The 55,423-nt window shown below is 62.3% G+C and carries 56 protein-coding genes and 2 riboswitches (2 of these 58 only partly in view); of the genes, 33 read left to right on the forward strand and 23 right to left on the reverse strand.

Translation table 11 applies throughout. The features are described 5' to 3' along the window. The 6 genes in view from pepN to C4J84_RS14020 are tightly spaced (at most 14 nt apart) and all read right to left on the reverse strand, a layout consistent with a single transcriptional unit that may run on beyond the window. Positions 1-548, reverse strand: the start of a protein-coding gene (gene pepN / locus C4J84_RS13995) for an aminopeptidase N (RefSeq protein ID WP_124435564.1). It extends 2,110 nt beyond the left edge of the window; the window shows 548 of its 2,658 coding nt (coding positions 1-548); its start codon is at positions 546-548; its stop codon lies beyond the left edge, outside the window. A 13-nt stretch (positions 549-561) separates the two neighbouring features. Beyond that, complete coding sequence (locus C4J84_RS14000) at positions 562-1,392, reverse strand: DUF2797 domain-containing protein (protein WP_164487827.1); 831 nt, start codon at positions 1,390-1,392, stop codon at positions 562-564. Next, positions 1,389-1,649, reverse strand: a complete 261-nt coding sequence (locus C4J84_RS14005) for a YeaC family protein (RefSeq protein WP_124429762.1) — start codon at positions 1,647-1,649, stop codon at positions 1,389-1,391. The genes C4J84_RS14000 and C4J84_RS14005 overlap by 4 nt, the downstream gene beginning before the upstream one ends. A gap of 14 nt (positions 1,650-1,663) precedes the next feature. Further along, complete coding sequence (locus C4J84_RS14010) at positions 1,664-2,533, reverse strand: rhomboid family intramembrane serine protease (RefSeq protein WP_124414859.1); 870 nt, start codon at positions 2,531-2,533, stop codon at positions 1,664-1,666. Beyond that, entirely contained in the window at positions 2,530-3,504 is a 975-nt protein-coding gene (locus C4J84_RS14015) for a metallophosphoesterase (RefSeq protein ID WP_372237504.1), read from the reverse strand. The genes C4J84_RS14010 and C4J84_RS14015 overlap by 4 nt, the downstream gene beginning before the upstream one ends. Continuing rightward, positions 3,501-4,391: an NAD(+) kinase gene (locus C4J84_RS14020; protein ID WP_057725186.1), complete on the reverse strand. Its 891-nt coding sequence runs from the start codon at positions 4,389-4,391 to the stop codon at positions 3,501-3,503. The genes C4J84_RS14015 and C4J84_RS14020 overlap by 4 nt, the downstream gene beginning before the upstream one ends. Positions 4,392-4,545: 154 nt before the next feature. Here C4J84_RS14020 and C4J84_RS14025 point away from each other — a divergent pair, with 154 nt between their 5' ends. Beyond that, the gene (locus C4J84_RS14025) at positions 4,546-5,493 is read left to right on the forward strand and encodes a DUF1853 family protein (RefSeq protein ID WP_124435566.1); all 948 of its coding nucleotides are present in this window, start codon (positions 4,546-4,548) and stop codon (positions 5,491-5,493) included. 114 nt (positions 5,494-5,607) lie between these two features. Here the strand turns inward: C4J84_RS14025 and C4J84_RS14030 are convergent, their stop codons facing one another. From C4J84_RS14030 to cobW, 4 genes are read right to left on the reverse strand one after another with little or no spacing between them, the layout of a single operon-like run. Further along, on the reverse strand, positions 5,608-6,210 hold the full coding sequence (locus tag C4J84_RS14030) for a VWA domain-containing protein (protein WP_124436321.1): 603 nt from the start codon (positions 6,208-6,210) through the stop codon (positions 5,608-5,610). Between the two features lie 53 nt (positions 6,211-6,263). Further along, positions 6,264-7,262, reverse strand: a complete 999-nt coding sequence (locus tag C4J84_RS14035) for an ATP-binding protein (protein ID WP_124435567.1) — start codon at positions 7,260-7,262, stop codon at positions 6,264-6,266. Beyond that, entirely contained in the window at positions 7,262-11,023 is a 3,762-nt protein-coding gene (gene cobN, locus C4J84_RS14040) for a cobaltochelatase subunit CobN (protein WP_124435568.1), read from the reverse strand. Before cobN ends, C4J84_RS14035 begins: the two co-directional genes overlap by 1 nt. 3 nt (positions 11,024-11,026) lie before the next feature. Continuing rightward, complete coding sequence (gene cobW / locus C4J84_RS14045; RefSeq protein WP_124435569.1) at positions 11,027-12,088, reverse strand: cobalamin biosynthesis protein CobW; 1,062 nt, start codon at positions 12,086-12,088, stop codon at positions 11,027-11,029. A 92-nt stretch (positions 12,089-12,180) separates the two neighbouring features. Next, positions 12,181-12,381, reverse strand: a riboswitch (cobalamin riboswitch). Positions 12,382-12,429: 48 nt separating this feature from the next. Between cobW and C4J84_RS26460 the strand changes: the two genes are divergently transcribed. The 6 genes from C4J84_RS26460 to cobM all read left to right on the forward strand — a co-directional run bounded on the left by C4J84_RS26460 (position 12,430) and on the right by cobM (position 15,519). Beyond that, the gene (locus C4J84_RS26460) at positions 12,430-12,564 is read left to right on the forward strand and encodes a hypothetical protein (RefSeq protein ID WP_256658867.1); all 135 of its coding nucleotides are present in this window, start codon (positions 12,430-12,432) and stop codon (positions 12,562-12,564) included. Between the two features lie 44 nt (positions 12,565-12,608). After that, positions 12,609-13,040, forward strand: a complete 432-nt coding sequence (locus tag C4J84_RS14050) for a hypothetical protein (protein WP_177412749.1) — start codon at positions 12,609-12,611, stop codon at positions 13,038-13,040. Between the two features lie 67 nt (positions 13,041-13,107). Next, positions 13,108-13,309: riboswitch (cobalamin riboswitch) on the forward strand. A 96-nt stretch (positions 13,310-13,405) separates the two neighbouring features. Then, positions 13,406-13,594, forward strand: coding sequence for a CbtB domain-containing protein (locus C4J84_RS14055; protein WP_124435570.1), 189 nt, complete (start codon positions 13,406-13,408; stop codon positions 13,592-13,594). Between the two features lie 11 nt (positions 13,595-13,605). After that, positions 13,606-14,310, forward strand: a complete 705-nt coding sequence (locus C4J84_RS14060; RefSeq protein ID WP_124435571.1) for a CbtA family protein — start codon at positions 13,606-13,608, stop codon at positions 14,308-14,310. Continuing rightward, positions 14,307-14,699, forward strand: a complete 393-nt coding sequence (locus C4J84_RS14065) for a cobalamin biosynthesis protein (RefSeq protein ID WP_124367271.1) — start codon at positions 14,307-14,309, stop codon at positions 14,697-14,699. Before C4J84_RS14060 ends, C4J84_RS14065 begins: the two co-directional genes overlap by 4 nt. Positions 14,700-14,769: 70 nt before the next feature. Beyond that, positions 14,770-15,519 carry a precorrin-4 C(11)-methyltransferase gene (cobM, locus tag C4J84_RS14070; RefSeq protein ID WP_124367272.1) on the forward strand — a complete coding sequence of 250 codons (750 nt, stop codon included), beginning with the start codon at positions 14,770-14,772 and terminating at the stop codon, positions 15,517-15,519. A 139-nt stretch (positions 15,520-15,658) separates the two neighbouring features. Here the strand turns inward: cobM and nfuA are convergent, their stop codons facing one another. Then, on the reverse strand, positions 15,659-16,243 hold the full coding sequence (gene nfuA / locus C4J84_RS14075; protein ID WP_124435572.1) for a Fe-S biogenesis protein NfuA: 585 nt from the start codon (positions 16,241-16,243) through the stop codon (positions 15,659-15,661). A gap of 348 nt (positions 16,244-16,591) precedes the next feature. On the opposite strand from nfuA, the gene metH reads away from it, so the two are divergent. From metH to C4J84_RS14095, 4 genes are all read left to right on the forward strand, one after another. After that, positions 16,592-20,302: a methionine synthase gene (metH, locus tag C4J84_RS14080; protein WP_124435573.1), complete on the forward strand. Its 3,711-nt coding sequence runs from the start codon at positions 16,592-16,594 to the stop codon at positions 20,300-20,302. 131 nt (positions 20,303-20,433) lie between these two features. Next, on the forward strand, positions 20,434-20,649 hold the full coding sequence (locus C4J84_RS14085) for a DUF2970 domain-containing protein (RefSeq protein ID WP_124367274.1): 216 nt from the start codon (positions 20,434-20,436) through the stop codon (positions 20,647-20,649). 388 nt (positions 20,650-21,037) lie between these two features. Next, complete coding sequence (locus tag C4J84_RS14090; RefSeq protein WP_124435574.1) at positions 21,038-22,696, forward strand: nitrite/sulfite reductase; 1,659 nt, start codon at positions 21,038-21,040, stop codon at positions 22,694-22,696. After that, positions 22,680-23,174 carry a DUF934 domain-containing protein gene (locus tag C4J84_RS14095; RefSeq protein WP_124367276.1) on the forward strand — a complete coding sequence of 165 codons (495 nt, stop codon included), beginning with the start codon at positions 22,680-22,682 and terminating at the stop codon, positions 23,172-23,174. The genes C4J84_RS14090 and C4J84_RS14095 overlap by 17 nt, the downstream gene beginning before the upstream one ends. A 117-nt stretch (positions 23,175-23,291) precedes the next feature. Here the strand turns inward: C4J84_RS14095 and C4J84_RS14100 are convergent, their stop codons facing one another. Beyond that, positions 23,292-23,696: a MerR family transcriptional regulator gene (locus tag C4J84_RS14100; protein WP_124404411.1), complete on the reverse strand. Its 405-nt coding sequence runs from the start codon at positions 23,694-23,696 to the stop codon at positions 23,292-23,294. 71 nt (positions 23,697-23,767) lie between these two features. On the opposite strand from C4J84_RS14100, the gene C4J84_RS14105 reads away from it, so the two are divergent. Both C4J84_RS14105 and poxB read left to right on the forward strand, forming a co-directional pair. Next, positions 23,768-25,000: an NADH:flavin oxidoreductase/NADH oxidase family protein gene (locus C4J84_RS14105; protein ID WP_124435575.1), complete on the forward strand. Its 1,233-nt coding sequence runs from the start codon at positions 23,768-23,770 to the stop codon at positions 24,998-25,000. A 77-nt stretch (positions 25,001-25,077) separates the two neighbouring features. After that, entirely contained in the window at positions 25,078-26,802 is a 1,725-nt protein-coding gene (gene poxB / locus C4J84_RS14110; RefSeq protein ID WP_124435576.1) for a ubiquinone-dependent pyruvate dehydrogenase, read from the forward strand. Positions 26,803-26,853: 51 nt separating this feature from the next. Here the strand turns inward: poxB and C4J84_RS14115 are convergent, their stop codons facing one another. Beyond that, positions 26,854-27,411, reverse strand: coding sequence for an NADPH-dependent FMN reductase (locus C4J84_RS14115; protein WP_124435577.1), 558 nt, complete (start codon positions 27,409-27,411; stop codon positions 26,854-26,856). Between the two features lie 227 nt (positions 27,412-27,638). On the opposite strand from C4J84_RS14115, the gene C4J84_RS14120 reads away from it, so the two are divergent. After that, positions 27,639-27,875: a hypothetical protein gene (locus C4J84_RS14120; protein WP_124370935.1), complete on the forward strand. Its 237-nt coding sequence runs from the start codon at positions 27,639-27,641 to the stop codon at positions 27,873-27,875. Between the two features lie 49 nt (positions 27,876-27,924). On the opposite strand, the gene C4J84_RS14125 is transcribed toward C4J84_RS14120, so the two are convergent. Further along, positions 27,925-28,263, reverse strand: coding sequence for a hypothetical protein (locus C4J84_RS14125; RefSeq protein ID WP_124404413.1), 339 nt, complete (start codon positions 28,261-28,263; stop codon positions 27,925-27,927). A gap of 182 nt (positions 28,264-28,445) precedes the next feature. Here C4J84_RS14125 and C4J84_RS14130 point away from each other — a divergent pair, with 182 nt between their 5' ends. Further along, positions 28,446-29,354, forward strand: a complete 909-nt coding sequence (locus C4J84_RS14130; RefSeq protein ID WP_124435578.1) for a LysR substrate-binding domain-containing protein — start codon at positions 28,446-28,448, stop codon at positions 29,352-29,354. A gap of 25 nt (positions 29,355-29,379) precedes the next feature. Here the strand turns inward: C4J84_RS14130 and C4J84_RS14135 are convergent, their stop codons facing one another. Beyond that, positions 29,380-29,961, reverse strand: a complete 582-nt coding sequence (locus tag C4J84_RS14135) for a GNAT family N-acetyltransferase (protein WP_124370938.1) — start codon at positions 29,959-29,961, stop codon at positions 29,380-29,382. An 8-nt stretch (positions 29,962-29,969) separates the two neighbouring features. Next, positions 29,970-32,225 carry an Orn/Lys/Arg decarboxylase N-terminal domain-containing protein gene (locus tag C4J84_RS14140; protein WP_124435579.1) on the reverse strand — a complete coding sequence of 752 codons (2,256 nt, stop codon included), beginning with the start codon at positions 32,223-32,225 and terminating at the stop codon, positions 29,970-29,972. A gap of 198 nt (positions 32,226-32,423) precedes the next feature. On the opposite strand from C4J84_RS14140, the gene pnuC reads away from it, so the two are divergent. After that, positions 32,424-32,987: a nicotinamide riboside transporter PnuC gene (gene pnuC / locus C4J84_RS14145; protein ID WP_124435580.1), complete on the forward strand. Its 564-nt coding sequence runs from the start codon at positions 32,424-32,426 to the stop codon at positions 32,985-32,987. Then, on the forward strand, positions 32,984-33,520 hold the full coding sequence (locus C4J84_RS14150) for an AAA family ATPase (RefSeq protein ID WP_124372437.1): 537 nt from the start codon (positions 32,984-32,986) through the stop codon (positions 33,518-33,520). Before pnuC ends, C4J84_RS14150 begins: the two co-directional genes overlap by 4 nt. On the opposite strand, the gene xth is transcribed toward C4J84_RS14150, so the two are convergent. After that, positions 33,517-34,311, reverse strand: a complete 795-nt coding sequence (gene xth, locus C4J84_RS14155) for an exodeoxyribonuclease III (protein WP_124435581.1) — start codon at positions 34,309-34,311, stop codon at positions 33,517-33,519. The genes C4J84_RS14150 and xth overlap by 4 nt on opposite strands. Before the next feature lie 76 nt (positions 34,312-34,387). Then, a complete protein-coding gene (ggt, locus tag C4J84_RS14160) occupies positions 34,388-36,112 on the reverse strand; it encodes a gamma-glutamyltransferase (RefSeq protein WP_124370942.1) in 1,725 nt (574 codons plus the stop codon). Positions 36,113-36,303: 191 nt separating this feature from the next. On the opposite strand from ggt, the gene C4J84_RS14165 reads away from it, so the two are divergent. Then, positions 36,304-37,449: a MalY/PatB family protein gene (locus C4J84_RS14165; protein ID WP_124370943.1), complete on the forward strand. Its 1,146-nt coding sequence runs from the start codon at positions 36,304-36,306 to the stop codon at positions 37,447-37,449. Positions 37,450-37,745: 296 nt separating this feature from the next. Continuing rightward, positions 37,746-38,219 carry a hypothetical protein gene (locus C4J84_RS14170; RefSeq protein ID WP_124370944.1) on the forward strand — a complete coding sequence of 158 codons (474 nt, stop codon included), beginning with the start codon at positions 37,746-37,748 and terminating at the stop codon, positions 38,217-38,219. A 20-nt stretch (positions 38,220-38,239) separates the two neighbouring features. On the opposite strand, the gene C4J84_RS14175 is transcribed toward C4J84_RS14170, so the two are convergent. Beyond that, complete coding sequence (locus C4J84_RS14175) at positions 38,240-38,455, reverse strand: molybdopterin-binding protein (RefSeq protein WP_003173733.1); 216 nt, start codon at positions 38,453-38,455, stop codon at positions 38,240-38,242. A 318-nt stretch (positions 38,456-38,773) separates the two neighbouring features. Here C4J84_RS14175 and C4J84_RS14180 point away from each other — a divergent pair, with 318 nt between their 5' ends. The 8 genes from C4J84_RS14180 (at position 38,774) to C4J84_RS14215 (ending at position 46,185) form a co-directional block, all read left to right on the forward strand. After that, complete coding sequence (locus tag C4J84_RS14180; protein WP_124370945.1) at positions 38,774-39,730, forward strand: aliphatic sulfonate ABC transporter substrate-binding protein; 957 nt, start codon at positions 38,774-38,776, stop codon at positions 39,728-39,730. Between the two features lie 10 nt (positions 39,731-39,740). After that, the gene (locus C4J84_RS14185) at positions 39,741-40,562 is read left to right on the forward strand and encodes an ABC transporter permease (RefSeq protein ID WP_124370946.1); all 822 of its coding nucleotides are present in this window, start codon (positions 39,741-39,743) and stop codon (positions 40,560-40,562) included. Further along, positions 40,559-41,275 (forward strand): ABC transporter ATP-binding protein, encoded by a 717-nt coding sequence (locus C4J84_RS14190; RefSeq protein WP_124435582.1) that lies wholly within the window; start codon positions 40,559-40,561, stop codon positions 41,273-41,275. Before C4J84_RS14185 ends, C4J84_RS14190 begins: the two co-directional genes overlap by 4 nt. A gap of 226 nt (positions 41,276-41,501) precedes the next feature. Further along, positions 41,502-42,752: a ribonucleotide-diphosphate reductase subunit beta gene (locus tag C4J84_RS14195; RefSeq protein ID WP_124367292.1), complete on the forward strand. Its 1,251-nt coding sequence runs from the start codon at positions 41,502-41,504 to the stop codon at positions 42,750-42,752. A gap of 131 nt (positions 42,753-42,883) precedes the next feature. Then, on the forward strand, positions 42,884-43,372 hold the full coding sequence (locus C4J84_RS14200) for a DUF1289 domain-containing protein (RefSeq protein WP_124370948.1): 489 nt from the start codon (positions 42,884-42,886) through the stop codon (positions 43,370-43,372). Between the two features lie 49 nt (positions 43,373-43,421). Then, complete coding sequence (locus C4J84_RS14205) at positions 43,422-44,342, forward strand: class I SAM-dependent methyltransferase (protein WP_124435583.1); 921 nt, start codon at positions 43,422-43,424, stop codon at positions 44,340-44,342. Between the two features lie 148 nt (positions 44,343-44,490). Next, complete coding sequence (pcsA, locus tag C4J84_RS14210; RefSeq protein ID WP_124363153.1) at positions 44,491-45,207, forward strand: phosphatidylcholine synthase; 717 nt, start codon at positions 44,491-44,493, stop codon at positions 45,205-45,207. Between the two features lie 198 nt (positions 45,208-45,405). After that, positions 45,406-46,185, forward strand: a complete 780-nt coding sequence (locus C4J84_RS14215; RefSeq protein WP_124370950.1) for a TSUP family transporter — start codon at positions 45,406-45,408, stop codon at positions 46,183-46,185. Here C4J84_RS14215 and nudC read toward each other — a convergent pair. Together nudC and C4J84_RS14225 are read right to left on the reverse strand one after the other, a co-directional pair. Further along, entirely contained in the window at positions 46,153-46,986 is an 834-nt protein-coding gene (gene nudC / locus C4J84_RS14220) for an NAD(+) diphosphatase (RefSeq protein ID WP_124370951.1), read from the reverse strand. The two genes, C4J84_RS14215 and nudC, sit on opposite strands and share 33 nt — an antisense overlap. 5 nt (positions 46,987-46,991) lie before the next feature. Continuing rightward, positions 46,992-47,804, reverse strand: coding sequence for a crotonase/enoyl-CoA hydratase family protein (locus C4J84_RS14225; RefSeq protein WP_124435584.1), 813 nt, complete (start codon positions 47,802-47,804; stop codon positions 46,992-46,994). Between the two features lie 161 nt (positions 47,805-47,965). Between C4J84_RS14225 and C4J84_RS14230 the strand changes: the two genes are divergently transcribed. The 3 genes from C4J84_RS14230 to C4J84_RS14240 all read left to right on the forward strand — a co-directional run bounded on the left by C4J84_RS14230 (position 47,966) and on the right by C4J84_RS14240 (position 50,290). Continuing rightward, positions 47,966-48,520, forward strand: a complete 555-nt coding sequence (locus C4J84_RS14230) for a UPF0149 family protein (protein ID WP_124435585.1) — start codon at positions 47,966-47,968, stop codon at positions 48,518-48,520. A gap of 91 nt (positions 48,521-48,611) precedes the next feature. Next, complete coding sequence (locus C4J84_RS14235) at positions 48,612-49,868, forward strand: 3-phosphoshikimate 1-carboxyvinyltransferase (RefSeq protein WP_124435586.1); 1,257 nt, start codon at positions 48,612-48,614, stop codon at positions 49,866-49,868. A 32-nt stretch (positions 49,869-49,900) separates the two neighbouring features. Next, on the forward strand, positions 49,901-50,290 hold the full coding sequence (locus C4J84_RS14240; protein ID WP_124429793.1) for a hypothetical protein: 390 nt from the start codon (positions 49,901-49,903) through the stop codon (positions 50,288-50,290). A gap of 1 nt (position 50,291) precedes the next feature. Here C4J84_RS14240 and C4J84_RS14245 read toward each other — a convergent pair whose 3' ends face one another. Next, positions 50,292-50,891, reverse strand: a complete 600-nt coding sequence (locus tag C4J84_RS14245; RefSeq protein ID WP_124435587.1) for an NAD(P)H-dependent oxidoreductase — start codon at positions 50,889-50,891, stop codon at positions 50,292-50,294. Positions 50,892-50,963: 72 nt separating this feature from the next. Here C4J84_RS14245 and C4J84_RS14250 point away from each other — a divergent pair, with 72 nt between their 5' ends. Beyond that, positions 50,964-51,566: a TetR/AcrR family transcriptional regulator gene (locus C4J84_RS14250; RefSeq protein ID WP_124435588.1), complete on the forward strand. Its 603-nt coding sequence runs from the start codon at positions 50,964-50,966 to the stop codon at positions 51,564-51,566. Positions 51,567-51,701: 135 nt separating this feature from the next. Here the strand turns inward: C4J84_RS14250 and C4J84_RS14255 are convergent, their stop codons facing one another. Further along, positions 51,702-52,373, reverse strand: coding sequence for a GNAT family N-acetyltransferase (locus C4J84_RS14255; protein ID WP_124435589.1), 672 nt, complete (start codon positions 52,371-52,373; stop codon positions 51,702-51,704). 176 nt (positions 52,374-52,549) lie between these two features. On the opposite strand from C4J84_RS14255, the gene C4J84_RS14260 reads away from it, so the two are divergent. Beyond that, positions 52,550-53,401, forward strand: coding sequence for a CAP domain-containing protein (locus C4J84_RS14260; protein ID WP_124363163.1), 852 nt, complete (start codon positions 52,550-52,552; stop codon positions 53,399-53,401). A 172-nt stretch (positions 53,402-53,573) separates the two neighbouring features. Further along, on the forward strand, positions 53,574-55,423 hold the 5' portion of the coding sequence (locus C4J84_RS14265) for a GAF domain-containing protein (RefSeq protein ID WP_124435590.1). The gene runs 355 nt beyond the window's last position; the window shows 1,850 of its 2,205 coding nt (coding positions 1-1,850); it begins with the start codon at positions 53,574-53,576; its stop codon lies beyond the right edge, outside the window.

A 55,423-nucleotide genomic window follows, 5' to 3' on the forward strand; every position in this document is an offset into this window, starting at 1 on the left:
TCCCAGGTCGCCCAGTGCCGCCCGTCTTCGCCGGGGCCGCTGGCAATCGGGTTGCCGTTGGACAGCAGCACCGGGTAGCGATGCTGCTCGGCGATCACCGTGGTGGTGAACACGCTCATCACGTCTGGACGGTCGAGGTAATAAGTGATCTTGCGGAAGCCTTCGGCCTCGCACTGGGTGCAGAACATGCCACCGGATTTGTACAGGCCTTCGAGGGCGGTGTTGGTTTCCGGGTGAATCTTGACCGTGGTGTCGAGGGTGAAGGTTTCGCTCTGTGGCTGCAGCGTCAGGTGGCTGTCGGTCAACTGGTAGTCAGCAGCCGTCAGCGCCTGATCGGCGAGGTTCACGCTCAGCAGCTCCAGTTGCTGGCCGTCCAGCACCAACGGCGGCAGCCCGGCGCCGCGCTCGGGGTTGCGGCGCATCACCAGCTGCGCGTGGACCAGGCTGTGGTCCTCGAACAACTCGAAGGTCAGGTGCGTCTCGTCGATCAGGTAGTCCGGCGCCTGATAGTCCTTCAGGTAGATCATCTTCGGTTGTTCGGTGCGCATGGGTGGCATCCTTCTACTGATGCACGGCGAGCTGGTAGGCCGTGTATTTACGAATATTGATCACGCCGGTATCGAAGATCAGGTATTGGCCCTTGATCCCCAGCAGCGTGCCTTCGGCAATCGGATTCTTGTCCAGGTTGAAGCTGACGATCTTGCCCGGGTACTGCTGCACCGGGTAACGGATCTCGATCGGTTCGATGTCGGCAATGGTTTGGATGGCCTGTAGGCCAAAGCGTTCCTGCAACCCCAGCAAGCCTTCGGCGCAGGAGGCGAACAACTCATCGCGTACCTGCTTGAGGTCCACCGATTGCGCATCGCCCTTGAGCAGCGCGCGCCAGTTGGTTTTGTCGGCCACCTGGCTGCGAAACAGATCCTCGACAAAGCCCGATTGCTGGCGGGTGGCCACGCGCATGATCGGCAGCGCCTGGCTGGCACCCTGGTCGAGCCAGCGGGTCGGCAACTGCGTAGCGCGGGTGATGCCGACCTTGATCCCCGACGAGTTGGCCAGGTAGACCACGTGGTCGGTCATGCAGAAGGTTTCACCCCAACTCGGATCGCGGCAGGTGCCAGCGTCGTAATGGCAGCGCTCGGGACTCATGATGCACAGGTCACACTGGGCCAGCTTGGTCATGCATGGGTAGCAATAACCCTGGCTGAAGCTGTTTTTGGTCTTGCGCCCGCAATGGCTGCAATGAATGGCACCCAGGTATTCCAGGCGAATATGGGTGCCGATCAACGGGTTGACCGCAACCTCGGTGTCGCCAAGACGAAACGTGTATTGAACGGTCGGCTCACCGAGTTTCGCCGACATTTTGCTGACTGCACCGCGACCGATTTCAATCAATGGATCGCATCCGACTTGAACAGGATGTTCGGCACCGGTGCCGATTTCGACGCGCATTCCTGCGGGCCCATATAGCCGGTGCGCTGGTCTTCGGGCAGGTTCTGCAGCTCCCAGGCGATCACCGCTTGCAGCGACAGCTCGCGCTGTTCGGCGGTGAGCTTGCGGCCGTCGGACCACTTGCCGATTTCCACGGCGAGCTTGAGGCTCTCGTAGATTTCCGGGGTGATGTTTTCGATCATTTCAGCAAAAGAGGACATAAGGCTCTTCCTTATCAAATAGACGATTTGCGACGGTTGTACAGCCCGCCCAGCAAACCGGTCAGGCAACCGATAACCAAGCCGCCCACGTGGGCCGCGTTGGCGATTTCGCCGAAGCCGATCATCGAGACCAGCCCCGACAGGCAGAGCACCAGCCACACCAGCATCATCACCAGCACCCCACGGGGCAGGCGATATGCGGGGTTGGGCGAGAGTAGTTGAAAGATCCAGCAATGCCCCAGCAGGCCATACAACACGCCGGACAAACCGCCAAACAGGCCCGGGCCGCCGTAGGCATACTGCGCGTAATTGGAGACCAGGCTGAACAACAGGGTCAGGCCCAGCAGGTTGATGCTGCCCTGGCGCGCCTCAATGCGGCGGCCCAGCTCCCAGTACCACATGCCATTCATGGCCAGGTGCAGGATGCCGAAGTGAATCAGCATTGGCGTGACCAACCGCCACCACTGCCCGGACGCCAGGCTGTCGGCCAGCGGCGTGAACTGAATGTATTCGCCCAGCACCCGGAACGGCAGGAAGGTCAGCCAGGCCATGGTTTGCAGGTTTTCGCCGAGCAGCGTCACCGCGCCGACGATGAGGCTGGCCAACAGCACCAGCGCCGTGACCGGGCTATGGCGTACCTGCTGGACAAACCCTGGCCGCGCCACGGGCGCCTGTTCGGGAATGTCCAGTTGCTGGTCCGGGTCACCGGCGGGAAAGCGTTGGTACAACACGCGCACATCGTCGCTGATGCTCTCGGGCACCCACAGCACTTGTTCGCCGGCTTCCTCGCTGACGCGATGAGGCACCTGCATGCGTTGCAGCAACTTGACGAAACCACCCAGGTCGACGCTCAGGGGCAGGCGCAATACAGCCACGGTACTCATTGACTAACCTCAGGTCGCTCAACGTCGACCCAGACGAATTTATGCGGATCCAGTTGGGTTTCCTGGTCCAGGCGATACGCCACCAGCTTGCCGTACAGCACCGCGCTGTAGTCCAGGCAGGCCAGGTTCGGGCGGATCGGTGCCGGTTTGCCGCTGCGCCAGTAATGGCCGACGAACAACAGCGGCTCGTCGACGCCATAGCGCAGCAGGGAATTTTTTTCAGTGGAGGACAATGGCGTGCGCGCCACCGGCTCGGGCAGGGCATCGGGCTGGAACACGATGTCGCCGTAGGTTTTCGGGTCGTCTTCCCAGAATTTGGTACGAAAGAACGAGCGCGTCAGGCCATCGCCACCGGTCAGGGTGAGCCCGTGGGGCAAGCGCATGTCGGTGCCGCGCAACAGGCGATCGAACGCGTTGCAGGCGAAACTGCCAGGCACGGCGGCGGCCTGCAGGAAATGCTGATCGATGCAGCCATCCGGGAACGTGGCGCGCAGCGGCTGGATGAACCCCTCATCCCAGCACGCATGCACCACCCGGAAACGCCCGGCGTCGACAAACAGCGGCATGTCGTAGAACCAGCCGAGGAAGTCGTGCCAGTCGGCCGGGTGCTGTTCGAACTGGGTCAGGGTTTCCTGGATCAGCCGCGCATGGCGCGGGGTGTGCTCGCGCACGAATTGCTTGCCGCTGCCCGGCGGTGCCGGCGTGGTCCAACCCAGCGCATTGAACTCATGGTTGCCCATGATGCACAGGGCCTGACCGGCCTCGGTCATGTCGTGGACGATATGCAGCGCTTCGCGAATGCGCGGGCCACGGTCGATGATATCGCCGAGAAACACCGCCATGCGCGACGGGTGGCGCCAGGTGCCGCCCTGCTTGTGGTAACCCATCTGGTCGAGCAAGTGCTCCAGCGTGTGGGCGCAACCGTGCACGTCACCAATCAGGTCGTAGCTACGCGCGGGATCGAGCATCAGTCGCCTCCACCCCCCAAGCGGCTGCCCCAGCCCAGCTTGGTGCGGCACACTTCGTAGTAGTTGTGGTCCAGCGGGTGGATCAAGCGCAACTTCTGTGCCTTCTTGCTCACGGTGATGGTGTCGCCGGGAGCGCAGGTGAAATGGTTCTGCCCGTCGCAGGACACTTGTGGGTAGATTTGCATATCTTTGGACACCACGATCTTCAGCTCACTGTTGCCATCGACCACAATCGGCCGACTCGACAACATATGGGGGTACATCGGCACGATCACAATGGCATCGAGCTTGGGATGCATGATCGGGCCACCGGCCGACAATGCGTACGCGGTCGAGCCGGTCGGCGTGGCGACGATCAGGCCGTCGGCCTTCTGGCTGCACACGAACTGGCCGTCGATATACAGCTCGAACTCGATCATCCGCGTGGATTTGCCCGGATGCAGCACCACGTCATTGAGGGCATCGCCCTGGCCGATGGCTTCGCCGTGGCGGCGTACTTCGGCCTGCAGCAGGAAGCGGTTTTCCACCAGGTAATGGCCGTCGAGCACCTTGGCCACTTCGACTTCCAGCTCATCCGGACGGATATCGGTGAGAAATCCCAGGCTGCCACGGTTGATCCCCAGCACCGGCACGTTATGCCGCGCCAGCGCCCGGGCTGCGCCGAGCAGGCTGCCGTCGCCGCCGACCACGATGACCATGTCGCACACTTCGCCGAGCATCTTGCGCGAGGAAGTCTGCAGGCCGTGGCCCGGCAGGATTTCGCCGATGGTGTCTTCGAGGATCACATGCAGGTGGCGTTCCAGCAGGAATTTTTTCAGCCGGCGGACGGTGTCCAACACCTGGGTACTGCCCAGGCGACCGATAATGCCGATATTGCGAAATTGCTCCATGGGGCTCCTGCGGGCATAGGGTGCGGCAAAAAGAAAGGATTATGGGCGAAAGGCCGGCTCAGGCAAAATCCTTTGTCGCCGTCCGGCCTTGATGACAATGGTTCTCAGGCGGTTCTCAGCACCTGCACGCAACGTAAGAGGCTATGCTCGCACCATGACTCTGTTCCCCGACTTGCACGCCCTGCCCCGCCAACTGCGACACCCCGAAGTGCGCGACCTGGCGTGGGTGATGCTGGCGCCACCGATGCTCGCACACACGCCGTGGCCGCAACGCCATCCGCTGGCGGGCAGCGACTGGGTACAGGCGCCGCAGTTGCTCGAAGCCTGGTTGCGTGCGCTCGATCAGGACAGCAGCGCGCTACAGCAATGGCTGAGCCTGGCGCGCACCCGGCGCCTGGGGCTTTATTATGAGCGCCTGTGGCAGTTTGCCGTGCAACATGCGCCGGGCGTGGAGCTGCTGGCGGCCAACCTGCCGATCCGCCGCGCCGGGCACACCCTGGGTGAGCTGGACATGCTGCTGCGCGACCGCGATGGCGTGCATCACTTGGAACTGGCGATCAAGCTGTATCTGGGCCCGCAGGCTGGCAACGGCCGCGACACGGCGCAGTGGCTGGGGCCGGGCTGCCATGACCGGCTCGACCGCAAACTGGCGCACCTGGCCCAGCATCAATTACCGATCTCAGCACGCCCGGAGAGCCGCGAAGCCCTGGCGGCGCTGGATATCCAGCAGTTCGATGCGCACCTGTGGCTGGGTGGATATCTGCTGTATCCGTGGCCGGGCCAGGCTGAATCACCCCATGGCGCCCATCCGCAGCATTTGCGTGGGCGTTGGTTGCATCAGCGGGATTGGCCGGACTTTGTCAGCGCGCGCGCGGCAGGCCGCTGGCAACCCTTGCCTCGGCACGCCTGGCTGGCGCCGGCGCATTACCCGGCAAGCGAGGTGTGGAGCGAGGAACAGATGCAGGGCTGGCTGGCAGACCTGGACCCGATGGCGCCGGCGCAGTTACTGGTGCGGCTTGTGCAGAAGGATGAGGATTGGGAGGAAGCCGAGCGGCTGTTTCTAGTGGCGGATCTTTGGCCGAATGTGCCGGGGGCTGGCTGATAGAGCGTGGGGGTCTGCGAGTGCCTCATCGGGGGCAAGCCCCCTCCCACACTTGAATTGTGAACACAGTCAAATGTGGGAGGGGGCTTGCCCCCGATAGCGGCGGTGCCGGCACTACAGTTCATCGATATGCCGATACTCCAGCTGCAACCCGGCAGCCAACTCCTGCGCCCGCCCCAGCCTGATCGGCCCGCGCTCGATGTCCACCAGTAACCCCGGACACGCCAACAGCGGCAACCCATCGATCGTCTTGAGCCGCCCATCGGTCATCACCAGCACCCGCTGCTGCTCAGCCGGGTAACGCTTACGCCGCGCCACCAACCAATGGGCCGCCTCGCTCAAGGCTGCCAGCAACGGCGTACCGCCACCGGCGCCTAGCTGTTCCAGCCAATCCGCCAAGCCTTTCGAGGCCTTCAAGCCCTGCACCTGCCACTGCGGCGACTGCCCGCTGGCGGTCAACAACGCCAGGCGCGCCCGTTGCCGGTAGGCGTTATCGAACAGCTGCGCCAACAGGCCCTTGGCATCGCTCAATGCCCGATGCCGTCGGGTGGAGGCCGAGGCGTCGACAATCACCAGCCACAGCTCATGGGCAGAACGGCTGCGCACCTGCCAGCGCACATCTTCACGACGCTGCGGCCTGCCGCCGAGCAAGGTGCCCGGCCAATCGATCTGGCCCTGCCCTGCGCTGCGCGCTTTGCCCTGCTTGCCACTGTCCAGTCGCCCCGCCTTGGGCCGGGCATCCGCCCCCGCGTCAGGTCGGGGGCGAATGCCTAGGGCTTTTTTGGCCAAGTGGGCACATCGCGACGGGAACCGGTGGCCAGAGCCGGCGCAGGCATGTCGCCCCATTGGCCTTGGCCCGGCGAGGTGTCCGAGGGTTGCGGCGACTGCCCTGGATTCGGCGGGCTGGCCGGTGGCGACTGTTCCTGGCGCCGGTGACGCAAGGCAAATTCCGCAACGGCTTCAATGTCTTCTTCGGCAATCCTGTCAGCGCCCCGCCACGCGGCATGAGCGCGGGCGCCCCGCAGCCAGACCAGGTCGGCGCGCAAACCATCGACGCCTGCGGCAAAGCAGCGTTCGGTAATCTGCGCCAAGGCGTGATCATCCAGCTCAATACCGTCCAGCCGCGCCCGCGCCTGGGTGCAACGCTCGCGCAGCGCCGCCTGCGGCGCATGCCACTGCTCACAGAACGCAACGGGATCACGGTCGAAATCCAGGCGACGACGAATAATCTGCCCACGCTCGGTGGGCAGCGTTTGCCCGTTCAATGCCACGTTGAAACCAAAGCGGTCGAGGAGCTGTGGACGCAACTCCCCCTCCTCCGGGTTCATCGTGCCGATCAGCACAAACCGCGCCGAGTGCCGATGGGAGATGCCATCACGCTCGATCAGGTTGGTGCCGCTGGCGGCCACGTCCAGCAGCAGATCGACCAAGTGATCGGGCAACAGGTTGACTTCATCGACATACAACACGCCGCCATCGGCCTTGGCCAGCACGCCGGGGGAAAACTGTGCGCGGCCCTCGCCAAGCGCGGCGTCCAGGTCCAGGGTACCCACCAGGCGCTCTTCGGTAGCGCCCAGGGGCAAGGTGACAAACTGCCCACTGGCGAGCAGGTCCGCCAGGCCACGGGCCAGGGTGGACTTGGCCATGCCGCGCGGGCCTTCGATCAGCACGCCGCCGATTTGAGGATCGATCGCGGTCAGGCACAGCGCCAGTTTCAGCGCATCGGCACCGACCACGGCGGCCAGCGGGAAATGGGGAATATCGGTCATCAGTGGTCTTCTTCTATATCCAGCAACAGGTTTTCCAACGCTTCGCGGTAGGCGCCCGGCGCTTGCCACAGGCCGCGCTGCTGGGCTTCGAGCAGGCGCTCGGCCATGTCGCGCAGGGCGTCGGGGTTGTGTTGTTGCACAAAGGCGCGGGTGTCTGGGTCGAGCAGATAGGCGTCGGCGAGCAACGCGTATTGGTGGTCGTCGATCAGCGCCGTGGTGGCGTCGAAGGCGAACAAGTTGTCCACGGTCGCGGCCATTTCAAACGCACCTTTATAGCCGTGACGCTTCACGCCTTCGATCCACTTGGGGTTGGCCGCGCGGGAACGAATGACTCGGTTGAGCTCTTCCTTCAAGGTGCGGATCTTCGGCAGGTCCGGCTGGCTGTGGTCGCCATGGTAGCTGGCGGCCTTTGCGCCGCTCAGGGTTTCCACGGCGGCGAGCATGCCGCCCTGGAATTGATAGTAATCGTTGGAATCGAGCACATCGTGTTCGCGGTTGTCCTGGTTCTGCAACACCGCCTGCACCTGACCCAAGCGCTGGGCGAACTGCTCGCGGGCGGCGGTGCCTTCGTCAGCACCGCCATAGGCGTAGCCGCCCCAGTTCAGGTAGACCTCGGCCAAGTCTTCGCGGCTTTGCCACAGGCGGCCGTCGATCGCGCCCTGCACGCCCGCGCCATAGGCCCCCGGCTTGGCGCCGAAAATGCGCCAACCGGCCTGTTTCGCCGCAGCCTCTTCATCCAGGCCCGATTCGCGCAAGGCCTGGCGCTCACTGCGCACCTTGGCGGCCAGCGGGTTCATGTCGTCCGGCTCGTCCAGGGCAGCGACCGCTTGTACCGCCGCATCGAACAGGCGGATCAGGTTGGCGAAGGCATCGCGAAAAAAGCCGGACACGCGCAACGTCACGTCGACGCGGGGACGATCCAACAGGCTGATCGGCAGGATCTCGAAGTCATCCACGCGCTGGCTGCCGGTGGCCCACACCGGCCGCACGCCCATCAGCGCCATGGCCTGGGCGATATCGTCGCCGCCAGTGCGCATGGTGGCCGTGCCCCACACCGACAGGCCCAGCTGGCGCAGATGGTCGCCGTGGTCTTGCAGATGCCGTTCGAGCAGCAGGTTGGCCGACTGGAACCCAATGCGCCAGGCCGTGGTGGTTGGCAGATTGCGCACGTCCACCGTGAAGAAATTGCGCCCCGTGGGCAGCACATCCAGGCGGCCGCGGCTCGGCGCGCCGCTGGGGCCGGCCGGCACGAAGCGACCGCTCAAGGCGTCCAGCAGGCCGCGCATTTCTGCCGGGCCGCAGGCATCCAGACGCGGCGCCACGACCACGCGCAGGCTTTCGACAACGGCCTTCACATCCTCCCAGCCAGGTTTCTCCAACTCTTCCAGCGGCCCTTCCAGCGCCTGCTCGATCAAGCGCGCCGCGTACAGCTCCAGACGCTCGCGGGTATCGCCGGCGGTGCGCCATGCCTGCGCGTCGAGGTCGCGCAACACCTCGGGCCGACGCCCGGTCCACGGCTCGGCGAGCGCGCAGTCCAGGGGGTCGAAGCCCAGGTCGAACGCCTTGGCCAGCACCCGCAACAGGCTCGATTGCGCGCCACGGCCATCGCCACGGGGAATGCGCAACAAGGCCAGCAAGGTATCGATACGCAAGCGCCCCGCCGGCGACTCGCCAAAGATATGCAGGCCGTCGCGAATCTGGGACTCCTTCAAGTCACACAGGTAGGTATCCAGGCGCGGCAACCAACTGTCGGCATCGGCATTGCCGTCCAGCTGAAGCTCTTCGTCGATATGGGTTTCGCGCACCAGCTTGAGAATGTCTTTCTGCAGTTCCAGCGCGCGTCGTGGGTCGAGCAACTGCGCTTCATAATATTCGTCGGCCAGCAGCTCCAGGTTGCGCAGCGGGCCGTAGGTTTCAGCGCGGGTCAGGGGCGGCATCAAATGGTCGATGATCACCGCCTGGGTGCGCCGCTTGGCCTGGGCGCCCTCGCCGGGATCGTTGACGATAAAGGGGTAGATGTTCGGCAGCGGGCCGAGCAGCACGTCCGGCCAGCAGTTCTCCGACAGGCCCACGCCCTTGCCCGGCAGCCATTCGAGGTTGCCGTGCTTGCCCACGTGAATCAGCGCATGGGCGCCGTAGGTATGGCGCAGCCAGAAATAGAACGCCAGGTAGCCGTGGGGCGGCACCAGGTCGGGGTCGTGATACACCGCACTCGGGTCAACCTGGTAACCGCGCGCCGGCTGGATGCCCACGAAGATTTGATCCAGGCGCAGGCCGGCGATCATCAAGCGACCGTCGCGGCACATCGGGTCCTGATGGGGGGCACCCCAGCGCTCCAGCACCGCTTGGCGATTGGCTTCGGGCAGGCGCTGGAACATCGCCGCGTAGTCGTCCAGCGCAAGGCTCTGATGACACGGGCGCAGGTCGAGGCTGTCGAGGTCGTTGGTGACGCCGCCCAGCAACGTATGGATCAACGCCGTGCCGCTGTCCGGCAAGGTGGCAGGCACCGGATACCCTTCGGCGTGCAGCGCGCGCAGGATATTCAGCGCCGCCGCCGGCGTATCCAGGCCCACGCCGTTGCCGATACGGCCGTCGCGGGTTGGATAATTGGCCAGGATCAAGGCCACGCGCTTGTGCGCATTCTGCACCCGCGCCAGCTCGACCCAGCGGCGCGCCAGTTCGGCGACAAAGTCCATGCGTTCGGGCGCGGCGCGGTAGCACACCACGTCCGACTGGCTGCGCTCACTGCGCCAGGCCAGGTCCTTGAAGCTGATCGGCCGGCTGATGATGCGCCCGTCCAGCTCCGGCAAGGCGATGTGCATCGCCAGGTCGCGAGGACCCAGGCCTTGTTCGCTGGCCTGCCAGCCGGGCTGGTTGTCCTGGGCGCAGATCGCCTGGATCACCGGGATATTGCGGCGAAACGGGCGCAGATGCGGCGCTTCGGGGCTCGATTGAGCAAAGCCGGTGGTGTTGAGGATCACCGCCGCCTGCACCTCATCCAACAGGTCTTCGACCACCGCCAGGCAACCGGGCTCTTTCAGACTGGCCACTGCGATCGGTAACGGGTTAAGGCCCGCCGCCTGCAGGCGCTGGCAGAACACATCGATAAACCCGGTATTGGCGGCCTGCAAGTGCGAGCGGTAGAACAACACCGCCGCCACCGGAAAATCAGCATGCCACTGCGCCTGCCAATCGGCCAGGTGGGCGTTGGCGGTATGCGGGTGGTAGATCGAGGTGCGCGGCAAGCTCTGCGGCTCAGCCCAGGCATAGTCGCGCCCCAGATAGCCGGCGGCCAGGCAGCGATAGAAATCCAGCGCGTTACCCAGGCCACCTTGGCGCAGGAACTGCCACAGCCGGTCACGCTCGGGCGCCTCCACGGTGCTCAAGCCGCTGAGTTCCGGGTCTGGGCGATCATCCCCTGGCACCAGGATAAGCGTGACGCCACCCTCGGCCAACGCCACCAGACGCTCGACGCCATAGCGCCAGTAACCGATGCCGCCATGCAGCGAAATCAGGATGACCTTGGCGTGGCGCAGCACTTCATCGACGTACAGGTCGACCGAGGCATGGTTCTGCACCTGCATCGGGTTGGCCAGGCGCAGGCTGGGGTAATCCTCGGGCAACTGCCGGGCCGCCTCGGCAAGCAGCGCCAGGCTGGAATCGCCGCTGCACAGGATCACCAACTCGGCAGGGGTTTGGCCAAGGTCGGCGATGTTGTCGTCCGCGACGAAGCCGCCGGGCTGGGTCCTGAGCAGGTGCATGGGTCAGGCGCTGAGGGCGGCGCGCAGTTGCGCCTCCAGGCCTGCCGCGTCAAGCGCCTGGCCGATCAGCACCAGGCGTGTGGTGCGTGCCTCATCGATGCCCCAGGCACGGTCGAAATGCTTGTCGAAACGTGTGCCCACGCCCTGGATCAGCAGGCGCATCGGTTTGTTCGGGATGGCGGCGAAGCCCTTGACGCGCAGGATGCCGTGCTGCACCACCAACTGCGTCAGGGCGTCGAGCAGCAGGGCTTCGTCGGCTGGCGGCAGGTCGATGGAGATGGAGTCGAACGCGTCGTGGTCGTGATCGTCTTCACCGTCATGGTGATGGTCGTGATGGCTATGGCGCGCGTCGATATGTTCCTCGGAGCCGGCACCCAGACCGATCAACACGTCCAGTGGTACGCGACCGCTGCTGGCTTCGATGACTTTCACCGCCGGCGGCAACTCCTCGGCCACTTCCAGGCGCACGCGGGCCAGGTCTTCGGCGCTGATCAGGTCGGCCTTGTTGAGGATCACCAGGTCGGCGCTGGCCAGTTGGTCGGCGAACAGTTCGTGCAGGGGCGATTCGTGGTCCAGGTTCGGGTCGAGCTTGCGCTGGGCGTCGACCTGGTCCGGGAACGCGGCGAAGGTGCCGGCGGCCACGGCCGGGCTGTCGACCACGGTGATCACCGCGTCCACGGTGCAGGCATTGCGGATTTCCGGCCATTGGAAGGCCTGGACCAGCGGCTTGGGCAGGGCCAGGCCCGAGGTTTCGATGAGGATATGGTCGAGGTCGCCACGCCGGGCCACCAGTTCGCGCATCACCGGGAAGAACTCTTCCTGCACGGTGCAGCACAGGCAGCCATTGGCCAGCTCGTACACGCGGCCGTTGGCTTCTTCTTCGGTGCAACCGATGGAACACTGCTTGAGGATGTCCCCGTCAATGCCCAGCTCGCCGAATTCATTGACGATCACCGCAATGCGACGGCCCTGGGCGTTGTCGAGCATATGGCGCAGCAAGGTGGTCTTTCCTGAGCCGAGGAAACCGGTAACGATGGTGACGGGGAGTTTGGCCAGTGTTTTCATCGGATGCCCTTTGGGGCGGGCATACGGGACGAGAAGCCCTGCGACGGCGCGCAGCAGCGGATTTCGTCACCGGATCACCCCGCCCGGTTGAATTCAAAAATCGGTTGCGAGGCAGGTCTCCTGGCTTGGGGCTTGCGGGTCTTGCGACCGGCGCTGACTGCGCCTTCCCGCCGGATCGGCAGTGGCGTGGCAGTCAGTAGAACCCTTCACAGTTGCGGGGGCAGCCGCGGCTTGAACCGCGTTCCCTTCTTAGCTTCGGCCTGGGCCGAAGAACCTCGAAGGTGCAAGGCTACGCAGTGCGTGGGGGCGGGTCAATGTCGGCGGTGCCGGACTTGGCGCTTATGCTTGAACCTACCCCTGCAAACTCAGCAGAAATGTCTGCTTGCGCCTTGAAATACAGCGAAAAACTTGCACAGGAACGCCTTGGCAGCAGGCACCACGTAATTGAAGCAAATGCCGTCGATCAGCGTGATTGACGACAGGATTGTCACTCCACTGCAAAAATCGAGAGTTATTCAGAATGCTGCCACTATCCAACCTAAACACGCCGATGTTATTTCCCGGCCCCTCGCCCGAACATACTGTGCAGAAACGAGCGACGTCGAACTTCCCCAACCCGCACTGCAGTGTAGGCAACAAACAACTGCTCAGCATGATTAAAGAGCACTTCCGCGAGTACGCTACGGGCGCCAACGATCGCTATGTAAACTTCAACGAGCTGAAAGAGGCAGCGGGATTGTGCCCTACCACCAGAACGTTTTCCGCAGAAGCGACTGCTGCGGCCAAAGAACTGCTTGAACGCCCAAAACTGCTGCGTGAACTGGACATCGGGGTTGGTTTTTTGGGCTTTGCGGGCAGTGAAGACCAACGATTTGACATTCAAAATCTAGATCGCCTGATCAAGGTCAACCGCAGGACTGTAACGTTCTGTCGCCAGGGAAAATGGATTTGATCGCCTGAAACAAGCGCTCTCCTGGCGGGGCACCGTCTATTTGACGCACATCAGTGGAGCGTGTTCTCCTACACATCTTGTTTCGGGTGCCCTATCACAGGGTGAAACGGGAAACCGGTGAGTCACGCGTTGTGACGAGTCCGGTGCTGCCCCCGCAACGGTAAGCGAGCGAAGCGTCAAATCCACTGTGCTGTGCATGGGAAGGAGATGCTTGATAGGCCAAGCGCCCCTCGCAAGCCCGGAGACCGGCCCGAAAAATTCAGATAACAAACCCGCGGTGGGCGGGCGCTGTTCAGAACCCTGCGTGCCCGGCTCGCGGTGTTTTCATGCGCTCGTTTCACCCTGACACCCAGAAGGGACGCGCCATGTCGATCATCAGCAGCACCTCGCACACCGCCAGCAACTCCGCCACCCTGGGCCAACGCCTGACCGCCGCTATCGGGGCGTCGATCCTCGGCGTGTGCCTGGTGTATTTCGCGGGTTTCTCACACATCGAAGCCGTGCACAACGCTGCTCACGATACCCGCCACAGCGCCGCGTTCCCGTGCCACTGAGACCTGCCGACATGATCAAGCGTATTGCCCAAACCGCAGGTTTCACAGGCCTGCTGGCCGCCCTGCTGCTGACCCTGCTGCAAAGCTTCTTGGTCGCCCCGCTGATTCTGCAGGCGGAAACCTTTGAAAACGCCCCGGCAGCCACCGAACCAGCGCATGAACATGCCGCAGGCGCCGCCGCCCATACCCACGATGCCGAAGCCTGGGAGCCGGAAGACGGCTGGCAGCGCGTGCTGTCCACAACCGGTGGCAACCTGGTAGTTGCCGTCGGGTTCGCCCTGATGCTGGCCGGCCTCTACACGCTGCGCGCACCGACCCGCACGGCCCAAGGCCTGCTATGGGGGTTGGCCGGTTACGCGACCTTCGTGCTGGCGCCGACCCTGGGCCTGCCGCCAGAGCTGCCGGGCACCGCTGCCGCTGACCTGGCCCAACGCCAGATCTGGTGGATCGGTACTGCAGCCTCTACCGCCGCCGGTATTGCGCTGATCGTGTTCGGCCGCAACTGGCTGCTCAAAGTGCTGGGCGTGGCGATCCTGGCCGTGCCGCATGTAGTCGGGGCGCCGCAACCGCAAGTGCATTCGATGCTCGCGCCAGAAGCCCTGGAGGCCCAGTTCAAGATCGCGTCGCAGCTGACCAACCTGGCGTTCTGGCTGGCACTGGGCCTGATCAGCGCCTGGCTGTTCCGCCGCAACCGCGACGATCAATACTCGGCATGACCCTGGTGGTCGGCCTGGGCTGCCAGCGCGGTTGTGATCTTCACACCCTGCTGAGCCTCTTTGACACCGCTCTCACCGAGGGCGGGATTGAACGCCAAGGCATTACCGCACTGGCAAGTATCGACCTCAAGCGCGAGGAACCGGGGCTGCTCGCCCTGTCCCGATTGCTGGGCTTGCCGTTGCAGTGTTTCAGCGCTGAACAACTGGCCGTCTATGAAGATCGGCTGAGCCATAAATCGGCCGTTGCCTTTACGCATACCGGCTGCCATGGGGTCGCCGAAAGCGCTGCCCTGGCCCTCGCCGAACATCTTGCCAACGCCCCCGCACGCCTGCTGATCACCCGCAAAAAAACCGCCCAGGCCACCTTTGCATTGGCCTGCGCCGGTTAAAACCTCGATAATCGTCCCTTCCGATCATGAGCAGTCTTCATGCTCGCCCGTTTTTCGACAGGAATCTCCCATGACCGTCTACTTCATCGGCGCCGGCCCCGGCGATCCGGAACTGATTACCGTCAAAGGCCAGCGGCTGATTCGCAGTTGCCCGGTGATCATCTACGCGGGCTCGTTGGTGCCAACGGCGGTGCTGGAAGGTCATAACGCTGAACACGTGGTCAACAGCGCTGAACTGCACCTGGAGCAGATCATCGATTTGATCAAGGTCGCCCATGCAAATGGCCAGGATGTGGCACGCGTGCACTCCGGCGATCCGAGCCTGTACGGCGCGATTGGCGAGCAGATTCGTTACTTGCGCGAGCTGGGCATACCGTTCCAGATCATTCCTGGCGTCACCGCAGTAGCGGCGTGTGCAGCGCTGCTTGAGACCGAGCTGACCCTGCCGGACATCGCCCAAAGCGTAATCCTGACGCGCTACGCCGATAAAACCAGCATGCCGGCGGGCGAAGACTTCGACAGCATGGCGCGACACGGCACGACCATGGCGATTCACCTGGGGGTCAACCACCTGGAGAAGATCGTCGCCGAACTGTTGCCGCATTACGGCGCGGACTGCCCGATTGCCGTGGTGCATCGGGCGACGTGGCCAGATCAGGATTGGGCAGTTGGCACGCTTGAGGATATTGTGGCCAAGGTTGAGGCAAAAGGTTTCCGGCGTACCGCGCTGATCCTGGTGGGCCGCGTGCTGACCAATGACAGCTTCAGCGGGTCATCGCTTTACCGTGCCGGCCATGCCCATCTCTATCGCCCCGGATAAACACCGCCAAAACTGTGGGAGGGGGGCTTGCTCCCACAGTTAATGTTCTGCGCCAGCAATGTCGCGCAACTCATTGAAAAATGTAATAAAAAACGGCGCTCACGGGGCGCCGTTTTTATGCTCGCAGTGAACACCTTACTCAGTAGTAGGCGTTTTCTCTCTGCGTGTGGTCAGTCACGTCGCGTACGCCCTTGAGCTCTGGAATACGCTCCAGCAGGGTGCGCTCGATGCCTTCGCGCAGGGTCACATCCGCTTGGCCACAGCCCTGGCAGCCGCCGCCGAACTTCAATACGGCGATGCCGTCTTCAACCACATCGATCAAACTGACCTGACCGCCGTGGCTGGCCAGCCCCGGGTTGATCTCGGTCTGCAGGTAATAGTTGATGCGCTCGTTGACCGGGCTGTCGGCGTTGACGTTCGGCACCTTGGCGTTCGGCGCCTTGATGGTCAACTGGCCGCCCATGCGGTCGGTGGCGTAGTCGACTACGGCGTCGTCGAGGAAGGCTTCGCTGAAGTTGTCGATATACGCGGTGAAGCTTTTCAGCCCCAGGGCGGTGTCTTCAGGTTTCTCTTCCCCAGGCTTGCAGTAGGCAATGCAAGTCTCGGCGTACTGGGTGCCGGGCTGGGTGATAAAGACGCGGATGCCGATGCCTGGGGTGTTCTGCTTGGACAGCAGGTCAGCCAGGTAATCGTGGGCGGCGTCGGTAATGGTTATGGCAGTCATGGAAACTCCTCACAGGCTTGCCGGCAGTTTACGCCAAATCATTACAGAGGTACAAAGTCCTAGTATTTTTGTCGGGAAATAATTACCCGATCCTCCACGCCTAGCCAACGCTTGAGCGAGCGATAGGTTTCCTTTCCTTCTCCAGCACCAGGACGGCGCTGACGATTACACCAAGCGTATAGGTACCCGGTCCGGGTTCAATGTATGCGCTCTATTAAGTGGCGGCGATCCCAACGGCCAGCGCCTTCGCCAACATGAGTGACATTCATGTTAATCCCGACACGCTTAAAATTCGCACAGGTTTGGTATGATCGATACCCTTCGTAATGCCTGACTTAGAGTAGTCCCATGTCCGATCGTAGCGCTCGTCTGCAAGCCCTCCACCAAGCCCTCAAGGAACGCATCCTGATCCTTGACGGTGGCATGGGCACGATGATCCAGAGCTATAAGCTCGAGGAACAGGACTACCGTGGCAAACGCTTCGCCGACTGGCCAAGCGACGTCAAGGGCAATAATGACTTGCTGGTGCTCACCCGCCCTGACGTGATTGGCGGAATTGAAAAAGCCTACCTGGACGCCGGTGCCGACATCCTTGAAACCAACACCTTCAACGCCACGCGCATTTCCATGGCCGACTACGGCATGGAAGAGCTGGCCTACGAGTTAAACGTGGAAGGCGCGCGCCTGGCACGTAAAGTGGCCGACGCCAAGACCCTCGAGAACCCGGCCAAGCCGCGCTTCGTCGCCGGCGTTCTCGGCCCCACCAGCCGCACCTGCTCGCTGTCGCCGGACGTGAACAACCCCGGCTACCGCAACGTGACCTTCGATCAATTGGTGGAAAACTACACCGAGGCCACCAAGGGCCTGATCGAAGGCGGCGCCGACCTGATCCTGATCGAAACGATCTTCGACACCCTCAACGCCAAAGCCGCGATCTTCGCGGTGCAAGGGGTGTTCGAGGAACTCGGCGTAGAGCTGCCGATCATGATTTCCGGCACCATCACCGATGCCTCCGGGCGCACGTTGTCCGGCCAGACCACCGAAGCGTTCTGGAACTCCGTAGCCCACGCCAAGCCGATTTCGGTCGGCTTGAACTGCGCGCTCGGCGCCAGCGAACTGCGCCCGTACCTGGAAGAATTGTCGAACAAGGCCAATACCCACGTTTCCGCGCACCCTAACGCCGGCCTGCCCAACGAGTTCGGCGAGTACGACGAACTGCCCTCGGAAACGGCCAAGGTCATCGAAGACTTCGCCCAGAGCGGCTTCCTCAATATCGTCGGTGGCTGCTGCGGTACCACGCCGGGGCATATCGAAGCCATCGCCAAGGCCGTGGCCGGTTATGCGCCGCGCTCGATCCCGGACATTCCCAAGGCCTGCCGCCTGTCCGGCCTGGAGCCGTTCACCATCGATCGCAGCTCGTTGTTCGTCAACGTCGGCGAACGTACCAACATCACCGGTTCCGCCAAGTTCGCCCGGCTGATCCGTGAAGACAACTACACCGAAGCCCTGGAAGTCGCCCTGCAGCAGGTGGAAGCCGGCGCCCAGGTGATCGACATCAACATGGACGAGGGCATGCTCGATTCGAAGAAGGCCATGGTGACCTTCCTCAATCTGATCGCCGGCGAACCGGACATCTCGCGCGTGCCGATCATGATCGACTCCTCCAAGTGGGAAGTGATCGAAGCCGGCCTCAAGTGCATACAGGGCAAGGGCATCGTCAACTCCATCAGCATGAAGGAAGGCGTGGAGCAGTTCATTCACCACGCCAAGCTGTGCAAGCGCTATGGCGCAGCCGTGGTGGTGATGGCGTTCGACGAAGCCGGCCAGGCCGACACCGAAGCGCGCAAGAAGGAAATCTGCAAACGCTCCTATGACATCCTGGTCAATGAAGTGGGTTTTCCGCCGGAAGACATCATCTTCGACCCGAACATCTTCGCGGTCGCCACCGGCATCGAAGAGCACAACAACTACGCCGTCGACTTCATCAATGCCTGCGCCTACATCCGCGACGAGTTGCCCTACGCGCTGACCTCCGGTGGCGTGTCCAACGTGTCGTTTTCGTTTCGTGGCAACAACCCGGTGCGCGAGGCGATCCACTCGGTGTTCCTGCTGTATGCGATCCGCAACGGGCTGACCATGGGTATCGTCAACGCCGGCCAACTGGAGATCTACGACCAGATCCCGGCCGAGCTGCGCGATGCGGTGGAAGACGTGGTGCTCAACCGCACCCCGGACGGCACCGACGCCCTGCTCGCCATCGCCGACAAGTACAAGGGCGACGGCAGCGTCAAGGAAGCCGAGACCGAAGAGTGGCGTGGCTGGCCGGTGAACAAGCGCCTGGAACACGCGCTGGTCAAGGGCATTACTACCCATATCGTCGAGGACACTGAAGAATCGCGACTGTCGTTCGCGCGCCCGATCGAGGTGATCGAAGGCCCGCTGATGTCCGGGATGAACATCGTCGGTGACCTGTTCGGCGCCGGCAAAATGTTCCTGCCCCAGGTGGTCAAGTCCGCCCGTGTGATGAAGCAGGCCGTGGCCCATCTGATTCCCTTTATCGAGCTGGAAAAGGGCGACAAACCCGAGGCCAAGGGCAAGATCCTGATGGCCACGGTCAAGGGCGACGTGCACGACATCGGCAAGAACATCGTCGGCGTGGTGCTGGGGTGCAACGGCTATGACATCGTCGACCTCGGCGTGATGGTCCCGGCGGAAAAGATCCTGCAGGTGGCTAAGGAACAGAAGTGCGACATCATTGGCCTGTCCGGCTTGATCACCCCGTCCCTGGACGAGATGGTGCACGTGGCCCGCGAGATGCAGCGCCAGGATTTCCACCTGCCATTGATGATCGGTGGCGCAACCACCTCCAAGGCGCACACGGCGGTGAAAATCGAGCCCAAGTACAGCAATGACGCGGTGATCTACGTGACCGACGCCTCGCGTGCCGTGGGCGTGGCCACGCAGTTGCTGTCCAAGGAATTGAAAGCCGGTTTCGTCGAGAAAACCCGCCTGGAATACATCGACGTACGCGAGCGCACCGCCAACCGCAGCGCCCGCACCGAACGCCTGAGCTACCCGGCGGCGATTGCCAAGAAGCCGCAGTTCGACTGGAGCACGTACACCCCGGTCAAGCCGACCTTTACCGGCACCAGGGTGCTGGAGAATATCGACCTCAACGTGCTGGCCGAGTACATCGACTGGACACCGTTCTTCATTTCCTGGGACCTGGCCGGCAAATTCCCACGCATCCTCACCGATGAAGTGGTGGGTGAAGCGGCCACCGCGCTGTATGCCGACGCCCGGGAAATGCTCAGGAAGTTGATCGACGAAAAACTCATCAGCGCCCGTGCGGTGTTCGGCTTCTGGCCGACCAACCAGGTGCAGGACGATGACCTGGAAGTCTATGGCGATGACGGCCAGCCGATTGCGCGGCTGCATCATCTGCGCCAGCAGATCATCAAGACCGACGGCAAGCCGAATTTCTCCCTGGCCGACTTTGTCGCGCCCAAGGACAGCGGCGTGACCGACTACATCGGTGGCTTCATCACCACCGCCGGCATCGGCGCCGAAGAGGTCGCCAAGGCCTATCAGGACGCCGGCGACGACTACAACTCGATCATGGTCAAGGCCCTCGCCGACCGCCTGGCCGAAGCCTGCGCCGAGTGGCTGCACCAGCAAGTGCGTAAAGAACACTGGGGCTACGCCAAGGACGAACAGCTGGACAACGATGCGCTGATCAAGGAGCAATACAGCGGCATCCGCCCTGCCCCAGGCTACCCGGCGTGCCCGGACCACACCGAGAAAGCCCAGTTGTTCCAACTGCTCGACCCAGAGGCCCGGGAAATGCAGGCCGGCCGCAGCGGTGTGTTCCTCACCGAGCACTATGCGATGTTCCCGGCGGCAGCCGTCAGCGGCTGGTACTTCGCTCACCCGCAGGCGCAGTACTTTGCCGTGGGTAAGGTCGACAAGGACCAGGTGCTGAGCTACACCGCGCGCAAGGGCCAGGACCTGAGCGTGACCGAGCGCTGGCTGGCGCCGAACCTGGGCTACGACAGCTGATAACCGCCCGCCATGCAGGGGTCGCCTGGCCCCTGCATGGTCAGCCCGTTAGCTATTTCAACCGCCGCTGCGCGGGGGCTCGGCTATGCTTTGTCGTACCTCACTCAGTCGCACCTCATTGCGAGGAATCCATGGACGACCCACAGCACAAACCGCCTACGTTCTGGCAGATGCTCCACAGCGTCATGGCCGCCGCCTTTGGCGTGCAAAGCGGCAAGAACCGCGCCCGCGACTTCACTCACGGCAAGCCGAGCCACTTCGTGATAATGGGTATTGTATTCACGGCAGTGTTTGCGCTGACGCTGTTTGGCATTGTCAAGCTGGTGCTGCACCTGGCCGGGGTATGAAGCCGGCCGAGGCGGCAAGGACTGCAAGCTGAAGGGATGACTTACTGGTGGCTGACCCAGAACACAGCGGTGCCCACCACAAGGATAATCAGGAACAGAATCGCCCAGGCATCCACGGTGCTGTCGGGTTTACGTATTTTTGTCGAATTGCTCATCGCATCGCCTCTTGTCGGTTTTATAGGTGATTGCCCTAAGACTCGACACCAGTAAAGACCAGACTTGCCCCTATGACAAATGTGGATATCGCAATAACCCTTCCCATTAGTCATTTTGGTTATGTGCATATACTCAAACATCACTTTTGCGCATAAACGCAAACTGGTATCGTGCGCCGGCTCCGTTGGGAGTGCGCGGCCGTGCGCGCAGATTTGCCGAGAACAGGACCTATATGTACGTATACGACGAATACGATCAGCGCATCATCGAGGACCGCGTCAAGCAGTTCCGTGATCAGACCCGACGCTACTTAGCAGGTGAACTGAGCGAAGAAGAGTTCCGCCCTCTGCGCCTGCAAAATGGCCTTTATGTTCAGCGCTTTGCGCCGATGCTGCGGGTGGCTGTGCCCTATGGCCAGCTGACCTCGCGCCAGACGCGCATGATGGCCAAGATCGCCCGCGACTTCGACAAAGGCTACGCCCACATCAGTACCCGCCAGAACGTGCAGTTCAACTGGCCGGCCCTGGAGGACGTGCCGGACATCCTCGCTGAACTGGCGACCGTGCAGATGCACGCCATTCAGACCAGCGGTAACTGCCTGCGCAACGTGACCACCGACCAATTCGCCGGCGTCGCCTTCGATGAAGTGATCGATCCGCGTCCCTGGTGTGAAATCGTGCGTCAATGGACCACCTTCCATCCCGAATTTGCCTACCTGCCGCGCAAGTTCAAGATCGCCATCAATGGCTCGACGTCGGACCGTGCGGCGATCGAAGTCCACGACATCGGCCTGGAGCCGGTGCACAACGCCGCCGGCGAGCTGGGTTTCCGGGTGTTGGTGGGTGGCGGCCTGGGGCGTACCCCGGTGGTCGGCGCCTTTATCAACGAGTTCCTGCCGTGGCAGGACCTGCTGAGCTACCTCGACGCGATCCTGCGGGTTTACAACCGTTATGGTCGCCGCGACAACAAGTACAAGGCCCGGATCAAGATCCTGGTCAAGGCGCTGACCCCTGAGGTGTTCGCGCAGAAAGTCGACGCCGAGATGGAACACCTGCGCGGCGGCCAGACGACCCTGACCGAAGCCGAAGTGCAACGCGTGGCCAAGCACTTCGTCGACCCCGAATACAAAACCCTGAGCAATCAGGACGCCGAGCTCGCGGCGCTCGACCAGCAGCATCCGGGCTTCGCCCGCTGGCGCACGCGCAATACCCTGGCGCATAAACAACCGGGCTATGTGGCGGTGACCCTGTCGCTCAAACCCACCGGCGTGGCACCGGGCGACATCACCGACAAGCAGCTGGACGCCGTCGCCGACCTGGCCGACCGCTACAGCTTCGGCCAGCTGCGCACCTCCCACGAGCAGAACATCATTCTCGCGGACGTCGAGCAGAGCCAACTGTTCACCCTGTGGGGCGAACTGCGCGAAGGCGGTTTCGCTACGCCGAACATCGGCCTGTTGACCGACATCATCTGCTGCCCGGGCGGCGACTTCTGCTCCCTGGCCAACGCCAAGTCGATCCCGATCGCCGAATCGATCCAGCGCCGTTTCGACGACCTGGACTACCTGTTCGACATTGGCGAGCTGGACCTGAACATCTCCGGGTGCATGAACGCCTGCGGCCACCACCACGTCGGCCACATCGGCATCCTGGGCGTGGACAAGAAAGGCGAAGAATTCTACCAAGTGTCCCTGGGTGGCAGCGCCAACCGTGATGCGAGCCTGGGCAAGATCCTCGGCCCGTCCTTCGCCCAGGAAGCCATGCCCGAGGTGATCGGCAAGCTGATCGACGTGTACATCGAACAGCGCACCGAAGATGAGCGTTTCATCGACACCTATCAGCGCATCGGCATTGACCTGTTCAAGGAGCGCGTCTATGCAGCGAATCATTAAGCACAACGAAGTCGTCGACGAAACCTGGCACCTGCTGCCCAAGGACGCGAGCTTCGACGGCATTTCCAACTGCGACGACCTGATCGTCCCATTGGCCCTGTGGCGCGAACACGGCCACGCCCTCAAAGCCCGCGACGGCGGCCTGGGCGTGTGGCTGGACGCCGATGAAGAAGCCGAAGAGATCGGTGATGACGTGGAGCATTTCCAGGTCATCGCCCTGAACTTCCCGGCCTTCACCGACGGACGCAACTACTCCAACGCCCGCCTGCTGCGTGAGCGCTATGGCTACAAGGGCGAACTGCGGGCGATTGGCGACGTGCTGCGCGACCAACTGTTCTACCTGCGCCGCTGCGGCTTCGATGCCTTCGCCTTGCGCGCCGACAAAGACCCGTACGAAGCGCTGGAAAGTCTCAAGGATTTTTCGGTGACGTACCAGGCGGCAACGGATGAGCCGCTGCCGCTATTCCGACGTCGCTGAGTAAAAAAAAATGTGGGAGGGGGTTTGCTCCTGATTGCGGTGGGTCAGCCAGCTTAGGTGGGACTGACACACCACCATCGGGAGCAAGCCCCCTCCCACATCGGCTATTCAGCGACTTCAAGATTGCAGTTTAATCGACGCCAGCACTTGCTTCTGCCCCATGGAGCACGGCACATCGTCTGGCTGCGCCCGCACCGCATCAATCACGCCTAATAATTGCGCCCTGCTGTGAGCCAACTGCGCCTGCATCACCTCGATCTGGGCCACTTTGCGCTCCAACGCCTCGATCAACTCATCGCGCTTGTGCTCCCCCGGCGCCGGCATCAACGCCTTGAGTTCCTGCAGGGTAAAACCGGCCTGTTGCGCGCTCTGGATCAATTGCAGCGTCTGCAGCGCCTCGGGCGCATAACGCCGATACCCATTGGCTTGGCGTCCCACCTGGCTGATCAAGCCTTCGGCCTCGTAAAAGCGGATACGCGACGCCGCCAACCCGCTCTGTTTTGCCAGCTCACCAATATTCATCGAAACGCCCGCTTGACATTAAAGTTAACTTTAAGCTTAGCCTGAGGCTTCCCCCGCTCAGGAGTCAATCCATGTCACCCTTTGAAGCCTTGCAACTGCCCAACGGCCAGGTTATTTCCAACCGCATTGCCAAGGCGGCGATGGAAGAAAACATGGCCGATTTCAATCAGGCACCCTCCCGTGAATTGAAGCAGCTGTATACGACCTGGGCCGAGGGTGAACCCGGCTTGCTGCTCACCGGCAACGTCATGATCGACCGCCGTGCCCTCACCGGCCCAGGCGGTGTTGCCCTGGAAGACGAGCAGCACCTGGAGAGCTTTCGCGAGTGGGCCGATGTGGCACGGAGCAAGGCTGTGCACTTCTGGATGCAGCTCAGCCACCCAGGACGCCAGACCATGGCCAACCTGGGCCAGCAAGCGCTGGCACCCTCGGCCATCGCCTTGGACCTCGGCGGCTTTTCGAAGCTGTTCGCCCAACCCAGGGCCATGACCGAAGACGACATTCAAGACGTAATCAAACGCTTCGCCACCAGTGCCCGCCTGGCCGAGAAAGCAGGATTTACCGGTGTGCAGGTCCATGGCGCCCATGGCTACTTGCTCAGCCAATTCCTGTCGCCCTTGACCAACCAACGCACCGACTGTTGGGGCGGCCCACTGGAAAACCGCGCGCGCTTGCTGCTGGAAGTGACCCGCGCCGTGCGCGCCAGCGTCAGCCCGGCATTTTGCGTGGCGGTCAAACTCAATTCGGCCGACTTCCAGCGCGGCGGCTTCGATGAGGCCGATGCGCGTGCGGTGGTCGAGATGCTCAACGCATTGCCGATCGACTTGCTCGAATTATCCGGCGGCAGCTACGAGGCACCCGCGATGCAAGGCGACGCTCGCGATGGCCGCACACTGGCCCGCGAAGCCTACTTCCTGGAATTCGCCAAAGACCTGGCAACCATCGCCCGGATGCCGGTAATGGTCACCGGCGGCATCCGTCGCCTGGCCATCGTGCAGCACGTACTGGACAGCGGCATCGCCATGGCCGGCATCGCCACCGCCCTGACTCTGGAACCGCAACTGATCAAACACTGGCGCGACGGTCGCGAGCTCAATCCGCAGCTCAAACCGATCACTTGGCAGCGCAAGACACTGGCGGCCCTTGCGCTGGTGGCCGTGGTGCGCCACCAGATGCGCCGCCTGAGCCGCGGCCGCCTGCCCAGCCTCAACGTCATTCCCTGGTGGGCGCTGGTGCGTGACCAATGGTTCCTCGCTCGACGCACGCGCCAATACCGCGCGGCCATGACGCAATCTTCACATTAGAGGCGGAGCATTCGCCGTGATCGAACTGTCCTCTACTGATCAGCAGTTATTCATCTCACTGACGATTGGAGTTCTTCATGGCGAAAATCAACCTGGCCCAGCAGTTGGCAACCACCCTTGAACAGGCGGGTATCAAGCGCATCTGGGGCCTGACCGGCGACAGCCTCAATGGCCTCACCGACGCCCTGCGCAGCATGGACAGCATCGAGTGGATGCATGTGCGCCACGAAGAAGTGGCCGCGTTCGCCGCCGGTGCCGAAGCCGCTGCCACCGGTGAGCTGACGGTGTGCGCCGGCAGTTGCGGGCCGGGTAACCTGCACTTGATCAATGGGCTGTTCGATTGCCATCGCAACCATGTGCCGGTACTGGCGATTGCCGCGCAAATTCCGTCCTCGGAGATCGGCCTGAACTACTTCCAGGAAACCCATCCCCAGGAGTTGTTCAAGGAGTGCAGCCACTTTATCGAGCTGGTGAGCAACCCCGAGCAGATGCCCCAGGTGCTGCATCGTGCCATGCGTTCAGCGATCCTCAATCGGGGCGTGGCGGTGGTGGTGATCCCAGGGGATGTCTCGCTGCTGGAAGTGGAGGACAAGCTCAAGCCCTGGCCGGCACTGCATGCACCGCGCACCTTGCCGGCAGAGGCCGATCTGCAGCGGCTGAGCGAGATCCTCCAACGCAGTGAAAAAGTCACCCTGCTGTGCGGCAGCGGTTGCGCCGGCGCCCATGACCAAGTGGTCGCGCTGGCCGATGCCCTCGGCGCGCCGGTGGTGCACGCGCTGCGCGGCAAGGAGCATGTGGAGTGGGATAACCCGTTCGACGTCGGCATGACCGGCCTGATCGGGTTCAGCTCCGGTTACCACGCCATGCTCGATTGCGACACCCTGATCATGCTCGGCACCGACTTCCCCTACCGCCAGTTCTACCCGACCGACGCGACGATCGTTCAGGTCGACCGCGACCCCCAGGCCCTGGGACGACGCACGACCCTGGACCTGGGCATCGCCGCCGATGTCAGTGAAACCCTCGATGCGTTGCTGCCACGCCTGACCCGCAAGACGGATCGCAGCTTTCTCGAAACCTCGTTGAAGCATTACGAAAAAGCCCGTCAGGGTCTGGATGACCTGGCGCAACCGTCCAAGGCGGATCGGCCGATCCACCCCCAATACGTGGCACGCCTGCTCAGCGAGCTGGCCGATGACGACGCGATCTTCACCGCCGATGTCGGCTCACCGACCGTATGGGCCGCGCGCTATTTGAAAATGAACGGCAAGCGCCGGCTGATCGGCTCGTTCAACCACGGTTCGATGGCCAACGCCATGCCCCAGGCCATCGGCGCACAGGCGGCATTCCCTGGGCGCCAGGTGATCTCGATGTCTGGCGACGGCGGTTTCACCATGTTGATGGGGGATTTCATTTCTCTGGCGCAATTGAACCTGCCAGTGAAACTGGTCGTGTTCAATAACGCGTCACTCGGGTTCGTCGCGATGGAGATGAAGGCCGCAGGCTACCTGGACACCGGAACCGAGCTGAAAAACCCGGACTTCGCGGCCATGTCCAACGCCATGGGCATCCTGGGGATCCGTGTGGAGCAATCCGAAGACCTGGAGCCGGCCCTGCGCCGCGCCCTGGCCCACGACGGCCCGGTGCTGGTGGATGTGGTTACCGCGACCCAAGAGCTGGTGATGCCGCCGAGCATCAAGCTGGAACAGGCCAAGGGCTTCAGCCTGTATATGCTCAAGGCCGTGATGAGCGGGCGTGGCGATGAAGTGATCGAGCTGGCACGCACCAACTGGCTGCGATGATGCCCTGTGGGAGGGAGCCTGCTCCCTCCCACATCAGCACGCCTTGTCAATTCAGCCCTTTTGTTTTTCGACCCACTGGCCGAACGCATCGATAAATGCCTGCAGGAACGGCCTGGTCTTCTCCGACAGCTTGCCCGCCTCGTCGAACACACTGCCCGCGCCGCCCAGGTAGGCTTCCGGCGTTTGCATGCACCACACATCCAGAAACACCAAGGACTGGCGCAGGTGATGGTTGGCCCCAAAGCCACCCATGGCGCCCGGCGACACACTGATGATCGCCCCTGGCTTGCCGCCCCAGGCGCTTTGCCCATAAGGGCGAGAGCCTACGTCGATGGCATTCTTCAACGGCGCGGGCACGGAACGGTTGTATTCCGGCGTCACGAACAGCACTGCGTCGGATGAACTCACCTGTTTGCGGAAAGTACTGTAGGCTTCCGGCGCTGCCGCACCTTCAATGTCCTCGTTGTAGAGCGGCAGATCGCCGATCTCGACAATATTCAACTTGAGGTTGGCGGGGGCCAGTTCGGCCAATGCCAGGGCGACCTTACGGTTGATCGACTCTTTTCTCAGGCTGCCAACCAGGACGGCAATCGTGTAGACCTTGCTCATTGAGGTTTCCCGACGTGTGACTAAAGGAGCGAATAGTTATAAAGGCTTCGCGGCGCGTGCACCAGAGTGTTTTTGCGAATGCCCAAGAAGTCGCCACGCACGCGCCCGCGTAGGAAACATCTGAAACTTTAAACGAATAGTATTTTTTTCTTATAGGTAAACTACCCCGCTCACTGACGGTCTACAGAACCGCAAATCGAGTGTTTATCTCCAGAGGTTCTAAACAGATGGCAGCAGTATTAGTCGGACAGTTTCATGCCAGAGACGCGGAAGGCCGCGTCTATTCAGTGCATGAGTTCCAGGAATCCAACCCGGCGCACGGCGACCTGGCTGGCTCGGCGTCTACCACCTCCTACAAGCTGGCCATTGGCGACCGTGTAGAAAAACTGGAAGGTGATGAGTTCAAATTGATCCAGTCGGGCACGATTATCGTGCGCGAATCCAAAACCACCAGCGTGTCATAAGATTTCGCCCTGTCCACCTGCCCAGTCCCGGCGACTGGGCTGGGGATGCTTACGGGCTGCGGATTTCCGTTACTTCAATGCCCTGCTCGCCTTGCTTGAGCGTCACCAGCAACTGCCCCCTCTCCCCCTCCACCGCATACATCGAACGCTTGTAGCCCGACCGGTCGTAAGCGGGATACGCCTCCACCTGCCTGATCAACGTCATACCGAGCACCGCGCCCACCTGCTCGCCCACCTGTTCCTGGGAACGGATAAACGCTTCGAGTGCGAGGTTTTCCGGCGCGTATTCATCGTGATTATTGAAGAAGTAAGCCGCCAGGCAGCCCACGGTCACCAGGACCAGGAGTTGCTTGGCCGTTACCCCGAAAAGCGTCGAGGGTAGAGGCATTTGAGACCAGACCTGTTTTTGTTGTAAGTACCGGGTACCCGGCATTGGTCGTTGCTGATCAGACGCCTCATTCTAGTGAGGTCCTGGCTTAACGCCATAGGCAGGGGCGACCCGTGCAGTCTTTTTTGCGCACGGGGACCTGCGCCATTGAATCCCCAACCCACTGCACATAGACTCCGGCCATGCGTTTACGTCATATCGAAGTGATTCAGGCCATCTTGCAGACCGGACACCTCGGCACGGCCGCCGAGTGGTTGCAACTCCCCGTGGGCGAGGTAGACGCCACGCTCAAGGATGCCGAACTGCAACTGGGCTTCATGCTGTTTGCCAGTGTCCGCGGGCGCCTGCAAGCCACCCGTGAAACCCTGGAGCTGCAAGCGCAAATCGCCCCACTGTACGACGCGCTTGAGCCGATACAGCGCCTGGCCAGCCGCTTGAAACACCATCACGCGCCGACCTTGCGTGTGCTGTGCACCCCGCCGCTGGCCAACCAATTACTGCCCCAGAGCATTGCCCTGCTGCGCCGACGGTTCCAGGATACGCCGTGCAACCTGTCGAGCCAGCCGACCCGGGAGATCGTCAGGCGCCTGTTGCTGCATGAGACCGATGTGGGCCTGAGCCTGCATGACCCGCAACACCCGCACATTCAGAGTCGCGTGCTGGCCCAAGGCAAACTCCAGTTGCTCGCCCCCCATGGCTGGCTGAAACCCAAGCAGAAGTACATTGCGCTGCAGGATCTGGCGGGACAGTCAATGATTGGCCTGGGAGGCCACGACCCGCTGAGTCGTCTGCTGGACGCCAAGCTGCAGGCCCTGCGCCCGCTGCCCGTGGTGCAGACGCGGGTACAGACGTACCAGATGATGCGCAGCATGGTGGAGGCGGGAGAAGGCCTGGCGGTGGTCGACCCGTTCACCGCCTTGGGTGCGCGGGACGCGGGGCTGGATGTGTGCCCGATATCACCCCCGATCAGCGTCAACCTGTATGCATTGGCCCTGCAGGACGGGGCCGCTTCACCGGCCCTGAATGCACTGCTGGAGATCGTCACGCAAAAGGCCGAAAACCTGCTGTCCAACGACACCAAGCCGCAGTAGACGCGAGCTGACGTGCTACCCCGTCTCAGATCGATTCGACTTCGCTCTTGAACAGCCGATACCAGAAAATCGCCACTTCGCGGGTTTGCGGGTCGATGCCGCGATAGCGCAGTTGATCGATACCCCCCATCACGTACCCGCTACGTTCATACAGGCGACAGGCACCAAGGTTGTTGTTCTGGGTTTCCAGCATCATGCCCGGCAGGTTCTTCTTGCGTGCCCAGAACTGCGCCACGTCCAACAGCGCCTTGGCGACACCGTGACGCCGCGCAGGCAGCGCCACCGCCAACTCGTCGACATGGGCAAAACCGTTCCAGTTGGTACTGATCACAACGTGGCCCACCGCGCGATCATCCAGATACGCCATGAAGACCGCGCTGTCGGCCGCATTGCGAAAGCTGGCGAATTCTTCAGGGTCGATGCCGTAACACTTGCGGTACGGCAGGATGCGCTCCACCGGCCATTGATCGACCCGCTTGCCCATCTGCGGCACACCATAGGCGCTGACCTCAAAACTGAAGTCATTGCCCCATACATAAGCGTCGAAGCCTTCGTCGGCGACTCGCACACTGAGCCCTGGATACTTCGGGTTCATGACAGCTTGCATAACGTTCCTTAACCTTTGATGCAATCGACGGTGTAACAACGACCACTGCCGTCATCTTCGTGTTGCAACCCATGCACATCGGCGACAAAACCGGGAAAACTGCTATCGAACGTCCGGGCAAACGCCAGATAGTCGATGATCGAACGGGTTGACTCGGTAAAGCGCTCCCCCGGCATGATCAGCGGGATACCCGGCGGATACGGCACCAGCATCACGGCTGCGATGCGTCCTGGCAAGGCATCGATGGATACCGCTTCCACTTCGCCCCTGACCAACTGGTCGTAGGCATCGGCCGGCTTCATCGCAATCTCCGGCAACACCGTGTACATGCGCTTCAGATGCCTGGCCGTCGCGTTGCTGCGATAACAACTGTGCAACTGGTCGCACAGGTCGCGCAACCCCAAGCCCTGATAACGTATCGGCCCCTGGGCAAACACCGAGGGCAGGCAACTGGCCAGGCTGGCATTGGCATCATAGCTGCGTTTGAATTCCAGCAACTCGGTGAGCAAGGTACTCCATTTGCCTTTGGTGATGCCCATGGAAAACAGCACGAGGAAAGAATACAGCCCGGTTTTTTCCACAACCAGGCCGCGCTCCCAGAGAAACTTGCTGACTACGGCGGCGGGAATCCCGCGATCGCTCAAGGCGCCGCCGGCGGTTAGGCCGGGCATTACCAGGGTGACTTTGATCGGGTCCAGCAGCACATAGTCTTCAGCCACGTCGCCAAAACCATGCCAGTCATCCTGAGGGTGCAGCAGCCAGTCCGCGGTGACGACCCGGTCGATACCGGCCACCGACGGCGGCTGCCAGATCGAAAACCACCAGTCATCAGCGGCGATATGCTGACGCAGGTTGGCCAGCGCACGACGGAAACTCAGGGCCTCATCGAACATTTCCTGCAACAGCGAGCGACCCGCCGGGCCTTCCATCATCGCTGACGCCACGTCCAGGGAGGCAATGATGCTGTATTGCGGCGAGGTGGAAATATGCATCATGAACGCTTCGTTGAAGCGGTCACGGTCCAGTTGCCGCGCTCCGCCGTCCTGCACGTGAATCATCGATGCCTGGCTGAAGGCCGCCAGCAGTTTGTGGGTAGAGTGCGTGGTAAACACCAGCGGGCTGTCCGGCGTGCGCGAGGTGCCCATGCCGTAGCGCCCGGCGAAAAACTCATGGAACGCCGCGTAGGCATACCAGGCCTCATCGAAGTGCAGCACCTCGACGCTGTTACCCAGTTGCTGCTTGATCAGCTCGGCGTTGTAGCACAGGCCGTCGTAGGTGGAGTTGGTGACCACCGCCAGCTTTACCTTCGCCGGGCGGCCATGGGTCAGCGGGCTGGCGTCGATCTTGGCGCGGATCGAGTCGGCGCTGAATTCGCTCAAGGGGATGGGGCCGATGATCCCCAGCTCGTTGCGCTCCGGGCACAGGTACAAGGGGATCGCGCCGGTCATGATGATCGAATGCAGTACCGACTTGTGGCAATTGCGGTCGACCAGGACCAGGTCATCGCGACCGACCATGGAGTGCCAGACGATCTTGTTGGCGGTGGAGGTGCCGTTGATCACGAAAAACGTGTGGTCAGCGCCAAAATTGCGTGCCGCGCGGGCTTCGGCTTCAGCCAGCGGCCCGGTGTGATCGAGCAGCGAACCCAGCTCGGGGACCGAGACAGACAAGTCCGAACGTAACGTATTTTCCCCGAAGAACTGGTGAAACGCCTGCCCCACCGGGCTTTTGCGATACGCCACGCCACCGCCGTGGCCCGGGGTGTGCCAGGAGTAATTGGAGTCGGCGGTGTGTTGCACCAGGGCCTTGAAGAACGGCGGCAACAAACCATCGAGGTAGGCGCGCGCCGCACGCGCGACCTGGCGCGCGAGAAACGGTACGGTGTCTTCGAACAGATACAGGATGCCGCGCAACTGGTTGAGTTCGCTCATGGCATCCGCCGGGGCGTTTTCCAGGGTGACTTGCTCGCCCAGCGCGAAGATCGGCAGGTTGGGCGCCCTCACCCGCGCCAGGCGGATCAGCTCGACCATGTTTTGCAGCAAATGGGTATTTTCCCCGGCGCCCTCGGCGGCGATCAGCATGCAGGCAAGGCCGTGGTGGGTGGCCGCCACCAGTCGCCCTTCGGCGTAGTCCACGGCGGAAAAGATACTGAAGCCCTCCTGCTCCAACTCCCTGGCGATGCCTCGAACCCGATCACCGGCAACGGTGTCGGCCTTGATGTCGCGGTGCACGATAAGGACGGGAAACTTCAGGTCTTTGTACATGGGCGCTCCTACTCCTGAGGGCTTGCACTCAGGGTAGAAGCTGGAAGCGAAAGTGGCGAATGAAGATTTTCACAGACAATGAAGATCAATTGTGGGAGGGGGGCTTGCCGCCCATTCCCACATTTGCCCTCTGCTGTTTGAGGATGGATGACCTGTAGGTACAATCAGCGCCCTCTTCCACTCTCCCAAGGAACCGCCATGTCCGGGCTTGAACTGTTCGCCGCCGCCCTGGGGGTGATCGCTGTGTGGCTGACGGTCAAGCAAAATCCCTGGTGCTGGCCTATCGGCTTGGTGATGGTGTTGCTCTACACCTGGGTGTTCTTTGACGTGAAGCTGTATTCCGACATGCTGCTGCAGGGGGTCTACGCCGTGCTGCAAGTCTACGGCTGGTGGCAATGGACCCGTGCCGGCGCGGTCAAGCAAGGCCGTCAGGTCAGCAGCCTGAGCTGGCCGGCGATCTTGACCGCCCTCGCCGTCGGCGCGGTGTTCAGCCTGTTGCTCGGCGCCGCCATGGCCCACTGGACCGACGCCGCCCAACCCTGGCTCGACGCGGCCCTGACGGGTTTCAGCCTGGTAGCGCAGTTGTGGATGGCGCAAAAACGCGTGCAGTGCTGGCCGCTGTGGATCGTGGTGGATGTGATTTTCGTCGGGCTATTCCTCTACAAAGGCCTCTACCTCACCGCCGCGCTCTACGCGCTGTTCACCGTGATTGCCGTGCAAGGCTGGCGTGAATGGCGCGCCGACCCGGCGTTGCACGCATGAAAGTGGTGGTGCTGGCGGGCCCTGAATCCAGCGGCAAAAGTTGGCTGGCGGCTGAGCTGCACGCGCACTTCGGCGGGCTGATGGTGGGTGAATACGTGCGCTATTTCATCGACCACCACCAGCGCGATACCTGCCTGGCGGATATCCCGGCGATTGCCCAGGGCCAGTTGGCCTGGGAAGACGCCGCCCGCGCAGCACAGCCTGATTTGCTGATCCTCGACACCCACCTGCTGACCAACACACTCTGGAGCCAGACCCTATTCGGCGACTGCCCCAGCTGGCTCGACAGCGAACTGCTGGCCCGTCACTACGACCTGCATCTGCTGTTGTCGCCCGAAGATGTGGAATGGAGCGCCGACGGCCAGCGCTGCCAACCCGACTTGGCCGACCGCCGAGCGTTCTTCCAGGCCAGCCTGGACTGGCTGCATGCGCACCAACAGCCTGTGGTGGTGATCCGGGGAGACTGGCAAGCGCGCCGGGACGCCGCGTTTGCCGCGGTCGAGCGCTTGCTCGGGGCGACGACGATCGGTTAACGCTTTTTGCGCGTGCCGAGCTGAATCCAGGTCGGCGCGTGGTCGCTGGCATGCGCCTCGTTACGCACCCATGCATCGACGCCCGCGCCCTTGAGGTAGGGCTTGAGCGCCGGGTTGAGCAATAGGTGGTCGATGCGCAGGCCGGAATTTTTCTGCCAGTGCTGGCGGAAATAGTCCCAGAACGTATACACCCGCTCTTCGGGGTACAAATGACGCACTGAGTCGGTCCAGCCCTGGTCAAGCAGGCGCTGATAGCAGGCGCGGCTCTCGGGTTGCAACAGCGCATCCTTGAGCCAGGAGCGTGGGTTGTAGATGTCCAGGTCGGTGGGCACCACATTGAAATCCCCGGCCAGCACTACCGGGTGATCACTGGTTTGCAACGCCTGGGCATAGTCGATCAGGCGTTCGAACCAGGCCAGCTTGTAGTCGAATTTAGGCCCGGGTTGCGGGTTGCCGTTGGGCAGGTACAGGCAGCCGACCAGCACGCCGTGCACAGCCGCCTCGATATAGCGGCTTTGCTGGTCGCTCTCGTCACCGGGCAGGCCCCGCCGGCTTTCCAGCGGTTGCGCGTCCTTGGCCAGAATCGCCACACCGTTCCATGAGGCCTGGCCCAGGCAGATCGCGCCGTAGCCGGCCGCTTCGAAATCAGCATAGGGAAACAGGCTTTCCGGCGCCTTGAGTTCTTGCAGGCAGACGATGTCCGGCTGCTCGCGAGCCAGCCATTGCAGCAGGTTGGGCAGACGGGCACGAATGCCGTTGATGTTGAAGGTGGCGATTTTCAGCGCTTTCATGGGGTGGGGTCCTTTCGGGGCTCTTGGGATAGAGCCCCGAAATGCCGCAGATGTTCCATGCGCGAGCGAGTCGGCCTCAGTAACCCAACGACAGGCCGGTGTTGCGACGCGGGTCATTCGCACCATAGAAGCGGTTGTTGCCCACCGGCTTGCCACCCAGCGCCGGCGCGCCCACCAGGATCGCGGCCAGGTGGTTGGCGTCCTGGGGACCGGCGAACGTATGCCCCCAGCTCTCGAGGATCTTCTGGGTGTCCGGGCTCACCGCGAAGGTTTCAAGGTTGGTGGTCTGCGGCATCCACTGCTGGTGGAAGCGCGGCGCGTCCACGGCCTCCTGAATGTTCATCTTGTAGTCGATGACATTGAGGATGGTCAGCAAGGTCGCGGTAATAATGCGGCTGCCGCCTGGCGTGCCCACCACCATCACCGTCTTGCCATCCTTGGTCACGATAGTCGGGCTCATCGACGACAGCGGCGCCTTGCCCGGCGCAATGGCGTTGGCTTCACCCTGGACCAGGCCGTACATGTTCGGCACGCCGACCTTGACGGTGAAGTCGTCCATTTCATCGTTGAGGATCACCCCGGTCTTGCTCGCCATCACGCCCGCGCCAAACCAGTCATTGAGGGTGTAGGTGACGGAAACGGCGTTGCCCCAAGTGTCGACGATGGAATAGTGGGTGGTGTTGTTGCCTTCATGGGGCGACACGCCCGGCTTGATCGCCTGGGAATCCCCGGCCTTGTGTGGCTCGATCGCGTCGCGCAATTTGGCCGCGTAATTTTTATCCAGCAGATGGGCGATCGGGTTCTTCACGAAATCCGGGTCGCCGAGGTAGCTGTTGCGGTCTACATAGGCGTGGCGCATCGCTTCGATCTGGTAGTGCAAGCCCTGGGCCGAGTGGTACCCCAGGTCTGCCATCGGGTAGCCTTCGAGGATGTTCATGATCTGGCAGATCACCACGCCGCCGGAGCTTGGCGGCGGCGCCGAGACCACATGGTAGCCACGATAATCGCACTCGATAGGCGCCAGTTCGCGGGTCTTGTAGGTGTCCAGGTCAGCCTGGGTGATCAGGCCCTTGCCGGCCTGGCTGGAATCCACCACTGCCTTGGCGACCCAGCCTTTGTAGAAGCCATCGTTGCCCTTGGCGGAAATTTCCCTGAGGGTCCTGGCCAGGTCCTTCTGCACCAGTTTTTGACCGACCTGCATCGGTTGGCCGTTATGCAGGAAGATCCCGCGCAGGTCCTGGTCTTTCTCGAATTCGCCAGTGGCGGTGTGCAGCAGGTCGACATCGCCCTGCTCCAGGGTAAAGCCGTTCTCCGCCAGTTTGATCGCCGGCGCGATCACCTGGGCGCGCTTGAGGGTGCCGTACTTGCTCAGCGCCAACTCCATGCCCGAGACAGTGCCAGGTACACCGACGGCCAGGTGGCCCTTGGCGCTCAGGCCTTCGACGACATTGCCGTCTTTGTCCAGGTACATATCGGCCGTGGCCGCCAGCGGGGCTTTTTCGCGAAAGTCGAGGAAGGTCTTGCGCCCGTCCGCCAGCTGCACGGTCATGAAACCGCCGCCGCCCAGGTTGCCCGCCGCCGGGTACACCACCGCCAGCGCGTAGCCCACGGCCACCGCCGCATCCACCGCATTTCCGCCGGCTTTGAGCACCTCCACGCCGACCTGAGTGGCCAGATGCTGGGCGGTGACCACCATGCCATTTTCACCGGCCACCGGGGCCTGGGAAGCGGCGTGCACGCCACTGACCGTCAACACCAGGGCAGTGGCAATCAAGGTGCGGCTGAAGGGTTGGTATTTCATCCATGGCTACTCTATTTATTGAGATGCACCAAAATAGCCCTTCCCTTATTCAATCCCCAGCGCGATGGCGTTTTTGTTACAGAAGCTGTCGGTCATGGAACGGCTACCTGAAACAATCAGCACTGGCCTATAAATCTAATGGCGCTAGAATCAGCGCCACTCTTTATTCGCCGCCTCATACGAGCCCCTCCATGAGCTTTGATTTCGACACGATCCACCCACGTCTCGGCACCGGCAGCACCAAGTGGAACCGCTACCCGCAAGACGTCTTGCCGATGTGGATCGCCGACATGGACATCGCCGCCCCACCTGCCATCCTTCAGGCATTGCATGCGCGCCTCGACCAGCAGGTGCTCGGCTACAGCGTCGCCGGCCCGGATGTGCGCGAGGCGATCATCGCCGACCTGTGGGCCAAGTACGCCTGGCGCGTGCAACCGGATGAACTGCTGTTCCTGCCGGGCGTCGAGCCGGGTTTCAATATGGCCTTGCACGCGTTTGTCCAGCCAGGCCAGCCGGTGGTGCTGCAAACCCCCAACTACCGGCCGATTCGCCTGGCGCCCGCTCACTGGAATTTGCCGCGCATTGAACTCCCGTTCGAGTGGATCGAGGGCGAATACCGCACGCCCCTGCCGGCGCTGCGCCAGGCACTGAGCGGCGCCGGTGCGCTGCTGTTGAGCAACCCGCACAACCCCATCGGCAAAGTCTTTCCCCATGCAGAACTGCTGGCCGTGGCCAACGCCTGCCTGGAAAGCGGTGCGCTGATCATCTCCGATGAAATCCATGCCGAACTGTGCTTTGACGGCCGTCGGCATATCCCGATTGCCAGCCTCAGCGAAGAGATTGCCCAGCGCACCATCACCCTGATGTCGGCGAGCAAGGCCTATAACGTGGCCGGCCTGAAGACCTGTTTCGCCGTGGTGCAGAATGCCGAGATCCGCGAGCGTTTCAACCAGGCCCGTTGCGGCATGGTCGACAGCGTCAGCCCCCTGGGCCTGGAAGCTACCCGCGCCGCCTACAGCCAATGCGGCGCCTGGCTCGACGCGCTGAAGCACTACCTGCAAGCCAACCGTGACTACCTGCTCGATGCCGTGCACACCCGCCTGCCCGGCGTGGTAATGCATGCGCCACAAGGCACATTCCTGGCCTGGCTCGATTGCAGCGCCCTGGGCCTGGGAGACCCGCAGCAGTTCTTCCTGGAACAGGCCAAGGTCGGGTTGAGCGCCGGCATTGAGTTCGGCGATGACAGCCAGCAGTTCGTGCGCCTGAACTTCGGCTGCCCACGGTCGATGCTGGAAGAAGGCCTGCAGCGCATGGAACGCAGCCTGAAAAACCGCTGAATGGGCTGGAACCGCGAAAGGCTTTTTCAGCACTCAAGGGAATCCCCTTGTGCGGCTGAACCTTTCCCGGAGCTTTGCGCCCTATGCTGTCGACACGCCCTGCAACCAACGGCCCTGTGCAATTCACAGAATCATTCAAGCCGAACCCGTCACCACGCGAACCTGCACCAACGGGCTCGGCTCTAAAGGCCGCTGCCTCCACCGCATCGCATCAATTGATGCGCTTTGTGGGGCTGAAACATCCTCTGGCTAACCCGCCCAGCACGCGTTCAGACATCAAGACTGTGGAGGTTGAAATGGGCCGGTCAGTCTCTTTGAATGGAGGCCACGACCCGCTCGCTACCCGCGGGTTGTCGGACTGCTCGGCGCTGGCAGTGCTCACCGGCTGGAACGGATCCACCTACCAGAATCGCACCTTGATGCATCTTACCGGCAGCAATCTGGAACTGGGCCTGAATCCGGGAAATAGCGATACTCGAGCATTGATGCACAGATTGCAGGCATCGCTGGACAAGAACAGTCATGTGATCCTGGTAGCCGGGGTGAATTCAAGTTCCCTGCAAGGCATGGCAACGACCATCGGGCAAACCCTGCACGGCGAGCAGCCGCTACGGGACCTGCTCAGCGGCCGCTCAGGCGCGGCAGTGACTCTGGCCAGTTCCGCCGGCATCACAATCAATGCCGATGGCACCTTCAAATTGCTCGACGGACCCGGTAAAGGGGTACTCAGTCACGAAGACGTCGCCAGCGTGTTTGATCGCGTCGACTGAAAGCGCCCGCCTGAGGCTTTTTAAAGCTTGGCGATGGACACTTCGGTGGATTTCACAAAGGCAATCACTTCACTGCCCACCTTCAACTCCAGGTCACGCACCGAGCGGGTGGTGATCACCGAAGTGACGATGCCGGACGCGGTTTGCACGTCGATCTCCGACACCACTTCACCCAGCAGAATTTCCTTGATCACGCCCTTAAACTGGTTGCGCACATTGATCGCTTTAATGGTCATGTCGGCTTTCCTTTTGGCTGTTGAGTCAATCCGCACGAATGCGCAGGCACTCAAAATGCGCTTTCAGAAAGAACAATAAAAGGAATATATAACTCTTTATTTATTCGAAATGGATATATACAAACCCTTGCCCAGCCAACAGCACTTCAACAATCTGCCTGCATCCGCCACAGCCTCCACTCGGCACACACGCGCAAACACGGGACAACACAGATGGCACAGAGACTGCATATTCCTGAAAAGCATGATGGAACATGCGAACTAATTTTCTGAATATAAGAAAACCTCTCTAAACGCCCACGTGCCCGGAGCCGTTCCATGAAACCCTTCGCCCAACGCTTACTTGGCGCATGCGCCCTCGCCTTGTGCCTGCAACCGCTGGCCCAGGCCGCCGACACCGATCCCGCAAAAGTCAATCTCGACTACGCCTACTACTCGCCCGTCAGCCTGGTGCTCAAGCATTTTGGTTGGCTTGAACAAGCCTTGCCGAATTCCAAGGTAGGCTGGGTATTGAGCCAGGGCAGTAACCGTTCGCTGGAATACCTCAACAGCGGCGGCGTGGATTTCGCCTCTTCCGCCAGTTTGTCCGCGGTGCTGAGCCGGGCCAACGGCAGCCCGATCAAATCGGTGTATGTGTACAGCCGCGCCGAGTGGACGGCCCTGGTGGTGCGCAAAGATTCGCCCTTCAACAGCGTCACCGACCTCAAGGGCAAGAAAATCGCCGCTACCAAAGGCACCGACCCCTACCTGTTCACCCTGCGCAGCCTGCAACAGGCCGGGCTGAACAAGGACGATGTGGAACTGGTGCACCTGCAGCATCCGGACGGCCGCACCGCCCTGGAAAAAGGTGACGTTGACGCCTGGGCCGGCCTCGACCCGCATATGGCCGCCAGCCAGATCCAGGCCGGTTCGCGCCTGCTGTATCGCAACAAGGACTTCAACAGCTACGGCGTGGTCAGCGTCACCGAGCAGTTCGCCAAGGCGCATCCGCAGACCATCATCACGGTACTGGGCGCCTATGAAAAAGCCCGGGACTGGGCGATAAAGTACCCGGATGAGTTCGCCAAGCTGCTCGCCGATGAATCCGGCCTGCCGTTGGAAGTGGCCAAGCTGCAGCTGTCGCGTACCGACCTGAGCACGCCGTTCTTGAGCAGCAAGGATGTGCTCGCCTCCAAGGCCGCCGCGCCGATCCTGGTGTCCGAAGAGCTGGTGCGCAAAGGGGTGAACGTGGACCAGGTGATCGACCAGTTGCTCGACACCTCGTTCGGCCGCTAAGGAGCGCGTGATGACCAGCAAAACCCAAGCCCTGCCACTCGCCCCGCCACGGCAGATCAAGCGTAGCGCCTGGCCGCAACGGCTCAAGGGCCTGGTGTTGCCAGTACTGATTCTGCTGGTGCTGGAGGCGGTGGTGCGCGTGGGCTGGCTGCCGTCGTACCAGATGCCGGCGCCCAGCGAGATCGCCATGACCCTGGCGGACCTCGCCGAAGGCTCCCTGTGGAAACACATCAGCGCCAGCCTGGTGCGGGTACTGCTGGGTTTTGCCATTGGTGCGAGCCTGGCCTTGGTATTCGCCGCCTGGGTGGGCTTGAGCCGCGAAGCCGAGGCCTATCTGGAGCCGACCTTCGCCGGGTTGCGCTCGATCCCGAGCCTGGCCTGGGTGCCATTGCTGCTGCTGTGGCTGGGCATCGACGAGACCTCCAAGATCGTGCTGATCGCGATTGGCGCGTTCTTCCCGGTGTACCTCAATGGCGTTGCGGCCATCCGCGATATCGATCGCAAGCTGGTGGAAGTCGGGCAAATGTATGGGTTCAATCGGCGCCGCCTGGTACGTCGCATCCTCTTACCGGCGGCCCTGCCCGGCCTGTTTACCGGCTTGCGCAGCGGCCTGAGCCTGGCCTGGATGTTTCTGGTGGCGGCCGAGTTGATCGCGGCCACCAAAGGGCTGGGTTACCTGCTCAGCGATGGGCGGGAAACCTCGCGGCCGGATATCGTGCTGGCGGCGATCATCGTGCTGGCGCTGCTCGGCAAGGTCAGCGATGGCCTGCTCGCGGCCCTGGAAAAGCGCTGCCTGGCCTGGCGCGACACCTTCCAGGGAGCCGGACAATGAGTGTGCAACCGCTGCTGGACATTCACGTTGTGCGCAAAAGCTTCGACAGCGCCGCCGTCTTGAACAATGTGCGCCTGGCCCTGCAACCGCGCGAAGCCGTGAGCCTGCTGGGGCCCAGCGGGTGCGGCAAAAGCACCTTGTTGCGCATTGTCGCGGGACTGGACAACGACTACCAGGGCGAACTGCGCAGCCCCAACGGCGAGGTGGCCTTCGTGTTCCAGGAACCACGATTGATGCCCTGGCTTACGGTGGAGCAAAACATCGGATTCAGCGCGGACAATCACTACGACAAGGCCTGGGTCACGCAGTTGATCGAAGAAGTCGGCCTCACGGGTTTTGCCCAGGCGCTGCCTAAGGCGTTGTCCGGCGGCATGGCGCAACGGGTCGCGATCGCACGGGGCCTGTATTCACGGCCGCAGGTGTTGCTGCTGGATGAACCGTTCAGCGCCGTGGATGCGTTCACGCGCATGAAGCTGCAGGACCTGCTGCTGCAACTGGCCGAACACCATGCCATCGCCTTGCTGCTGGTGACCCATGATGTGGACGAGGCGCTGTACCTCAGCGACCGGGTATTGGTGATGGGCATTCGGCCCAGCAGCATTCGCCAGGTGCTGACGGTGGATTTGCCGCACCCGCGAGACCGGCGCGATCCGTCGCTGGCTCGGCTCAAGGCGCTGTGCCTGACCGAGCTGCAACACGCCCACGTCATCTGAGTTTTCCCTTCCAGCGGTCAACGCCCAGGCTCCGACTTGCGCGTTGACCATCGCCGCCACACACCATATAGTGTGCCCACAAACAGAACGGACCACTATATAGTGTGCAGCCTCGGTAATTTCCGACCACACTATGCGCCGTATTTCAATGCCTTGAAGCCTGCAAACCGCATATTTTTTGGACGGTTCCACGCACCGTCAAAACAGATCAGGAAGGAGTATTTCGATGCTGAGTTGGGATGAAGTCGACAGCGAAGACAGCGTTGCCCCCGTGATCAAAGGCGCCAACGCCGGCCACGCCACCGAAGCCAACATGGACCGCCTTGACGGTGCCGGCGCTGCCGCCGCCATCGAAGCCCGCGCCGTCACCGCCAATGACTCCGCGGCCATCGTGCGCGCCAAGGCAGCCCTGGACAAACTCGACGTCGCCGAAGGCCTCGCCGAACTCGAAGGCGCCTCCGCCCGCGTCGCCGTTGACGAAAAGCGCATGATCAACTGCCGCGCCGACCTCAACCAACTCGTGCCCTTCAAGTACGACTGGGCCTGGCAGAAATACCTCGACGGCTGCGCCAACCACTGGATGCCGCAAGAGGTCAACATGACCGCCGACATCGCCCTGTGGAAAGACCCCGAAGGCCTGACCGACGACGAACGCCGCATCGTCATGCGCAACCTGGGCTTCTTCTCCACGGCGGATTCGTTGGTCGCCAACAACCTGGTGCTGGCCGTGTACCGCCTGATCACCAACCCGGAGTGCCGCCAGTACATCCTGCGCCAGGCCTTCGAAGAAGCGATCCACACTCACGCTTACCAGTACTGCATCGAATCGCTGGCCATGGATGAAGGCGAGATCTTCAACATGTACCACGAGATTCCATCGGTCGCCAAAAAGGCCGCTTGGGGCCTGAAGTACACCCGCTCGATCTCCGATCCGAAGTTCGAAACCGGCACCGTCGACACCGACAAGGAACTGCTGCGCAACCTGGTCGCCTACTACTGCGTGCTGGAAGGCATCTTCTTCTATTGCGGCTTCACCCAGATCCTCTCCATGGGCCGCCGCAACAAAATGACCGGCGTGGCCGAGCAGTTCCAGTACATCCTGCGCGATGAGTCGATGCACCTGAACTTCGGTATCGATGTGATCAACCAGATCAAAATCGAAAACCCGCACCTGTGGGATGCCGAGATGAAGGAAGAAGCGACCCAGATGATCCTGCAAGGGACCCAGCTGGAGATCGAATATGCGCGCGATACCATGCCACGTGGGGTGCTGGGGATGAATGCGGCGATGATGGAGGACTATCTGAAGTTCATCGCGAATCGTCGGTTGTCGCAGATTGGGTTGAAGGAAGAGTATCCAGGCACGACTAACCCGTTCCCGTGGATGAGCGAGATCATGGACTTGAAGAAAGAGAAGAATTTCTTTGAGACCCGTGTGATCGAGTATCAGACCGGCGGCGCGTTGAGCTGGGATTGATTTAACAGCACAGATCCAACATGTGGGAGGGGGCTTGCTCCCGATAGCGGTGTATCAGTCACAGCTGCTTTAACTGAACCACTGCTATCGGGAGCAAGCCCCCTCCCACCTTGGAAACGAAATTGCCCTTTATGCCCAACCAAACCATCAAGACGCCCTGTGTAGGCCTGTGTTCCACCGTCTACGGTGACCTGGTCTGCCGGGGCTGCAAGCGTTACCACCACGAAGTGATCCAGTGGAACGGCTATAACGCCGAGGAAAAACACGCGGTGTGGCTGCGCCTCGAGCAGTTGCTGGTGCAGGTCATGGCCAGCAAGCTGGAAGTGGTCGACCCGCAGCGTCTGCGCCAACAACTGGAAGACCGCAAGATTCGCTTCATGCCGCAACAGTCGCCGTATTGCTGGGCATACCAGCTGATTGCGCGGGGTGCGCGGGTGATGTCGAAGCTGGACGCCTATGGGTTGGCGTTGCTGCCGGAGTTTCGTGAACGTAGCCTCACGGACCTGCGCGATGCGATTGACCGGGAGTTTTTCCTGCTGTCCGAGGCGCATTACGAGCGCTATATCGCGCCGGTTTTTCTGCGCGATTCCTTTGGTCCAGCCCTGATCGCCACGCTCTGACGCGCAATTGTGTTTAAAATGCCGCCCGCTCAACGACTGACGCTCAACGATGACCCCAGACGCACTCGCTACCCTGCACGCCCATCTGCTCACCGCCCTGGCCAGCGCTCCGGCTGAAACCCGGCGCCTGTTTCACGGCCGTGGCCGCTGCTGGCCGGGCCTTGAGCAGGTGACGGTGGACTGGCTGCAAGGTGTGGTGCTGGTAGCGCTGTTCAAGGAAACCGAGCATCTGCAGGCCTTGAAGCAGCAGTTGTTGCAGGTCGACTGGGCCGGCTTCGGCGCCCATACCGTAGCGCTGCAACACCGCTACCTGCCGCAAAGCACCACCGAGTGGCTGGTGGGCGAGGCAATCGATGAGCTGACCATCACCGAAGGCGGCCTGCGTTACCTGATCGACCTGGGTAAAAAGCAGAACAGCGGCCTGTTCCTCGACATGCGTTACGGGCGCAACTGGGTGCGCGAGCAGGCCAGGGGCCAGCGCGTGCTTAATCTGTTCGCCTACACCTGCGGATTCTCCGTGGCCGCTATCGAAGGCGGCGCCGACCATGTGGTGAACCTGGACATGGCCCGTGGCGCCCTGAGCCGTGGCCGCGACAACCATCGCCTGAATGGCCACGACCTGAGCAAGGTAAGCTTTCTGGGCCACGACCTGTTCAAGTCTTGGGCCAAAGTCACCAGCAGCGGTCCCTATGACCTGGTGATCATCGACCCGCCCTCCTTTCAGAAGGGCAGCTTTCTGTTGACCAAGGATTACCAGCGCGTACTGCGCCGCCTGCCGGATTTGCTCACGGCCCAGGGCACGGTGCTGGCGTGCATGAACGATCCGGCCTTTGGCGAGGACTTCCTGATCGACGGCGTCACCCGCGAGGCACCGGGCCTGCGCTTTGTAGAACGCCTGGCAAACCCACCGGAATTCCCGGATATCGACCCGCAAAGCGGGTTGAAGGCCCTGGTGTTTCGCCAAGGCTGATGCCGAAAAGTCCTACGCTTGCTACGCTAAGGCATACGCCGGGCGGTGAACCTTATCCCTGCCTTCCCGGTCGATACCTGCATTCCCCGGCCAGACTCGACAGCGTTACGCTGTCGGCTGCCCCGTTTGACCCTTTGGAGAACCGCCCGTGATATCGACCCTGCATGTAGCCAGAATCAAAGCCTGGGGCGCCCACGGCTTTACCGCCACCGGTGTGGTACTGGCATTCCTGGCCACCCTGGCGCTGCTGGAAAATTCCCCCAAGGCCTGCTTGCTGTGGCTGGGCCTGGCACTGGTGGTGGATGGCGTCGACGGCTCCCTGGCGCGACGGGTCAACGTCAGCACGGTATTGCCCAGCTTTGACGGCTCGGTATTGGACCTGGTGATCGATTACCTCACCTACGTATTCATCCCCGCGCTGTTTATCTACCGCTATATCGACCTGCCGGACTTCACCCACCTGTTTGCGGTGTCGGTGATCCTGGTGTCGTCGCTGTTCTGCTTCTGCAACGTCAACATGAAGAGCAAGGACAACTATTTCGTCGGCTTCCCGGCGGCATGGAACGTGGTGGCCTTGTGTGTGTACATCATCCAGCCCGACGCCTGGATCACCTTGCTCACCGTAATCGGCCTGGCGCTGCTGACCGTGACGCCGATGAAGTTCCTGCACCCGTTCCGGGTCAAGCGGTTCATGCCGATCAATATCGCGGTAACCACAATCTGGCTGCTGTGCAGCTTCCTGATGGTGGTGGATTATCCGAACACCAACCCGTGGACGTTCGGGTTATGGTCGCTGATGTCGGCGTACTTCCTGGGCATTTGCATCTGGCGCACCGCGCTGGAGTGGATGGGCACCCACAAATAACCCAAGCGAACACTGTTAAAAATGTGGGAGGGGGCTTGCCCCCGATGACGGTGTGTCAGTAGCACTCAAGCTCGCTGACCCACCGCTATCGGGAGCAAGCCCCCTCCCACATTGGGTTCTGCTCACTCATTTGGATCTGCGCACATCCGGCAGGTAAGATGGCGGGCCTGCGTGCCCACCCAACAATAAGCCCTGCCCATGCCCTTCGAACTCAGCGTTGACCTGACCACCCTCGCCATTCTCGCCGTCGTGGCTTTTATCGCCGGCTTCATCGACGCCATCGCTGGCGGAGGTGGCTTGCTTACCACCCCTGCCCTGTTGACCGCTGGCATGCCGCCGCATCTGGTGCTGGGCACCAATAAACTCAGTTCCACCTTTGGCTCGGCCACCGCCAGCTTCACCTTCTACCGCCGCAAGCTGTTCCACCCGCGCCAGTGGGTGCATGCCATCGTCGGCACCTTGATCGGCGCGCTGACCGGCGCTGTGGTCGCGCACTATTTGCCCGCCGAGACCCTGAACAAGATGCTGCCGGTGATCGTGTTCGCCTGCGGGGTGTACCTGCTGTTCGGCGGCACGCCCAAGGCACCGCTGGACGCCGAGGCGCCGATCAAGAAGAAATGGCAGGCCACCCAGGGCTTCGGCCTGGGCTTCTACGACGGCGTGGCCGGGCCCGGGACCGGTGCGTTCTGGACCGTGAGCACCATGCTGCTGCACCCGATCGACCTGGTGAAGGCCAGCGGCGTGGCGCGCAGCATGAACTTCGTCAGCAATGCGGCGGCGCTGACGGTGTTTATCATCAACGGCTCGGTGGACTGGGTGGTCGGCCTGGCGATGGGCGTCTCGGTAATGGGCGGCGCGTTCTTTGGCGCGCGCAGCGCAATCAGCGGCGGCGCCAAGTTCATTCGCCCGGTATTTATCACCGTGGTGCTCGGCCTGACGGTGCGCCTAGCCTGGCAGCACTGGTTCAGCGTGGCCTAAGCGACGGGCCACATACAGGTCGATCAGGTAACGCGCAATCGAGCGTGACGCCGGCAGCGGCGGCAGGTCGTGGATGTTGAACCACTGCGCGTCTTCGATCTCGTCGGCCTGGGGCACAATATCGCCACCGGCATACTCGGCATGGAAACCCAGCATCATCGAATGCGGGAACGGCCAGCACTGGCTGCCCATGTACTGCAGGTTCTTTACCTCGAGCTGCACTTCTTCGCGCACTTCGCGGATCAGGCAGTCTTCGGCCGACTCACCCGGCTCGGCAAAGCCGGCCAGGGTGCTGTAGACCCCGGTGACAAAGCGTGGCGAACGCGCCAGCAGAACCTCATCGCCACGGGTCACCAGCACGATCATGCTCGGCGAAATTCGCGGATAGCTGCGCAGGTCGCAGGGTTGGCAGTACATCGCCCGCTCCCGTGGCACCTGGACCATGGCCTGGCCGCAACTGCCGCAGAACCGATGCTCGCGCGCCCAGGTGCCGATCTGCGCGGCATAGCCCAGCACTTTGTACAGGGTGTGATCGCCTTGCAGCATAAAGCCGCGCAGGCCTTGCCAGCTGCAACCCGGTACTTCGCCAGCGCTGTCGAGTTCCAGCAGGTACACCGGCTCGCCATCGAGGTGGCCGATGCCGTGTTCGGCAAACACCGACAGGTCCTGGCGCTTGAGCCATTCCCGAGGGAACAGAGGCCCATTGGCATCCTGCAAAAAGCCGTCGCGGCTGCGGGCGACGGCCCAGCCGCCGGCAGCGTCATTGTCCAACAGCGTTGTGGTAATCCAGCCTGGGGTCATATCGATCAATCCAAGAATTCGGGTGCCTGCTTGCTCATATGGGCCGCGATGGCTACGCGCAGGTCGTTGGATTGCAACATAGCCGAGTTCCAGGTGGCAATGTATTCCAGGCCGTCGTTGAGGGTGTGGTCGCGCATATAGCTGATCATCGCCTTGGTGCCGGCCACGGCAATCGGCGACTTGGTGGCGATTTCATCGGCAATGGCCATGACGCCGGCCAACAGGCTTTGCTGGTCGGCAAACACGCGGTTGACCAGGCCGATGCTGCGCGCTTCCTCGGCACCGAACTGACGACCGGTGTAGGCCAGTTCGCGCAACATACCGTCGCCGACGATGCGGGGCAGGCGTTGCAAGGTGCCGACGTCGGCGGCCATGCCCATGTCGATTTCCTTGATCGAGAACTGCGCGTCCTCGGCGGCGTAGCGCATGTCGCAGGCGCTGATCAGGTCAATGGCGCCGCCGATGCAGTAGCCGTGGATCGCGGCCAGTACCGGCTTGCGGCAGTTGTCGACCGCATTGAACGAGGCTTGCAGCCCGAGGATCTTGCGCCGCAGCAGACGCGCATTGCGGCCCACATCCTTGCCCAACTCATTGGCCACCGAGGCCAGCAGCATCAGGTCGATGCCGGAAGAAAAATGCTTGCCGGCACCGCTGAGCACCACGGCGCGCACGGCATCGGTGTCGTCGACCCATTGGAAGATCTCGATGATTTCGCTCCAGAACGCCGCGTTCATCGCGTTGATCTTTTCCGGGCGATTGATCTGCACATGGGCAACGTTGCCGCTGAGTTCCACAACGAACGCTTGGTATTCGGACATGGCCGTGATCCCTGACTGGCGAGTGATAAGGCCCGAACTATAACAAGGGCAGGCAACGGCGCATCGGCCAAAAGCGGGACTGGCTAAAAACCTTGCCAGGCGCCATCCTTGGCGCTTTAAGCCGCCCCACTGCGGCGTTCGACGTTTGAAGGATATGCCCCATGCACGCCCAGCCGCTCACCCCCGCCGAGTTCGACCAGATCGAAGAAACCCTGCTCAAGTACGGCGACGACCATTCGGTGCTCAACGTCGCCGAACTCGACGGCTACTTCACCGCGCTGGTATCGAGCCCGACGCAGGTGGATATCGCCGAGTGGTTTCCGGCCATCTGGGGCGGGCAGAACCCGGACTGGGAAAGCCCCGAAGAGGCCGGGCAGGTCCTGGACCTGTGTGTACGCCACTTCAATACGCTGGCGGCGCAACTGGCTGGCAATTCCAAGGCGTTCAAGGCGCTGTTCGATGAAAAAGAGCACCACGGCCAGTCCGTGACCCTCGCCGAAGAATGGTGCTTCGGCTATATCCGTGGCGCGGCCATCGGCAACTGGCCGCCGCTGCCCGCCGAACTGGCCACTCAGTTCGAGAAAATCTCCTGGTGCGCCGAGCAGGATAATTTCGAATTGCCGGCGGACCTGGATGTGCAGGCCCATCAGCAGCGGGTCAGCGAAATCGAACCGGCGGCGCGGGCGCTGCACGATTACTGGCTGAGCAAGCGCTAAATCTCGACAAGCACCGCACCTTTGGCCGATTATTCGGGTCCGCCCCGTCGGCCACTCCATGCCACCTCGCCTTGATCAGGAGCCTTGTCCCTTGAGTTCGCAGAAAACCGTGACCGTTACCCCGCCCAACTTTCCTCTCAATGGCAAGGTCGCGCCCCCCGGCTCCAAATCCATTACCAACCGCGCCCTGCTGCTGGCGGCCCTGGCCAAGGGCACCAGCCGCTTGAGCGGCGCCCTGAAGAGCGACGACACCCGTCACATGTCGGTGGCCCTGCGGCAGATGGGCGTGACCATCGACGAGCCGGACGACACCACGTTCGTGGTCACCGGCCAGGGCAAACTGCACTTGCCGCCACAACCGCTGTTCCTCGGCAATGCCGGCACCGCCATGCGCTTTCTCACCGCTGCCGTGGCAACCGTGCACGGCACCGTGGTGCTGGACGGCGACGCGTACATGCAAAAGCGCCCGATCGGGCCGCTGCTCGCCACCCTCGGCCAGAATGGCATCCAGGTCGACAGCCCGACCGGCTGCCCACCGGTGACCGTGCACGGCGTGGGCAAGGTCCAGGCCAAGCGTTTCGAGATCGATGGCGGGCTGTCCAGCCAGTATGTCTCGGCGCTGCTGATGCTCGCGGCATGCGGCGAAGCGCCGATTGAAGTCGCCCTGACCGGCAAGGACATCGGCGCCCGTGGCTATGTGGACCTGACGCTGGACTGCATGCGTGCCTTCGGCGCCCAGGTGGAAGCCGTCGACGACACCACCTGGCGCGTGGCCCCGACCGGCTACACCGCCCATGATTACCTGATCGAACCCGACGCCTCCGCAGCCACCTACCTGTGGGCCGCAGAGGTGTTGACCGGCGGCCGTATCGACATCGGTGTCGCCGCCGAGGCGTTCACCCAGCCGGACGCCAAGGCCCAGGCGGTGATCGCCCAGTTCCCGCACATGCAGGCCACGGTGGTGGGCTCGCAAATGCAGGACGCCATCCCGACCCTGGCGGTGCTTGCCGCGTTCAACAATACGCCGGTGCGTTTCACGGAACTGGCCAACCTGCGCGTCAAGGAATGTGACCGCGTGCAGGCGCTGCACGACGGCCTCAACGCAATCCGTCCGGGCCTGGCGACCATCGAGGGCGACGATCTGCTGGTTGCGGCTGACCCGGCCCTGGCAGGCACGTCCTGCAACGCCTCGATCGATACCCACGCCGACCACCGCATCGCCATGTGCTTTGCCCTGGCCGGGCTGAAAGTCGCGGGCATTCGCATCCAGGACCCGGACTGCGTGGCCAAGACTTACCCTGGGTACTGGAAAGCCCTGGGCAGCCTTGGCGTAACGCTCAGCTACTAAGACAAAAGCGCAGGTTCAGGGAGGGCACGCACATGACCATTCGCCAGCCCTGCCCGCCCGGCGTCTGTGACTGCGAGCGCGAACGTTTGCTGGAGGCGCCCGAGCCCGACCTGCGCATTCTCAACCTGACACGCCAGGAAGAAAAACGCCTGCTCGAGCGCCTGGAGAACCTCAAGAGCCTGCAGGACCTTGAGCATCTGCAGCAGCGGATGTTCGAACAGTTGGGCATCCGCCTGCATATCGCGCCGGGCCACACCGAGGTCAAGAGCATGCGCGGGATCCAGATCGTCATCGACGAGCTGCCCGGCCTGTGTCGCAAGACCCGCCAATCGATTCCGGCGGCGATCCGTCGCGGCCTGGAGAAGCAGCCCGAGATTGCCTACCGCTTGCTGGACGCCCACGACCTGTTTCGCGACGCTTGAATCACCCCGCTACCGTCTCGCGCACAAACAGCGTCTGCCCTGTCTCCCTGGCCTTGCGCAGATGCGCCTGGGCACTGTCGCTTTCCGACTCCAGCAGCAACTGCGAGGTCAGCACCTGCGCTCCGCAGTAGTCGAAGATCCCGTAATCGATCTGCGTGCGCATGGCCTGGGCATAACCGTGCCGGTCGAAGGCATCGGGATCGGCAGCCCCCAGGGCCAGCAGGTGCACCTGCAAGTGCCGCAACTTCTTGGTCACCGGTGTATCGGGGCCGTAATCGATCGCCCAGCCGTTGACGAAGACACGGTCGATCCAGCCCTTGAGCAACGCCGGCATGGACCACCAGTAGATCGGGAACACCACGACCAACGCGTCGGCGCGCTCGATGCGGGCCTGTTCGGCGAGGACATCCGCTGGCGGCGTGGCGCGGCTGCGGTGTACCCGGTGGTCGGCGGCGGTGTAGCGCGGGTCGAAACCTTCGGCCGCCAGGTCGGCGATTTCAAAGGTGTGCCCGGAGGCGCTCAAACCGCCACCCACCTGCGCGGCCACGCTATGGGTAAGGGATTGGCTGTCGTGATGAGCCACAACGATGAGTGCATGCATGACATTGACTCCTTTTAGGCTTAAGCTACTTTTAGTAAGTTACTCCGTTTAAGTTACTTTTGGTATATAAGCATGTCAAGCGAACAATCCCCTGCCCCGCGTCGGCGTCTTTCCCGCGAAGAACGCCTGCAACAGTTATTGGAAACCGCCTGGCAACTGGTGCGCGAGGAAGGCACCGACGCCCTGACCCTGGGGCGCCTGGCCGAGTTGGCCGGAGTGACCAAACCGGTGGTGTACGACCATTTCGTCACGCGCTCTGGCCTGTTGGCCGCTCTGTATGAAGATTTCGATGGGCGTCAGAACCAAGTGTTTGTCGACGCCATCGAAGCCAGCAGCGCGACGCTTGGAGCGCGTGCGTGGGTGATTGCCTCGTCCTATGTGGATTGCGTGTTGCTGCAGGGTCGCGAGATTCCAGGGGTGACGGCGGCGCTCAGTGGCTCGCCGGAGCTGGAGGCGCTCAAGCGCAAGTACGAGGCCATCTTTCTCGATAAATGCCGCGATGCCCTGGCGCCCTTCGCGCCGGGTGGCACGCTTTCCCAAGCAGGCCTGCGCGCCATGCTGGGCGCGGCCGAAGCCTTGTCCCATGCCGCAGCCAGCGCGGAAATCAGCCGCGAAGAAGCGCAACAGGAACTGCTGGCGACCATCCTGGCGATGGTCAAGCGCGGCGCCGCCTGAGACCGCGACGGTCGTCAACTAAAAGCAGATCAATGTGGGAGGGGGCTTGCTCCCGATAGCGGTGGTTTAGTCGATTGATAGGTGACTGACACACTGCCATCGGGAGCAAGCCCCCTCCCACACTGTCACCGGTTCTCAACCCAAGCGTTCGTCTACAAACCGCTGCACCTTGCGCGTCAATTGATCCAGGTGCCGGTCGCGCTGCTTTTCCGCGTCCACCATCGCGCGCTTCCCGTGCTTTTGCAGCAGGTAGGTATGGATCTGCCGCACTTCCAGTGAGCTGTAGATAGCCGCCACGTCGAGCACGCCCATCAACCCATCGGTGCCGTAGTCCCGCGTATTCATCAGCACTTGGGTGCCACGCGCGCCGCGCACCTGGAAGCCCATCGCTTCGAATGCGGCAACCTTCTCCACCGAGCACGCCAGCTCCCCATGGGGATAGCGTGCCAACACGTCACCCAGCATGGCCCGGGCCACGCCTTGGCGCCTGAACCCCGAGTGCACGGCCATAAAGGCCACGCCACAGGCCTGAGGGTCGTGCTTCACCGGGAGGTACAGGCAAAACCCAATGACGGTCTCCTCCTGCATCGCCACGACCAGCTCAACGCTGATGCCCTTCGATCCATCCAGCGCCTCCAGGTACAGGTGCACCTCAAACCCGATGGCGTACTGGTAAATGTTGTAGAGCAGGTTGCTGGGCGCCAGTGCCACGCTGCTGATGTCGGTGAGGTTGTCGACCACCAGCTGCAGGATCTGGCTGTTGACCGATTCGGGGCACGGCGTGGTGTAGCGGGTAAGGCTGAACATGCAAATTCCTGGGGTTTCACGTCAAGGCAGTGGCGATTGTACCTGTTGCACGCCGTGAAGCCTCGGCCCTCAACCGCCGGCACTCAAGCATTGAACAAAAAAAGTTCGGACCAACGGGTGCATGCACGCACCTGGATCGCGCATCATGGGCACTTTCAAGCTCAAGGGTAACGTCCATGCGCGTTCTGTCATTGATGATGGGTCTTACGACGCTGGCCGCCAGTACGGTGTTCTGCGCCAGCGCGATGGCGAATGAAGAAAGTCAGTTGGTGCAACAGATCAACCAGTACCGCAGCCAGGTGCAGCGCTGCGGCGACCAGGGTTCCCAGGAGTTGCCGCCGCTGAACAGTGATACACGGCTGGTGCTGCCGGCCACCAATGTCGGCGATTTGCAGCAGTCGCTGGCGCGGGCCGCGTACCCCATGGTCAACGTGCAGGCCATCAGCCTGTCCGGGCCCAGGGATGCCGAGGCCGCCATGAAAGCGGTGCGTGAAAGCTTCTGTCGCGTGGTACTCGACCCGCAATTCGTCGACATCGGCGTGAGCAACAGCGGCCAGGACTGGCGCATCGTGCTCGCCCGCCCGCTGCTGACCAGCGGCCTGGGCGATTGGCAGACCGAAGGCCGCAAACTGCTCGACCTGATCAACGCCGCCCGCGCCCAGCCGCGCCAGTGCGGCACCCAGGCGTTCACCGCGACCACGCCGCTGTCGTGGAACGACGATCTGGCCGGTGCCGCCAACAGCCATACCCGCAACATGGCCAACGGCAACTTTTTCGATCACCTCGACCACGACGGCCGTACCCCCGGCGACCGCGCCGAGCTGGCCGGGTATATCGCAAAAAACATCGGTGAAAACATCGCCGCCGGCCTCGATACCCCACGCAAGGTGCTCGACGGTTGGCTCGCCAGCCCCGGCCATTGCGCCAACCTGATGAACCCGCAATTTCGTGAATTGGGCGCGGCCTATGCAATGGACCCGAAAAGCGATGCGGGCATCTACTGGACGGGGCTGTTCGGCGCGCAATAACGGTGGGCGGCGGCCCGGCCCTGCGACGACTCGCCCCGCCAAATGAGCAATGAAATCAAAGTGCTATCTAGGAGATAATCGCGCTGAACTGATCCAGGTCAGGCCGGTCTGTTGCTAGTCGGTCTGACCTCTTCAAAGCCTAACAACGCGTAGCGAGCAAGGTGTGAACCCAATGATGAATTGGCTGCAAGGCAGCAGCGTAATGGCAGAGCGGGTTCGTCGGCATGATTGGGCCAGTACGCCCCTGGGGCCGGTTGAACACTGGCCGGACGTGTTGAAGACAACCGTTGCGCTGTGCTTCGCCTCCAGCTTTCCCCAAGCCATCGTCTGGGGGCCTGAGTTGATCACGCTCCACAACGATGCATTCGTGCCGATCCTGGGCAACAAGCCCGACGCCCTGGGCCGTCCGTTCAACGAGGTGTGGCACGAGGCATGGGATGACATCCGCCCTATCGCCGACACCGCGTTCGCCGGGCAGGCCACCTATATCGAAAACTTTCCGCTGTTGATCCTGCGTGACGACACGCCTGAACAAGCGTATTTCACCTTTTGCTACAGCCCGATCCGTGATGCAAAAGGCGCGGTGGTGGGGTTGCTCGATACCGTCACCGAAACCACCGCCACGGTCTTCCTCACCCGGCGCCTGGCCGTGCTGGACGCCATCGGCAACAGCGTCGCCACGGCCACCGACCCCGAAACAATCATGATGTCGACCACCCGCCTGCTGGCCGAACACCTGCAAGTGTCGATTTGCGCCTACGCCGACATGGAAGACGATCAAGACGGCTTTACCATTCGCGGCGACTGGTCGGCGCAAGGCTCGCCGAGCATCATCGGCCATTACAGCCTGGCTGCGTTCGGTGAGCGCGCGGTGGCCTGCCTGCGCGCCGGCGAGCCCCTGGTGATCGGCAATAACCTGCTCGAGTTGCCGCCCCATGAAGCCGCGAACTTCCAGGCACTCGGTGTAACGGCGACCATTTGTATGCCGTTGATCAAAGACGGCCGCCTCACCGCGCTGATGGCCGTGCACGACAAACAGCCCCGCCACTGGTCCTCCTACGACTTGGCGCTGTTGGGCGAAGTCACCGAACGTTCCTGGGCGCATATCGAGCGCGTACGCGCCGATGCTGTGGTGCGTGAGGGCCTGGCGGCCTATACCGAACTCAATGCAACCCTGGAACAGCGCGTCGAAGAACGCACCCGCGCCCTCGCCCAGGCCGAAGCCGCGTTGCGCCAGTCGCAAAAGCTCGAGGCCATCGGCCAACTCACTGGCGGCGTCGCCCATGATTTCAATAACCTGCTGACGATCATTCGCTCATCCGTGGACTTCCTGCGCCAGCCGGGGCTCTCGGAAGAACGCCGGCAACGCTATATGGGCGCGGTGTCCGATACCGTCGAGCGAGCCAGCAAGCTCACCAGCCAACTGCTCGCCTTCGCCCGCCGCCAGCCGTTGAACCCGCAGGTGTTCGATGTCAGCCAACGGGTGCGCAACATCGGCGACATGCTTGAGAGCGTCACCGGCGCACGCATTCATGTGCAGGTGCAATTGCCCGACCAGCCCTGCTATGCGCGCATCGATTCCAGCCAGTTCGAAACCGCCCTGATCAACATCGCCCTCAATGCCCGCGACGCCATGGACGGCCAGGGCAGCCTGATCATCAAGGTCGCCGCCCAGCAGCCGCTGCCGCGCATCCGCGGGGATGCCGAGTCGCGCCTGCCCTACATCGCTATTTCCCTGGCCGACACGGGCGTGGGCATTGCCGGCGATACCGTCGAACGCATTTTCGAGCCGTTCTTCACCACCAAGGCCGTCGGCAAGGGCACCGGATTGGGCTTGTCGCAAGTGTTCGGCTTTGCCAAGCAATCGGGCGGCAATATCGATGTGGCCAGCACCCTGGGGCAAGGCACGGTGTTCACCCTGTACCTGCCCGAGGTGGAAGGCGAAGCCGCGCCCCGGCAGGACGCAGAGCAAGACCTTCCACCGCCGCTGGACCTGGCCCAACGGCATGTACTGATCGTGGA

This window comes from Pseudomonas sp. R11-23-07, assembly GCF_003852295.1.
Taxonomy (GTDB): Bacteria; Pseudomonadota; Gammaproteobacteria; order Pseudomonadales; family Pseudomonadaceae; genus Aquipseudomonas.

What these genes read in the sequence shown, in the direction of transcription:
- C4J84_RS14095 (WP_124367276.1), top strand. Translation starts at nt 22,680, where the DNA reads ATGCAGCGAATCATTAAGCACAACGAAGTCGTCGACGAAACCTGGCAC.
- C4J84_RS14170 (WP_124370944.1), top strand. Translation starts at nt 37,746, where the DNA reads ATGGGCCGGTCAGTCTCTTTGAATGGAGGCCACGACCCGCTCGCTACC.
- C4J84_RS14065 (WP_124367271.1), top strand. Translation starts at nt 14,307, where the DNA reads ATGACCCTGGTGGTCGGCCTGGGCTGCCAGCGCGGTTGTGATCTTCAC.
- C4J84_RS14250 (WP_124435588.1), top strand. Translation starts at nt 50,964, where the DNA reads ATGTCAAGCGAACAATCCCCTGCCCCGCGTCGGCGTCTTTCCCGCGAA.
- C4J84_RS14175 (WP_003173733.1), bottom strand. Translation starts at nt 38,455, where the DNA reads ATGACCATTAAAGCGATCAATGTGCGCAACCAGTTTAAGGGCGTGATC.
- ggt (WP_124370942.1), bottom strand. Translation starts at nt 36,112, where the DNA reads ATGAAATACCAACCCTTCAGCCGCACCTTGATTGCCACTGCCCTGGTG.
- C4J84_RS14255 (WP_124435589.1), bottom strand. Translation starts at nt 52,373, where the DNA reads ATGTTCAGCCTTACCCGCTACACCACGCCGTGCCCCGAATCGGTCAAC.
- cobM (WP_124367272.1), top strand. Translation starts at nt 14,770, where the DNA reads ATGACCGTCTACTTCATCGGCGCCGGCCCCGGCGATCCGGAACTGATT.
- C4J84_RS14190 (WP_124435582.1), top strand. Translation starts at nt 40,559, where the DNA reads ATGAGTGTGCAACCGCTGCTGGACATTCACGTTGTGCGCAAAAGCTTC.
- C4J84_RS14090 (WP_124435574.1), top strand. Translation starts at nt 21,038, where the DNA reads ATGTACGTATACGACGAATACGATCAGCGCATCATCGAGGACCGCGTC.
- C4J84_RS14120 (WP_124370935.1), top strand. Translation starts at nt 27,639, where the DNA reads ATGGCAGCAGTATTAGTCGGACAGTTTCATGCCAGAGACGCGGAAGGC.
- C4J84_RS14180 (WP_124370945.1), top strand. Translation starts at nt 38,774, where the DNA reads ATGAAACCCTTCGCCCAACGCTTACTTGGCGCATGCGCCCTCGCCTTG.
- C4J84_RS14010 (WP_124414859.1), bottom strand. Translation starts at nt 2,533, where the DNA reads ATGAGTACCGTGGCTGTATTGCGCCTGCCCCTGAGCGTCGACCTGGGT.
- C4J84_RS14100 (WP_124404411.1), bottom strand. Translation starts at nt 23,696, where the DNA reads ATGAATATTGGTGAGCTGGCAAAACAGAGCGGGTTGGCGGCGTCGCGT.
- C4J84_RS14140 (WP_124435579.1), bottom strand. Translation starts at nt 32,225, where the DNA reads ATGTACAAAGACCTGAAGTTTCCCGTCCTTATCGTGCACCGCGACATC.
- C4J84_RS14055 (WP_124435570.1), top strand. Translation starts at nt 13,406, where the DNA reads ATGTCGATCATCAGCAGCACCTCGCACACCGCCAGCAACTCCGCCACC.
- C4J84_RS14200 (WP_124370948.1), top strand. Translation starts at nt 42,884, where the DNA reads ATGCCCAACCAAACCATCAAGACGCCCTGTGTAGGCCTGTGTTCCACC.
- C4J84_RS14245 (WP_124435587.1), bottom strand. Translation starts at nt 50,891, where the DNA reads ATGCATGCACTCATCGTTGTGGCTCATCACGACAGCCAATCCCTTACC.
- C4J84_RS14260 (WP_124363163.1), top strand. Translation starts at nt 52,550, where the DNA reads ATGCGCGTTCTGTCATTGATGATGGGTCTTACGACGCTGGCCGCCAGT.
- C4J84_RS14135 (WP_124370938.1), bottom strand. Translation starts at nt 29,961, where the DNA reads ATGCAAGCTGTCATGAACCCGAAGTATCCAGGGCTCAGTGTGCGAGTC.
- C4J84_RS14205 (WP_124435583.1), top strand. Translation starts at nt 43,422, where the DNA reads ATGACCCCAGACGCACTCGCTACCCTGCACGCCCATCTGCTCACCGCC.
- C4J84_RS14125 (WP_124404413.1), bottom strand. Translation starts at nt 28,263, where the DNA reads ATGCCTCTACCCTCGACGCTTTTCGGGGTAACGGCCAAGCAACTCCTG.
- xth (WP_124435581.1), bottom strand. Translation starts at nt 34,311, where the DNA reads ATGAAAGCGCTGAAAATCGCCACCTTCAACATCAACGGCATTCGTGCC.
- C4J84_RS14085 (WP_124367274.1), top strand. Translation starts at nt 20,434, where the DNA reads ATGGACGACCCACAGCACAAACCGCCTACGTTCTGGCAGATGCTCCAC.
- cobN (WP_124435568.1), bottom strand. Translation starts at nt 11,023, where the DNA reads ATGCACCTGCTCAGGACCCAGCCCGGCGGCTTCGTCGCGGACGACAAC.
- C4J84_RS14020 (WP_057725186.1), bottom strand. Translation starts at nt 4,391, where the DNA reads ATGGAGCAATTTCGCAATATCGGCATTATCGGTCGCCTGGGCAGTACC.
- C4J84_RS14195 (WP_124367292.1), top strand. Translation starts at nt 41,502, where the DNA reads ATGCTGAGTTGGGATGAAGTCGACAGCGAAGACAGCGTTGCCCCCGTG.
- C4J84_RS26460 (WP_256658867.1), top strand. Translation starts at nt 12,430, where the DNA reads ATGCTTGAACCTACCCCTGCAAACTCAGCAGAAATGTCTGCTTGCGCC.
- pnuC (WP_124435580.1), top strand. Translation starts at nt 32,424, where the DNA reads ATGTCCGGGCTTGAACTGTTCGCCGCCGCCCTGGGGGTGATCGCTGTG.
- C4J84_RS14165 (WP_124370943.1), top strand. Translation starts at nt 36,304, where the DNA reads ATGAGCTTTGATTTCGACACGATCCACCCACGTCTCGGCACCGGCAGC.
- C4J84_RS14150 (WP_124372437.1), top strand. Translation starts at nt 32,984, where the DNA reads ATGAAAGTGGTGGTGCTGGCGGGCCCTGAATCCAGCGGCAAAAGTTGG.
- C4J84_RS14060 (WP_124435571.1), top strand. Translation starts at nt 13,606, where the DNA reads ATGATCAAGCGTATTGCCCAAACCGCAGGTTTCACAGGCCTGCTGGCC.
- poxB (WP_124435576.1), top strand. Translation starts at nt 25,078, where the DNA reads ATGGCGAAAATCAACCTGGCCCAGCAGTTGGCAACCACCCTTGAACAG.
- C4J84_RS14215 (WP_124370950.1), top strand. Translation starts at nt 45,406, where the DNA reads ATGCCCTTCGAACTCAGCGTTGACCTGACCACCCTCGCCATTCTCGCC.
- cobW (WP_124435569.1), bottom strand. Translation starts at nt 12,088, where the DNA reads ATGAAAACACTGGCCAAACTCCCCGTCACCATCGTTACCGGTTTCCTC.
- C4J84_RS14130 (WP_124435578.1), top strand. Translation starts at nt 28,446, where the DNA reads ATGCGTTTACGTCATATCGAAGTGATTCAGGCCATCTTGCAGACCGGA.
- metH (WP_124435573.1), top strand. Translation starts at nt 16,592, where the DNA reads ATGTCCGATCGTAGCGCTCGTCTGCAAGCCCTCCACCAAGCCCTCAAG.
- C4J84_RS14005 (WP_124429762.1), bottom strand. Translation starts at nt 1,649, where the DNA reads ATGTCCTCTTTTGCTGAAATGATCGAAAACATCACCCCGGAAATCTAC.
- C4J84_RS14240 (WP_124429793.1), top strand. Translation starts at nt 49,901, where the DNA reads ATGACCATTCGCCAGCCCTGCCCGCCCGGCGTCTGTGACTGCGAGCGC.
- nudC (WP_124370951.1), bottom strand. Translation starts at nt 46,986, where the DNA reads ATGACCCCAGGCTGGATTACCACAACGCTGTTGGACAATGACGCTGCC.
- C4J84_RS14185 (WP_124370946.1), top strand. Translation starts at nt 39,741, where the DNA reads ATGACCAGCAAAACCCAAGCCCTGCCACTCGCCCCGCCACGGCAGATC.
- C4J84_RS14225 (WP_124435584.1), bottom strand. Translation starts at nt 47,804, where the DNA reads ATGTCCGAATACCAAGCGTTCGTTGTGGAACTCAGCGGCAACGTTGCC.
- C4J84_RS14050 (WP_177412749.1), top strand. Translation starts at nt 12,609, where the DNA reads ATGCTGCCACTATCCAACCTAAACACGCCGATGTTATTTCCCGGCCCC.
- C4J84_RS14035 (WP_124435567.1), bottom strand. Translation starts at nt 7,262, where the DNA reads ATGACCGATATTCCCCATTTCCCGCTGGCCGCCGTGGTCGGTGCCGAT.
- C4J84_RS14105 (WP_124435575.1), top strand. Translation starts at nt 23,768, where the DNA reads ATGTCACCCTTTGAAGCCTTGCAACTGCCCAACGGCCAGGTTATTTCC.
- nfuA (WP_124435572.1), bottom strand. Translation starts at nt 16,243, where the DNA reads ATGACTGCCATAACCATTACCGACGCCGCCCACGATTACCTGGCTGAC.
- C4J84_RS14025 (WP_124435566.1), top strand. Translation starts at nt 4,546, where the DNA reads ATGACTCTGTTCCCCGACTTGCACGCCCTGCCCCGCCAACTGCGACAC.
- C4J84_RS14230 (WP_124435585.1), top strand. Translation starts at nt 47,966, where the DNA reads ATGCACGCCCAGCCGCTCACCCCCGCCGAGTTCGACCAGATCGAAGAA.
- C4J84_RS14115 (WP_124435577.1), bottom strand. Translation starts at nt 27,411, where the DNA reads ATGAGCAAGGTCTACACGATTGCCGTCCTGGTTGGCAGCCTGAGAAAA.